The organism is Vibrio agarilyticus, from assembly GCF_012641465.1.
Taxonomy (GTDB): Bacteria; Pseudomonadota; Gammaproteobacteria; order Enterobacterales; family Vibrionaceae; genus Vibrio; species Vibrio agarilyticus.
Genome location: NZ_JABAIK010000003.1, coordinates 173,015 through 230,685, shown reverse-complemented (window position 1 = coordinate 230,685; position 57,671 = coordinate 173,015). Strand labels below are relative to the sequence as shown.

The following is a 57,671-nucleotide window of genomic DNA, read 5'->3' as shown; positions in this document are numbered from 1 at the left end:
AGCCAAGCACTGAGCCCATTTTCAGAGCGAGCAGGCGCGGCAAGTTCGGTACTTGGAATAAGCCAAGTCTGCTTTTCTGCCACTTACATTTGGTTTATGGGCGTCATTGGATTGAGCGGAATTGAAATGTTATTGGTAGCCGTATTGCTTGCTGGCGCTGGGGGTATGCTATTATCGCGACGTTCTTCCCCTTGCGACCAACACAATGAAAAAGTCTCTCGCGCGTCTTGATCTTAACTTATTGCTCACTTTGCACACCTTGCTCAGTGAGCAAAGCGTCACTAAGGCTGCTAAGCGGCTCAATGTCACGCCCTCTACGGTAAGTAAATCACTGACTAAACTGCGTCAGTGGTTTAATGACCCGCTGTTTATCAAATCCCCCAGTGGCTTTATCCCGACGCCACTGGCGCATTCTTTATCTCAAGAGTTGAGCGATTGGTTTCAAATCGGTCGCCAAATCGCCGAGCGCCGCAGTGAAGATATCACCCCCGGTATGCGCTTTGATTTGGTGCTGGAGTCGCCGCACTTCCTCACGCTGTTTGAAACCCTCGCCAGTAAGATATATCAGCAATTTCCTCAGGCGAAGATCAAAACGCGTCAATGGGATTACGACTCGCTGGATGCGATAGTCAAAGGCGAAGTCGATATCGGTCTCACAGGGCGTGAAAATCATCCGCGCTCCAAAGAGTCGCTCAACAACTTACCCTATTTTATCGACCACGAAATTTTGTTCACCGAAATGCCTGTGGTCTTTATTCATAAAGATCACCCCGCGTTAAACCAGCCTTGGGATCTAACGACGTTTTTGCGTTATGCCCACATTAATACATTGTGGGAGAAAGGCGAATTTTGGGCACTGGATCAAGTGATGCATGAGCTGGGCCTAGAGCGCCGTATTGATTTGGTTTTAAGCAGCTTTGAACAAGCGCTTTATATTGCCGCGCAGCCACGCCTTGGCTTACTAACCACCGCGCCTGGCTATTGTCGCCATTATGTTCAGCAAGTGCACCCTGACTTGGTCGAGCGCCCCATTCCCGTACCCGATGCGTTTTTTGATAAGCTCGCCATTCCGTTTGCGATGATTTGGCACAAACGAAATGCGCACAATCCCAAATTAATCTGGCTGCGAGACACAATTAAACAGATCTATCAGCAAACTACGTGACTCCGCTTGCTCGCGTCCATTGTATCGTGCCGCTTTAAATCGGCGTGACGATACTAATTCTCACGCCGCTCAAGCAGTACCATAGCTTCAACGTGTTCGGTATGTGGAAACATATCAAACCACTGCATCTGAACCAGTTGATAATCACTAAAACCATCAATATCCTGACGTAAGGTTTGCGGATTACAGCTTGAGTAAACAATCCATTTCGGCGCCAAACTGGTCAATTGCGTGACTAAAGCCTGTCCCAAACCACGGCGAGGCGGATTGACTAACACCAACTCTGGTACTTTATCTTGAGATAAAGAAAACTGTGTTGAGTCTAATGCGGCAAAATTAAGGTTATCAATGCCAATTTGCGCAGCCGAATGTTTGGCGCTGGCTATCGCTTCTGGCTCTATTTCAATACCAGTCACCTCAGCAATGTCACGCGCGCAATGCAATGCAAAGCCACCAACACCACAAAACAGATCCCACATTCTTGTCGGCGCACATTCGCTGACCCAGCGCTGAGCAGTGGCATAAAGCTGACTTGCCACTTTGGGGTTTGTTTGAAAGAAGCTTTTCGGTCGAACCGCTAGTGGTACGCCATTAAACACTTCGGTCAGGTGAGTGCGCTCGGTTAAATAGATCTCTTCTTCCCCTTCAAGACGCGCCATATGCACTGGCTGTAAATTCACACTCACGACCGTCACTTGCGGGAACGCCATCAATAAGCGCTCAAGATTACGCTCTACGCGCGGTAAGGCATCTCGGCTACGCAGAACCAAGCGCAGCATAAATTCACCACTTTCTTGCGCGCGAGTCAGCAAGATGAATTTTAACTCACCCTTTTTCTTGGTTTTATTGTATGGCGGAATACCTGAAGTGCGAATCCAATCTTGAAGATAAGCGAGCAACTCTTGCATGTCTTGTGGGTATAAAGGGCAATTGATTAAACTCACCGCTTCACCGCCGAGTTTTGACTCCGCGCCTAAAATGGGCGCATGGGCCGCACCTAACACCACCATTTTCGCTTTATTGCGACAAGCAAGCTCGTCACTTTTCACCGGTTCTAGCCAGTTCAAAGGCATACGCTCAGCAAAGAGTGCTTTCAAGTTCGCATCTTTTGCAGCGACTTGCTGCTCATAAGGTTGAGACATTGCAGAACAAGAATGGCATTGCTGACGGTCAAAAAAGGGACACGGCATAGTCGGCTCACACGATGGGTGTAACAAAAGAAAGCGCAAGTTTAGGTGCTCACCCAAAAAGCGCTATTGCAGTTACTGATGGTCTCGATAAAACGTGGTGATATTGAAGATCACTTTTCGAACCGTGATGGTGCCACTTCGGTCACAATCTCAGCATTTAGACAATCGCAGGTGACAAAGTCGTTGAACTTTAGATATCGAGGCTACATATATACCCAAATAACAACTATACCCAAACAACATGAAGATGCAGGTAGGCGGCAAACGAGCAAAGCCTCTGAGCATAGGTAAACTATGTGATGAGGTTTGTGAGAGTCAGCCAACAACGCTGCAACTTCAAGTAGGACTGGTATATACAAGCTCGCTTAAGGCAGGCGAAACACCCCTCACATCAAAGGAGAGTTCACTTGAACAAGTTCACATATTCCAACCCAACCACCATTTACTTTGGTGAGGGGCAGATCGCGGCACTGGCAGAGGCCATTCCTCAACACGCTAAAGTGCTGGTACTTTACGGTGGCGGCTCAATCAAAACCAATGGTGTTTATGACCAAGTGGCCAAGGCGCTCTCAAACCACAATTGGGGAGAGTTTTCAGGTATTGAGCCCAACCCTCAATACGATACTTTGATGCAAGCTGTGGCAAAAATACAAAATGAAGGCTACGACTTTTTGCTCGCGGTTGGTGGCGGCTCTGTGGTCGATGGTACTAAATTTATTGCCGCTGCAGCCCGTTTTGAAAAAGGCGACCCTTGGACTATTTTAAGCGCTCATGCCCCAGTCAACCAAGCTCTGCCGTTGGGCTGCGTGCTCACTTTGCCCGCAACCGGCTCAGAAAATAACGCAGGCTCTGTGGTTTCACGCGGTCAAGATAAATTGGCCTTTATGTCGCCTCTTGTACGCCCTGCCTTTGCGGTGCTCGACCCACAAACCACACTGAGCTTATCGCCAACCCAAGTCGCCAACGGCGTGATTGATGCTTATGTGCACATTCTTGAGCAGTACCTTACCTACCCTGTCAACGCCAAAGTGCAAGACCGATTTGCCGAAGGCTTGCTGATGACCCTCATCGAAGAAGGTCCAAAAGCGCTGGCAACACCGGATGATTTAGACGTGCGCGCAAACGTGATGTGGAGTGCAACCCAAGCACTGAATGGGTTGATTGGTTCAGGGGTTCCTCAAGATTGGGCAACCCACATGATTGGCCATGAGTTAACCGGTCACTTTGGTATTGATCACGCGCGTACGCTGTCCATTGTTATGCCAGCCATTATGAAGCACTGCCGAGCGGACAAACACGATAAGTTGCTGCAATATGGCGCCCGTGTTTTTGGTATCACAGAAGGGGACGAGCAATCGCGCATTGATGCAACGATTGCGGCAACAGAAGCGTTCTTCAAAACGATGGGCGTGCCAACCCGTTTGAGCGATGTCAACTTAGACACTAACGCGATTGACGTAATCACAGAGGGCTTAAAAGCTCATGGTATGACGCACCTTGGTGAACACGGCACAATCACGCCTGAGGTTGCCGCGCAGATCCTCCACCTAGCGCGATAATTTAAGGCAAAAGAAGAGGCTCAATGAGCCTCTTCTTGTCTGTTTCAGTGTTACCGCCAACCCGCAGTGGCGTTCTCTAAAACAAGCTTGCGATCATCTGTTTAAACCAATCGATCAAGCGTTTAAACACGCTGCCTTCATTCACCGTTTCCATCGCGACAAGATTGGCTTCCGACACGGGGGTTTCTCCGGTTAAATAAACCACCTTACCGATCACCTGACCTTTCTCAATAGGGGCTTTGATGTCGCCATTATATTGCAGTTCCGCATTGAGGTTTTTCACCTCGCGTTTGAGTAGCGTAATGTAGACATCCTCGGCAACACCGACATCCAAAGTGTCTTTCTCTCCCATCCACAGCCGAGCGTTATCCAGTGGTTTATCGGCCGAGCTTGGCTTAACCGTTTCGTAAAATCGAAAACCGTAGCTGAGTAACTGTTTGTTTTCCGACTCTCGACTTTTGGTGCTTTTGGAACCCATAACGACCGAGATAAGGCGCATATCGCCTTGTGTTGCCGACGTGGCAAGACTGTAACCCGCACCACTGGTATAACCGGTTTTTAACCCATCCACATTTAAGCTTCGGTCGCGCAACAAACCATTACGGTTATATTGCGTGATGCCGTTAAAAGTGAATGACGGCTCGCTGTAAAGGGAATAGATTTCTGGCAAATCACGAATGATGGCTTGGCCAAGCGTGGCGATATCACGTGGTGTGCTGTAAAGCGCTTCGTTATCGAGCCCGTGAGGGTTGGCAAACGACGATTGGGTCATGCCCAATTTATTTGCCCAAGAATTCATTAAGCTGACAAACCCCGCTTCGCTGCCCGCGACATGCTCGGCAATCGCAACGCTGGCATCATTGCCCGATTGGACCACCAAACCGCGATACAAGTCCTGTAGCGACACTTGCGTATCCACCTCAATGAACATTTTTGATGAATCAGGGAATTTTTTCGCCCACGCATTTTCACTAATCTGTACTTGATCATCCAAGCTGATATTGCCGGACTTGACCTCTTGTCCCGCCACATAAGCGGTCATCAACTTAGTCAAACTGGCTGGATTCAGCGGCTCATCAGCGTTGTGTTCCACTAACACTTCGCCCGTGTGGAAATCCATTAAAATATACCCTTTCGCGGCCAACTCTGGCGCGTCGGGTAAAATCGCTGGCGCAGCAAGTGTCGTAGAAGACACACTGAGCATCACACCCGTTAGGGCAATCATTAAACCGTTATTTGCTTTCATAAGATTTGCAATCATGTCTTTACTCAAAGGGCTTGTGTTCGAGTATATTGAATTAAGCCGAGGTTGCAGTGTCGATGTTACCATTGGTTACGCTAACATCATGTTTCTTGATAAGTTGTGACCTCTCGCGAGTTTATTAGTTTCATTTTTCTCGACTCTGCGCCCTTTTTGCATTCATTTATCTCCAAACAGCTTGAAGATGCAGGTAGGCGACAAGCGAACAAAGCCTCTGAGCACTTCGTGAACATAGATAAGCTATGTGATGAGGTTTGTGAGTGCCCGTCAACACCGCTGCAGCTTCAAGTGGGACGGGTATGAGTCAAATAAAAAACGCCCAAGAGAGAAACATATCTTGGGCGTGATATACCCAAGTAACCTCAAGATGCATGGTTCAGCGAGAATGACTTGGTTTGTCAGTGAGGCGAGGATTTGAAGATTGAGTGGTTCTCAATCAAAAATCGTCAACAAAGCTGATGAACCAAGGCAGCTCGCCCCTTGGGAGCCAACCACTGAACCGATAGCGGCGTTAAACAACTTGAAAATAGACTCGCTATTTCGCTGCGTTGTTTGCCTTGCTCTCAGCCCAGTGGCAGGCTCTGAATCCAGCATCTTGAGGTCATTTGGGTATAAAGCATAATTAAGGCAAAGTGTTTAAACCAGCTTAAACGTCACCACATAAAGCTGCTCAATCCCTGGATAAATTGACTGAATGACTTCTTTTAGCGTCTCTAACGTCATATTTTCCTGCTCTGCGTGCGTTTCATCAAGGTCATGAAAGAGAATCGGCTCAACAGATAGGATCTCAAGACGGCAGAATTCACGGTGCTCTTCCAAAGTAAACACGTTAACGGTTGTACCGGGTACATAATCACGCTCAGATTCATCACGAATGGTGATGGTCTTTTTGCCTGAAAGAATGTCCGCTTCGAAACGGCCAAAAAACGTCATTTCGGTCGGTGCAGTAATGTTGGTCATCGACATTAAGATTTTCTCTGAATCATAAGGGAACGCGATTGTACGGTTCACACGAGACATTGCAAGTATCGACAAGGAAAGTAAATGATCAACGGGATAAGTCGCGCGACAAAATCAAAGCCAATCCAAATAGTTGCAAAAACAGCGCCCAATTTTTTATCGTGGTTGCGTGCTGTTCTATGCCAATCATCCGCTCACTTAATTCAATGTTGGCAAAATAATAATCATCGATTCGGTCGCGCAGCCCTTGTTGCGCATCATCGATTTTATTCAAAATCGTCGGTAACTCATCGAGCGACAATTGCGCTTTGTCCACATTGAGCCACCGCGCCAATTGTGAGATCACTGCAGCATCGTTGGCGACCTTGCCATCACCGGCGCGGCTAACTTCATGGATACTCACATAAATAAGCGCCATTTCGCGCTTACGCTCTAAAGTATCGACTTGGCTCCAGTCGAGTTCAATCGCTCGCCGGTTCTGCTCTTTTGTCAAACTCGAACGGGCAAGCTGTTCGTTTAAGCCATCGAGGATCACGCTCGATAACAGCAGCGAGACGATGTTAAGCACAAGACCGAGTAATACTAACGCCCAAGGCGGTGGCAAACGCCACGATCTTATGCGTGTCACACGACAATCCTACCTGGCAGATACCAAAGATTCAGCCCCACCAAACAGAGCATCGCCACAAACGTGAGTGCCATACCCCACACTCGCCCCGTTATAGAGTGGCGGTAGATGGCAAAAGCGTGAAGAACCCGGCCAAGTAAAAATACATTAGCGAAAAGATGAATGAACACCGTAGGCGAGCCATTTAATTCGGCTAGCGCCATCAGTATCACAGTAATGGGAATATAATCGACGGCGTTGGAGTGAGCGCTGCGCGCCACTTTTAGCGCCTCAACACCACCGTCTGCGTGTGCGACTCTGGCTTGACGGCGCTGCCGAATCACTAAAACCGACAGCGCTAACATCAACAGAGCCAATAACGAAGCGTAAAGAGCAGTAACCATAGAATATCCCTGTCATTAAAAACAATTGCTACTCTAAACAGTGTGTACCAACTCTTTAATTTTGCGAATCGAAAAGTACCGCTACGGGTGAGCCAACGGCCTTTGACGCTTAAATAAACTTTCAAGAATAATGAACAGTAACCCAGTCCAAATCAGCGCAAAACTCACCGCTTTCACCGCATCAAAATGTTCACCAAACAAAAAGACCGCCAGTAAAAATTGCAACGAAGGTTCAATGTACTGCATTAGCCCGACGCTTGACATGTTAGCAAGACGAATCGCAACAGAATAAAAGATAAGCGGTAGCAGCGTTACCGGAGCGCTGCCGACATAGAGCCAAAATGTTTCTGCTCCGGCACTCATTGAGACCAATTCACCGGATGTGCCCTTAATTACAAGGTAAAGCAGGGCAAATGGGGTGAGCATTAAGACTTCAAGATACAAGGTGGTACACCAGTCATAAGCGACCTTTTTCTTGCACCAGCCATACAGCGCGAAAAAAATCCCCATGGTTAGGGCCACATAAGGGATTTGACCATAATGAACCACTTGATAAAGCAGACCAGATACCGCAAAGCCTATCGCCAATTTTTTGCCCAGTGTCAGTTTGTCGCCGAGAAAAAACACCCCCAGCGCCACCATAGCCAGTGGACTAATAAAAAAGCCAAGGCTGGCATCCATAACACGATCGTTGGTCAGTGCCCAAGTAAAGGCAGTCCAAGAGATGCACATCAGGTTGCCTGCAACAAAAGCATAAAACAGCGCACGGCGGTCTTTGATTAAACGCGAAAGGTTAGGCCAAGTTCGAGTAAAACCGACCACAAGCAGCAGCGCAACGGGTACTGACCCAATAATTCGTAATGCCAGCAATTCATCCATTGCCGCATCCGGTAACAATCGGTAATAAAGCGGTAACAATCCCCAAATAAAAAAGGAAATCGCCGCCATTGCGTTACCAAACCAGATTGAATTCATTATCGCCACAAATTTTTAGAATAATATTTGGCGAATTTTTATCTCTTCGTTTTATTTTGTAAAGGTAGATAACAGAAATATTAATAATATATTTATCAATCGATACGGTTAATAAATTTAATTAAGCGTCATCTGTGCAATACCTTGCCATAACGCGCTGGCGCCGCTAACAAAACACAATAACAGCGCACCGTAGCGAATCGCTTGTTTCGGCAAGCGTTGCGTTGTTTTCTGCGCAACCCAGTACCCCAGCCATGCAGCGGGCAGCAAGGGTAAGGTAATCATCAGTTGATGCAAACTCAAATAACCGGCTGGAATTTGTACTGACAGCGAAATCAGAGAGCTAAACAGGAAAAAGGCCGACAAATTGCCACGCAAGCGATGCGCTTCTTGGTGTTGTAACAATAACGCCATTGGAGGGCCACCAATACCACTGCTGGTACCAAACACGCCAGCAAAAAAGCCAGCAATCCCCATGCGTTTGGGGGTGGGTTCAATACGAAATGGCAACAGGCTTACAACCACTGAAAATAGCACCGCGATCCCGACCCAAAGGGCGAGCACTTGAGTGGAGACCCAAACTAAAAGCGCGCCGCCGACTAAGGAGCCTGGCACACGGCCAAGTAACGCCATTTTCAAACCGCCAATCTCTATATTGGCGCGATTTTTTACGGTATTAAGGATAGAAATGAACAGCGCTGCAATACAAATCGGCGCAGGGACATATTCAGGCGCGATCAAAATCAGTATCGGGGCAGATACAATCGCAAGACCAAAACCTATCGCTGTTTGCACAAACGATCCTAAAAAAATAAGCCCCATCGCGATATACGCTGTTTGATCTAAAGCCATTATGCACACCGCATTATAAGTTCTGCTTGCTGGTTAACCACGAAGTTTAACGCTGATCAAGACTGACCAGCGCTTTCACTTTGGTATAAGTAAATTGAGGTTGTTTGGATATCGAGGTTGTGACACCTGTGAACTATGCGGGCTCTGCCGTTACCATAGACGCTGGCGTTGCAAAGATATACCGGTCCATCATGACGACAAGACGGCCAATCTCAGGCTTAGTAATGGTATCGTTCGCACCCAAACTCAATGCCTTCGCGCGGTTATCATCACTCATCAATGATGAGAACATGATGATAGGCAGCGTCTTAAATTCAGCGCTATCACGAAGACGCTTAACCAAGTGCATGCCATCCATTTTGGGCATTTCAACATCCGTCACAATACCATCAATAAATTCAGATACTGGCATATTTTCTTGCTTCGCCGCCGCAGCAAGCGACATCAATTTATCATGAGCTTCAAGACCATCACGGCAAGCAATCACGTTATAACCTGCCGATGCCAACGTGTCTTGAATCATGGCGCGAATAAACGCGGAATCATCAACCACCATAATGCTTTTCGCGTTGCGTTTTTGCATCGCTCGCTCATGAAGATCAACCGACTTATCTTGCGTGATGTCGTATTTCTCCATACTTAACTCTGGATTGATGTCGGCGATGATCTTTTCAAAGTCCAAGATCATGATGAGTTTGCCTTCTTTTCGCACAACAGCCACCACACAATCTTGACGTCCGGCCTCTAAAAACTGACTGGGTGATTCAACGTCATTCCAGGAAATACGGTGAATTCGACTGATACTGTCAATCAGAAAACCGTTTGTCATGTTATTAAAATCAGTGACGATAACAAATTTGCGCGTCAGCTGTTTATTGGTGGGGACGCCAAGCCACCCTGCAAGATCCACTAAGGGGGTTAGCACTTCGCGAGACGAAAAGACGCCTATCATATGAGGCTGCGCATTAGGGTAGTCCGTAGTATCCGGAACTTGGATCACTTCACGCACTTTTGCGACGTTAATACCGTAGTAGCACGTTTTCGTGCTGCCATCTGGCTGAATTTTTTCTAAGTGAAACTCAATGATTTCTAGCTCATTAGTTCCGCTTTCCGTCAGAATAGTACTGCTTACTTGACTCATTTTCTAACCTTTGCGGTTAAGCCTCTCTTCGAGATAGGCCATTGTGACTTGGGCAATTTTTACTTATATACCCAAGTAACCTCAAGATGCATGGTTCAGCGAGAATGACTTGGTTTGTCAGTGAGGCGAGGATTTGAAGATTGAGTGGCTCTCAATCGAAAATCGTCAACAAAGCTGATGAGCCAAGACAGCTCGCCCTTTGGGAGCCAATCACTGAACCGAGAGCTGCGTTAAACAACTTGAAAATAGGCTCGCTATTTCGCTGCGTTGTTTGCCTTGCTCTCAGCTCAGTGAGCCGGCTCTGAATCCAGCATCTTGAAGTCACTTGGGTATACATAATTTTTACTTAATTCAATTAGTAAAGTAAATCAGCAAAGCCGACTCAAGCTCAAATATTTTGATAAAAAACTAAATTTCCGAAATAATGGCCATTATATTGATGCTTCACGCACCGTCTTTAATAGGTCTTTTAGGATTACGCAGTTGAACCTCACATTACTTGGCGCTTTTATTCCGACCTTCTTTTTTGTTTCTATTACTCCCGGCATGTGCATGACTCTGGCGTTTAGTTTAGGGATCAGTCTTGGTTATCGCCGTACTTTGTGGATGATGGTAGGAGAGCTGCTCGGTGTCGGTATTGTGGCGATCGCCGCAGTATTAGGGATTGCAACCTTACTGCTCAACTACCCTTTGCTTTTCATTAGCTTCAAAGTCGTCGGTGGCGCGTATCTCTGTTTTGTCGGTTGGCAAATGTGGCAATCAAAAGGCAAATTAGCACTAAGTGATACTGTCCCAGTCCAGGCCGGGCGACGCTGGCAATTGATGGGACATGGCTTTGTTACCGCGATCGCAAATCCCAAAGGTTGGGCCTTTATGGTGTCCTTATTGCCACCGTTTATTGACCACGCGAAGCCGCTCACGCCTCAGCTGACTTTGTTGGTGAGCATCATTTTACTCTCAGAGTTTGTGTGCATGACCCTTTATGCCACTGGCGGACGGGGACTCAAAGCACTGCTGACCAATCAAAATAACGTAAAACTGCTCAACCGCTTGTCGGGCAGTTTGATGATTTTGGTCGGGATCTGGCTGTTCTTTACTTAGATTTTTCGACACATCGTGTTTTAACTCGCCAACAAAAACATTTGGTGGCATCATCGGCTCCCTTTTCAAAGGTTATCTACTAACGAGAACGACTGTGAACGCCGAACATAAATCTGCTTGGATCCTTTTCTTTACTACCATTCTTGCGGCGTTAGGCTGGGTCTTTTCTAAAGAATCGATCCAAGGCTTACCTCCATTTGGCTTTATCGGCCTGCGCTTTATTGTTGCCGCCTTCTGTTTACTGCCGCTCTGCCTTGGCGCATTGCGCAAAGCCAAACGACAAGATATCGCTGCCGCAGCGCTCACCGGATTGTTACTTTGTAGTGCGATTTTATGTTGGATTTACGCCATATCGATCAGTGACACGCTAGGCGAAGGCGCTTTCATTTTGAGCCTTTCGATGTTAATTGCGCCTTTAATCGCCTGGGGAATTTTCCGTGAAAAACCCAAGCGTGCCTTTTGGACCTCTTTGCCAATCGCGGTATTCGGGCTTGCGTTACTGTCACTAAATGGTGGCTGGCAGCAGTCAAGCAGCCAATGGTGGTTTGTCATTAGCGCCACGTTAATGGCACTGCATTTTGTCGTCAATAGCCGCTTTTCACAGCGCCTGCCTGTGCTACTACTGACCACGATTCAATTGTTTGTTGCAGGCTGTATTGCAAGTGCGGTCTCGCTTATCACCGAAACACAGCCAACAAGTGTCACCCACGACATTTGGATCTGGTTTGGCCTGAGTGCCATTCTTGCCACCGCCATTCGCTATGCGATGTTTACCACGGGACTAAAATACAGCACTCCAGCCAACGCGGCGCTTATCATGCTGCTTGAACCTGTTTGGACGGTGCTGCTCAGCATCACTTGGTATGGCGAAACCATTTCGCCATTAAAAGCGGTAGGCTGCGTGTTGATTTTGTTTTCTCTGCTTGTCTATCGCACTAACGGAAAACTCTTGCGTATTCGACGTCGAGTTATCAATCCTTAAGAGCCATATTTCGCTCATGATAAAAAAGGCGCTTTTAAGCGTCTTTTTTATTTGATTGATACCCAAACAACTTGAAGATGCAGGTAGGCGGAAACGCGTAAAGCCTTTGAACACTTCGTGAACATAGCGAGAAACGAGTCACCTTTAGTGATCCAAGTCTGAGTCGATAAAATAGACGATGACAGGTCGGTCCTCATATGGTAACTTTTCGTTACATTTGCAATGAGTTACATATGCCTTATCCATCCTTTGCCCCAGCCAGCAAGGCAGTCACATTATGAGTTGGTTTAATGCACTACCATTACGATTAAAATTGATTGTGCCGACCTGGGCTATTTTGACCACGTGCATTGTCGCCTGTGGTGTATTCAGCATTACCTGGGTAACGGAAAGTCGCAGCCAAGCACTCTACGATCGCATTCATATCCTCTCCCATGGCATTGCCAGCACATTACGAAATCCTCTTGTGTTTAACGATGTAAAAGCGGCTAAAGAGCAGCTTAGTCACCTACAGTTCGATCCGGAAATCATCGCCGCTCAAGTTGTCGACAGCGCTGATAAGCCTGTTGCTTTCATCAGTGAATTGCCTAGCGATTGCCAGTGGAAAACCGATGCTAACAACGCAAGCTCAATTGACATTATTGATAAGCACCGCCACAAACGCTCACAGCAGCCTATTTTGTGTGCGGAAACTCAATATGTCGCTTTTCAGACCGATATTGTGGCGCAAAACCGCCGGCTTGGCTGGCTCACCGTGTGGGTGTCGCTCAATTCTCTAAATCAGCAGCAAAATCAATTGTGGGAAATATTAGTACTGGTCACCGCTGCACTTTCATTTTTATCTTGGTTATTTGCGCGATTGGTGCATCGCATGGTCACTCTGCCCATACAAAGATTATGCACGTCAATGCAAATGATGACCCGTGAGGGAGTTATCTGCGCAGAATTACCGATAGAACGCCAAGATGAGCTGGGTACCTTAACGCAGTGTTTTAACAACCTTGCCGTCAGCTTGCGTGAAAGAGAACAGCAATTACAGTTAGCCCTCAAACGTGTTGAGGAAAAAAATAACTATATTTACCAAGCGCTCGACACAATGAAACAAGGTGTCATGGTGGTCTCAGACTGCAACCTAATTTCGTTCCATAACCCTATGGCAAGAAAAGTCTTACCTAACCTACGCCTTCATTATCATATGAGGATGGCATTCGATGGCCAATTTGAGCCCCGCGCCCAAGTGGAATTGCTGCTCAGCGCGATTGAAAAAGGCCAGCACCTAGCAAATATTCACTTAATTGACCGTATCAGCCGTCGTCAGTTGAGATTTAGCTGTCACCCCATGGCGAGCGAGTCCAATATGCTTTTGCAGTGTGAAGACATTACCGAGCACCAATTGGGCAAGCGGCGGCAGAAAATGATTGATTTGATGTTTGAACAGAATCAAGACGCCATTTTTGTTTTGTCGCGCCATTTCAAAGTCGAAACGCAAAATACCATCGCGCATAAATGGTTCGGTCCGGTTAATCAGCTCAATCAATTTGAGATTGAAAAAGAGCATGTTTTGCCATTTCGCGTGGTGCGATCACTGCTGCGAAACGGCCACTATCGCCAAAAACTGCAAATTCGCAATCGGGCGTCAGTTTGGTTACCTTGCCGAATAAAGTTACGCGTACTGAGCGATGAGCGACATAAAGCCGTGGCTTTTGTGCTGACCATCAGTGACCGTACTAACGAGATGCAGATACGCAAACTCAGTCATGCGGTCAACCATGATGCCCTTACAGGACTTGCGAATCGTTCACGCGCGAGGGAATTTCTGCAAGCCTCTCACAATAATGGCATCAATCAGCATCTGTTTTTTATCGATCTCGATGGTTTTAAAGCGGTCAATGATCAATATGGTCATGCGGTGGGTGATGACGCACTAAAAACCATCGGTAAACGTCTGAGAAATTGTGTGCGTCGTTCCGATCTGGTCGCACGGCTGTCTGGGGATGAGTTTCTCGTCGCGGTGCAGCGAAATCGCGATCCCGAACAGACGGCTCAAAGACTTCTCAGCCAAATCACAAAACCTATGATGATTGGTTCAGTGGCACCTAATGTTGGTGCCAGTATTGGTATTCGTTACTGGCCTGCTGATGCTTTGATTGAGCTCGACCAGATTATTAACGATGCCGACAGTGCCATGTATCAGGCCAAACGCGGAGGCAAGAGTCGCTATTGTTACTTCAGCGATGGTGACAAAACCCCCGGCGCTAATGCCCCAGAAGCCGATTTAAATCGCAATGCAAGCGACGCTGAATTGCTACCACTTCTTCATTAATCGGCCAACCAATCGCGGGTGATAGGCCCAACAATGATCAAACATCGCAAGCAATTGGGGGTTACCATAACGTGATAAACTCACCGCATGAAAACGATTGTGTCGCTGCTTTAATGCCTCAATAGTATGTTCAATATCGTCAGGTTGCCGCGGCGCAATAAAATCCGACAGCACCACGAGATCGGCATTTTTATATCGAGCGTCATTCATCAGCTCAATCGTTTTGCGCATCACAGGCTGAAGATCGGTTCCGCCATGGAAACTAAAGGAGAGAAAGTCCGCCGCTTCGCGCAAGCCGTCTTGCTTGGTCAATTCATAGGTGATGTGCTCGGCCGAAAACAGCATCACGTAACAATCACGCTGCTCTGCCAACGCAATTTGCATCAAGGCGTAGGCCATCGCTTTGGCGCATTGCTCAGGAAACCCACTCATCGACCCTGAGGCATCAATGCACAAAATAAAGGGCCCTTTTTGAATCAGCTCCGACGCATGATCCGGTTTGTGACTACGAACTTGACGCACCAGTCGTGATTGCCCGCGCATGGCGTAATTCATTAACCGCTTATCAACCAGGTGCTTATAAAACACCACCTCAAGTTCTGGATACGCAAGGTACATGGTCTCATTTGGCAGTAACTTATGCAGATCATCCCCTTGCTTCACACCGACAATATCATCAATCGCTTCATCACTGCGGGCTTCAATAAGTTGCGGCTCTTCTGACGGCGCGTTGAGGCTCGGATCATTAACCTCACTAGCCATTCGCCCGAGCTGCTCGGCAATGGTCTGTAATCCTTTATTTTTTTTCAAAAAAGCAGCGTATCGACGCATCACGGTAATATCATTGCGGCTTAAACGGGCCGAGGCCATGTCCCATAAACGCCCTGCATGCTGCTCATCGCCTTCGGTTGTGACGCCATCCATATTTTTAAGCGTCTCCATGCGTTGATACAGATCGGCTAACGCTTTTTCTTTGTGAGCTTCGAGCTCAACCAACTGTGCCTGACGAATGGCATCTGCGAGGCTCTGATACCACTCATCGCAAAAATAGTGTGGAAACATCGGGTTATCAACGCCTTTGTTGCGTTCTAGCAAGCCGCGCGCTGGCATATAAAACGCCGAATGCCACTCTAACTGGCGCACAACTTGATCAATGTTGGCAAAAAACTGCGCTTCGCTCCAATGTATCACCTCTTGATAGAGGGCCAATTCGCGACGAAAATGCTCGGTATCGCTGACACGCGTGATACGACTTTTCACTTGGTTACGCCATTTCGCCAGATGATTTTTCACCGATGAACGCATACCACGGTTTTCGGTCACCATCAAAACTTGTGACCGCGCCATGAGATCATTCACCGCCGTATCGATAATGCCGGAATCGGCAATCATCAAGGCTAAATTTAAGCTGTCAGCTCCTAGCATGAGCGCCCCTTAGCCAAAGTAGTAGTCCATGTTTTTTACACGAAACAGCACACGTTCCGCTTCTGCCTGTGTCGCTTCAAGCAATTGAGCGACTTGCTGCAAGCTCGACTCCATCAGGCGAGGTAACTCAGGGTCAAGAAAGCTGTGTGGCAATGCACCGCGAAAATTAGATCGAACTTGACGCAAGTGTTGCTCAGCTTTGCTAAGTTCAGACAGCGCCCGCTCACCAATCTCTAACCACTTCGCGTGATCTTCATTTTGGAGTCCGCTCTTGGTTACCAAGCAGACCACCACTGCGCGATTGGCAATATCGCGGATCACCAAACGCTGTGAACCATCCACATCAAAACGCAAGCGACATAAGCTAGTACTTTGGTTTACATAGCCCCTAGCCTCTCCCTGACCGTCACGAATCGCCTTAGCAAGCTCATCAGCGGGCACATACACCCAGCGGCTGTCACCTTTGTCGCTGTGTGACACCGACATATTGCTCTGAAGCAAAACCAGCTTAACTAAATTTTTGGTCGGACCCACTTGGTAATGCTTCGCGTCACTCATATCAAAATGGTTTTTAGTCTCTTTACGCAGCAAACCATTCGACTCAGCTTGCACAATCTCCATGCCATATTGACTTAGAAGATCAACTTGAATTTCATTAAGTGCCTCACGACACATTTCCAATTGCGCCTGCACTTCATGCTGATCAAACGCATGCTGCAGCGCAAACTCTTCAATAACCGCTTGCACGACTTCGCGTGATTCAGGGGTATTCCATAAACACTCTTTGAGTAACAGAAGATCGAGTGGATTGATGGTATCTCGACCATTAAAAAACGCGCTGGCTTTCAATAGCCGAACCGCTTTTTTCCAACGTCTATCAGAAACATACATATCACTGTGATTGGCATCCCCACCCTGTTGCTCAATTTTTTGTTCGAGTAAGGTTTTAAGCAGATACAATTTTTCAAAACAGGCATCGCTCAAGGTGAGTTTATCGAGTTCGGCCTGCCAGCGATGATATTCGACGTCAGTAATGGCTAAACCTTCAGGGATGGGCGCCTCTTGGCTGGTCCCGACCGTCAGCATAGATTTGAAATTTTGTTTATTTTGAATGCGATTAACGAATACACGTACCAACATTCGATCGTATAACGCATCAAGACCGCTGTCATGATCGGGCAATTCATTGGACGCCGTCACCAAAAGGCGCATTGGAACTCGTTCAATATCACTGCCATTTTTGAATGTTTTTTCATTGACTACGGTCAGTAATGTGTTGAGGATGGCCGGGCCGGCTTTCCAAATTTCATCCAAAAAAACCACTTGAGCGGCCGGCAGATAACCGTCTGTCAAACGCACGTAACGGCCATTGTCTTTAAGCTCTTGAATACTGAGCGGACCAAACACCTCTTCCGGTGTTGAAAAGCGTGTCATCAGGTATTCAAAATAACTACTATTATCAAACGCCTGTATAAGCCGCTTAGCAATCAAACTCTTAGCAATCCCTGGAGGCCCTAGAAGAAAAACACTTTCACCGGAAAGTGCGGCCAGTAAACACAATTTAATTGTATTTTCGCGCTCATAGACACCATCAGACAGCGCTTCTGCCAATCGGTTGATCCTTTCTGAAAGTAACGCCTTACCCGCGTTTGAGGTAAATAACGGTTGGGACATAATCTGGCGTAACTCCTAGCAATGCGTGGAAATGAAATAAAATATTTATACTATTGTTATCACTTTGTTACAAGCGTGTATTTGAAATTGAAAAAGACGAGTAGAAAGCTGAGACTTTGGCGGCTTTATCAGTATACTTCTTATAGCAGATGTTATTTTGTATGACTTTTCAGTAAACATAGATTGCGGTTCTGAAAGTATAAACCGCCGAATTTGCAGTTCACTTCAAAAATATCCCAGTGGGTACTGAAAGATAATATGAGCATTAGATGAGCAAAACGAATACAACAAAGATCATTCACTCGTGGAATGGCGTATCCCTTGAACAAGAGTGCGTTACGCTTCCTAATGATGCCCAGATACAGCTGACCAAATTGCATCATCCCGGCGCGGCGATCATTTTGCCGCTAACCGAAAACGGTGATGTGATTTTACTCAATCAATATCGGCCCGCTTTAAAACGTTGGCTCTGGGAGCTACCCGCAGGCACACTTGAGCCAGGTGAAACACCGCTCGCTTGCGCAGCGCGCGAATTAGAAGAAGAAACTGGCTATAGCGCAGCTGAATTTCACTCGCTGGGCTATATCACGCCATTAGCAGGGCTTTGCGACAGTATTCAGCACCTGTTCGTGGCGAAAGCGCTAACATTAAGCCAACGCTTTCACCGCGATGACGATGAAATTATCGAAGTGTTACAGTGCCGCATTGGTGCCATCGAACAAGCGATAATCGACGGTCACCTCATTGACGCAAAGACCATCGCTTGCTTGAGTAAGGCAAAGTTGTGTGGTTTTTTAAGCTAGTGCATGCTTAAGCCGAATTATTCCTGATAACTCAGCTGCCCCTTTAATATTTGAATATCGTGGACAATCTGCGCATCATCGAGTTTTGCAAATGGTGCGTCAGCAAAATTGCCGCCGCGCAATTGCACATTGAGACGCGGCGCTTGTTCATTAGCTATTGTTTGCTGATAAAAAGCGTTTAGATCCGCCAGTGTCACCGCCTCAACCGCTTCGATAAGTTTCGCTTTTGAGTCAAACTGCCACTCTCTGCCATACCAATCTTGCAAAAGTGGACGCAACTCCTCACCCAAGTTTTTCGGCGCTTGATTGAGATCCACCAGCACTCCTTGTTTGATTGCACTAAACTGTTGCTCGCTCAAGTCGGCTAATTTCGCGCCATATTCTCGCTTAAACCGATCAAAACGCGCTTGAGCCTGAGGTAAACTGAGCACTGGTGATTGAATGTACATCGCCATGCCTGCGTAACTGTCCATAGGTAAATCAAAACCGCCAACCGCATAAGCAAGCTGCTCTTCTGTGCGTAACTGTTCAAAGACTTCTGTTCCGAAGTGAACCGCAAAAACTTTGGCTATCGCACGCTGCTTTAAGCTAGGCTGGGGATGAAACATAATATCAAGCAAACCAATATCCGCCGCTGCCGTGTTCTGCTGGTAGGAAATGACTCCTTTTGGGACATACCATTGGGTTTGAACATCTTCCAAGGTTTCGTGATTCGCACCCAAAGCGGTGTCAATGATGCGGGCGTATTGCGCAAGATCTTGCTCATCGTAATTACCAAAAGCCAAAAGCCGTGGCTGGTTATGCGCCAATAAAGTGGCAATACGCTGCTGATATTGCTCAAAACTCAGTTGCTCAGCCGCTTTAATTAACGCACTATTTTCATGTTGAGCTGCGCGCACCACTTTCCGCATGGCAGGAAATAATTGGTACATCACAAACTGTTTTTGCTGATTTTTGATCCCGCGAATATAGCGATCTTTCGCCTGTTCAAAATTCGCTTGGCTCATTGTGGGGTTCAGCTCCCCAACGAGGGTGTCAAATAACGTTATCTGTTTATCAGTGAAACCGTCCATTTCTAGTTCCAACCCATTCTCAACCGACGTGCTGGCACTGATCCCGGCAGCTTCCGCTTCTGCTAGCAATAGGCTATGGTGAAGCTGATACATATCGGACCATAATGCCAAGGCGACTTGATTGATGCTCGATCTTGACGCTTTACCCATATTGAATTCCAGCGTGAGAATGCCTTTGGGCTCGCTTGAAAAATGTTGGCTGGGGAAGAACCAGATTTCAACATCATGTGTATTGTCGATTTTTTGCGGCAAGCTCGATGAAGTTGCGACGCTTTTGAGTGCAAACTCATGTGGCAGTAATCGATTCACTTTAGGAAGCGTCAGAGCGGGATCATGCTGTTGCCACGAGGCGACTTCCTTGGCAGACAGTGGTTCAATACGATATTGACCCGCGTAAAAATGCTGTTTTTTCGCCACGCGTTCTTGCTGGCTAATATACCAAACACGTAACCTATCTCGTCGCAATTGGCTAAGCACATGATGAACCGCATCGGCATTGAAAGCGCCATAGTAGTATGGAGCGCTTATCGCGTAATTGAGCGGATAGTCTTGCATTGCGTTAACAAGCCTTGCTGCATAACGAAAATCATCTTCCTTAGCTAAAAAGCGAAAATCGTTTGCAAGCACAGTTTGAATCTCATCAAAATACATTTTGTCGACACCACGCGCCTTAATAATCGCGATATATTGCATATAAAGCGCCACAATTTCTTCACGGTGCAACATGCCTGCGTCGGTCAAATCAATCGTGATACTTAATTCACCATAATTACCAAAGAAATTGGGTGACGCCCCTGCAACAGCCGAGCTTATCCAACCACGGGACTTCAGCAGTTGGGTTGGCGTTCCCGGCATTTCTGATCCCAATAAGTAAGTCACAAACACATTCGGTTTATAAGCAAACTCGTGTTGGTTATTTTCAATGACAAAATCCAATTTTATCTGTTTAACGTCTTTATTGGGTTTATAGTAAATTTTTCGGCCACCCAATTCGGCAAAGTTAATGTCAGAGGTGACCGCTGGTTTGTCAATTTGCTTATTCTTAATCGAACCGAAATACTCGCGCGCAAGTTGTGCCATGTCATCAAGCGGTAGCGGGCTTATCAAAGCGACTTTCATGATATTGGCCGAGTAATAATCGTGATAAAACGCTTGAGTCGCCTGATGTAAATTACTACCCGGTTTATCACTTAAGGTTTCATTGTTGCCAATCAAAAACCGATTAGCCGGGTGTGACCCCATCATTTTACGCGACAACTTAAACTGACCGAAAAAGTCTAACTCACGCCGCATCGACCATTCGGCATTGACGGCGCTGCGCTCTTTGTCACTGTATTTTTCAGAAAATATTGGTGACTTAAAAAAGTCGGAAAAACGGTCAAGTGCGGGCTCAAATGCCTCATTGTTCACTTTGAACATGTAGTTGGTATACGTAAGCCAAGTTGAGGCGTTAGAAATCCCGCCGTTTTCGGTCAAAAACTGTTTATATTCATTTGGGTCTGGGTATTTTTCGGTCCCTAAAAACAGCAGATGCTCGAGGTAATGAGCCATGCCTTGTTGCTCTGGTGGGTCTTGCAGCAGGCCAACGCCAACATTCAGTGCCGCAGAGGATTTATCGCTGTCAGGGTCGGAGACCAATAAGACGTCAATGCCATTGTCGAGTGTCAATGTGCGATAGGCACGCTCATCATTCGGGCTCGTGGCGATTACCGCTAGTGGTTTCGGCTCAGCAACGGCTTTTTGTTGCGAATTGTCAGCCCATTGACCACCACAACCACCAAGAAACATGACCATACAGCCAACAGACACCTTTATTTTGCTGAGAAACTGACCTATCCGCATAACCGCCTCCTTGCGTTTTGCCTGCTGTGTCTAATGGGGTGAAACTTTGCGTCGTGAGATGATTGAAAGTATTGCTAACATTATGAATTTCTACAAGCAAAGAGACAAAAGAGCTAAGAGGCTAACCCATTCGCCTAAGATAATAGAACAATGAAACACATACCTAAAAACACGAAGAATTCTGCACCAATATTCACCACAAAAATAGTGAAAATGTCGTCAGATCAAGTTTTACGACAGTTTTATCGGTCACAACGATGAGAGCAATTGACTTTTTATTCGAAATTTACGATATTTCATTCCCAATTTTTCTCACATGAATACTGTTATGTCACACACACAGACTCAGCCAATGGAAACGGCTACTGAGACAAAACGTTGGCAGATGCCAGATACGTTTATCATCATTTTCGTGGTTGGCATCCTTGCTACCCTCCTTACTTATTTGATCCCAGCCGGTCAATTTGACAGTCAGCAAGTCTCTTATCTTGTCGATGGCGCCGAGAAAACTCGCAGCGTTATTGACCCTAACTCTTTTGCTTACGCGACTGACGATAACGGCAACTTGGTTTACAACACCGTTGGCTTATTTGCCTCTGGCGGTGGTATTGGTTTGATGAACTTTCCATTTGAAGGCTTGGTATCAGGCTCAAAATGGGGTAGCGCTATTGGCGTAATCATGTTTATGCTGGTGATCGGCGGTGCGTTTGGCGTAGTGATGCGCACAGGCACTATCGACAATGGTATTTTGCGCCTGATTGACAAAACCAAAGGCAGCGAAGCGCTGTTTATTCCAGTACTCTTTTTGCTCTTCTCATTGGGCGGCGCTGTATTTGGTATGGGCGAAGAAGCGGTTGCCTTTGCCATTATTATCGCCCCTTTGATGGTGCGTCTTGGCTACGACAGCATCACAACGGTAATGGTGACTTATGTTGCCACTCAAATCGGGTTTGGTACCTCATGGATGAACCCATTTTCAGTTGCCGTTGCCCAAGGCATCGCTGGCGTTCCTGTTTTGTCTGGCATGACCTTCCGTATGGTCATGTGGGCAGGCTTTACCCTAGTGGGTATTGCATTTACCATGATGTACGCATCGCGCATCAAAGCGAATCCTGAACTGTCGTTCACTCGCCGTAGTGACGCATTCTTCCGTCAACAAGAACTCAACGAACAGCAAAACACCCGCTGGAATTTGGGCGATACGCTAGTGATCTTGACCGTTATTGCTGCAACCATTTGGGTCATCTGGGGCGTTGTCGTTCACGCATGGTATATCCCTGAAATCGCGTCACAATTTTTCACCATGGGCTTCATTGTTGCGATTATCGGTACCTTCTTCCGTCTTAACGGCATGACGCTCAATGACGCCGCGAGCGCATTTAAAGAAGGCGCAGCGATTATGTTGGCTCCAGCTCTTTTGGTTGGTTGTGCCAAAGGCGTTCTATTGATCCTTGGTGGCGGTTCAACAGAAGAAGCGAGCGTACTCAATTCTATCCTGAACAGCGCGGGCAGTCTTATCAGTGGGTTACCTGATGTAGGTGCCGCGTGGTTAATGTATGTTTTCCAATCTGTGTTTAACTTCTTCGTGACCTCTGGCTCTGGCCAAGCGGCACTGACCATGCCTTTGATGGCGCCACTGGCTGATATTGCGGGTGTGACTCGTCAAGTCGCCGTGTTGGCGTTCCAATTGGGTGATGGTTTTACTAACGTTATCGTCCCAACCTCTGCATCATTGATGGCGACCTTAGGTGTTTGCCGTATTGACTGGGGTGACTGGGCTAAATTCTGCTGGCGCTTTATGCTACTACTCTTTGTGATTGCAAGTGTGGTGGTCGTTGGCGCCCATGTGATGGGTTTTGCTTAATCATCATTTAAGCACTTATCCCAAACCTATTTGACGGGTATAAAGGCGAGTTTTGTTCTCGCCTTTTTCTTTTTGGAGAATAAACATGTCTACAACTCACTATACTGGCGATTGTTTGGATGGACATCGTATCGTTGACCACCTGTGTGTTGATGATCTCGCCGCAGGTGAGCATACGCTATGGTTTCGAGTCGCCACCAATGCCATTGGTCACGCACAGCACTTGCCTGTGGTAGTGTATAAAGGTGCAAAGCCGGGTAAGAAAGTCATGATCACCGCTGGGGTTCACGGCGATGAGTATAACGGCATCCTTGCCGCGCAGCGCATGGTGCGAGAGCTCGTAGGAAAAGAGATTGTTGGGACCATCACCATCGTACCTGCGATAAACCTCACTGGTATGCTGCACCATAGCCGCGATTTTTTCTCAGCCGATCCAGACAGCTCACCGTGCAATCTCAACCGCTTTTTCCCGGGTGATGCCAACGGTAACGAAGCGAATCGCTATTTGCATGTACTTTGGCATGGCTTGCTTGCACCAAACGCGGAATTGGCCATCGATTTACACACTCAAACCTCTGGCACTAGCTACCCTTTGTATGTGTTTGCTGATTTCCGCATTGACGACTGTTTGAATATGGCACGTCTTATCGAGCCTGACGCGATTTTAAACGATCCAGGTGACGCTGGCGTGCTGGAAACGGTATGGAATCAAGCGGGCATTCCGAGTATTACCATTGAAGTGGGCATGGGACGTTACACCCAAGTGGATTTAATTGAACGCACGACACGTGGCATGTTCAATATTCTGACTCACTACCAGTTAATACAAGGTGAATTGGCGTCAATCTCATCGTGTCTTGAAGGGCAAACCATTACCAGTCTCAAAGCCAAACAAGGTGGTTTTGTGATTGCACAAGTTGCGCTGATGACACCAGTCCAAGAAGGTGACTTACTGGCGATTGGTTATGACGCATTTGGGCGTGAAATTGAGCGCTACACCGCGCCACACGCGGGCACGGTACTTAGCATCAATATTGAAGCGATTCGTGCGCCAGGCTCGTTAGTCGCACGCCTTATTAGCGAATAATCACGCATCGCCCGCATAGTAAAGCTCAGAGTTGCAGCTCAAATACCAGCGTTACTGGTTAGTACACGCTATGGCTGCAACTCGCTATGGCTACAACTCTCTAAGGCATTTAAGCTCATCACCCAGCGCGGCTCATTAATGCCAAAATACTCATTATCCAACTCGGCCAGTTGAAATCCCATTCGTTGATACAGCGCAATGGCACGCTCATTGTTTGGGTCAACGGTTAAGTGCGCTCGGTATTGGTGAGGCTTAACGTTTAATGCGCTCTGGATCAAAGCCTGGCCATAGCCACGCCCCTGCGCATCTTGACTTACCGCTAGCGCGAGAATCCACATAATTTTCGCGAAATGATCATAACCTGCCAGCAGATACCCACAAAGACGTCCCTCTTGCTCAACAACCCAAAAGTGAGATGCGTGCAAATCGTAATACTGGCGCAGAACAAAATAAGGGTAAGCGTGCTCACCAAACAGTTCGATTTCTAGCTGAGCAATTGCCGTCAAATCACTCAAAGTCACTAAACGGACCGACATAACTGTACCTCTGTAAATTCATTTTCCCCCTATCCTAGAGAAAAATAGGGGGGTTCAGTAAACCGCTTGCAACGAAAATGCGTTAAACAACTTGAAAATAGACTCACTATTTCGCTGCGTTGTTTGCCTTGCTCTGCCCAGTGAGTTGGCTCTGAATCGTGCATCTTGAGGTTACTTGGGTATAAAGTATATTAATATACTAATAACTGACCTAAAGTCATGCGCTGAGACCAGCTCAAATAGGACAAAGGCAGATAAGGAGAATCCATGTTAAATTCAGTGACGGCCCAAGCCGTCATCGACCACGCGCTGTTTCTCGGCGCAGACTTCGCCGAACTCTTCGTCGAACGTAACCAAACTCACACTGTACAATTAGCCTCAAGGGATATTGATAAAGTCAATTCCGGCATCGATTTCGGCATCGGCATTCGGCTCTTTTTTGGTCATAAGGTACTCTATGGTTACACCAATCGCACCGACGAAGAAGAACTTAAGCGCATTACAACGCTGTTAGCGGCCAAAGATCGCCGTGACGCCTTAAATCACAGTGTCCCACTCAATTTTAAGCGCACACCTTTCCACCACCCTTGCACATTACCACTCAATCAAGACACCTATCTTGAACAGAAAATACGCTTGCTGCACCAACTTGATGACGTGGTACGCAGCGAAAGCAGCGCTATTAGCCAGTTTATGGGCTCTGTTTTTCAACGCGAGCAGCAAATCGCGCTATTCAACTCGCGCGGCCTCAGCGTTGAAGACTCTCGGCATTACATTCGCATTTCAGGCAATGCCGTGGCACTGAAAGATGGCGAACAAACCAGTGGAATGGAAAACCCTGGCGCGCTCATGGGCTGGGAGTTTGCTGAACGCATCGATCCGCGTGGCCTTGGTGAAATGATTGCGCAGCAAGCTTTGATTAAACTGGGCGCAGCGCCCTGCCCTTCGGGTGAAATGCCCGTCATTATTGGTAACGGATTTGGCGGCGTTATTTTTCATGAAGCTTGTGGGCACCTCCTTGAAACCACGTCTGTTGCCAAGCAGGCGTCAGTCTTCCACGACAAAATGGGAGAGAAAATCGCCAACGCTGCGGTAAATGCGGTTGACGATGGCACCTTAATCAATGAATGGGGCTCAATCAATATCGACGACGAAGGTAACCCGACACAGCGTACCCAGTTAATTAAAAACGGCGTACTGACCAGCTTTATGGTTGACGAAATGGGCGGGCTCAAAACCGGCTACACACCAACAGGATCAGGACGACGTCAAGGATATCAATTCGCACCGACCTCTCGTATGCGTAATACCTTTATTGAAGCGGGTGACAGCTCACTTGATGACATGCTTGCCAGCGTGGAACGTGGTATCTACGCCAAGAAGATGGGCGGTGGTTCGGTGCAACCAGGCACAGGTGAATTTAATTTCGCTGTGCGTGAAGCCTATTTGATTGAAAATGGCAAAATCACTCGCCCACTCAAAACCGCCACCTTAATCAGTACTGGGCCTAAGGTGCTAAACGAAATCAGCATGGTGGGCCGAGATCTTGAGTTTGCACCGGGCATGTGTGGCTCCGTCAGTGGCTCAGTGCCCACAACGGTTGGCCAGCCGACCTTAAAAGTTGACAATATTCTCGTTGGTGGAGGAAACGCATGAGCCAAACTAGCCCAATTTTAAACGCAATTGAGTGGGTGCTCGAGCGCGCAACACAGTTAGGCGCTGAAGCTGACGTAGTAGCAACACAGTCCAGCAGCTTGTCACTTAAAGCAAATCAAGGTGAACTCGACGAATATAAAGTCACTTCAGATCAAGCCCTTGGGGTCCGAGTCATCAAAGAGGGACGCGTTGCCACCAGTTACTCAGAATCACTTGATGAGCACAGTCTCGAAGCCATGATGACAAGCGCGATTGAGAGCGCGCGGTTTGCCAAGCTCGATGCCACACAAACCATTGCCGCTCAAGATCAGCAGTGGAACACCGATGTGGCAGAAATCGCTCAACCCGATGACAGCGACATCGACAGTAAAATTGCACTGGCCCTGACATTAGAAGGCGAGTTACTCAAGCAGCCTTTTGTAACTCGTTCCCCTTATAACGGTTACGGCGACAGCGAATCACTGCGCCTGATAGCTAACACCTCAGGCACATTATGTCATCACTTCGAGCGCAGCTTTTCCGCCTACGCTTACGCTTTATGTGAGCATCAAGGCAAGCAATCGATGGCCGGAGGCATGTCGTTGGCACGCAGTTTCGCCAAATTAGATACGGACTATTGCGTCAACTACGGCGCCAATCTTGCGCGCGACTTACTTGACGGTGCGCCCGTTGCCACAGGCCAGTACGCGGTGATTTTTGATATCAAAGCCCTAGCGAGTCTCTTTGGCGCCTTTTCCAGCGCGTTTTCTGGTGTCAGCGCAATGAAAGCCACCAACCCGTGGCGCGATAAACTGGGTCAAATGGTGGCCGACAGTCAACTCACTCTCTGTGATGTCAGCTATATGCCTGAAGGCTCGCGGATCTGCGCTTTTGATGGTGAAGGTTTTGCCACTAGCGATAGTGTGCTCATTCAAGAAGGGCAGCTACAAACGTTTTTACACAACAGCCAAACCGCGGCGGCACTCGGCGTAGCAAATACCTTTAATGGCGCTCGAAGTGTTAAAGGCAGTTTGGAGGTGGCGGCAAAGCACAAAGTGATTAGCGTCGGCGACAACACGTTAGATCAGCTTCAAACTGGCGAATATTTAGAGCTTGTTGAACTGCAAGGCGTTCATTCCGGTGCGGATTTTATTAGCGGTGAGTTTTCGTTTGGAGCCAGTGGCTTCTTGTGTCGTGATGGCGTTCGCTGTCAGCCTGTTCGCGGTATCACTGTGGCTGGGAATTTTTACACTATGCTGCAAGAAATCGATGGTCTAAGCGACATCTTAGAATCTAACACGATGCGCAGCTTCTTCGCGCCTAAGATTCGATTCGCTCGATTGAGTATTGGTGGCGCGTAACACTATTCTCCGATATACCCAAGTAATCTGAAACAACTTGAAGGGATCCGCCTCACTTGAGGCGGATCCCTTTACCTGCGTTAAAGAGGGTCTATGTTTATAGTGTGACGAGCACAAAAGCGGTAATTAGTGCCGAAAACAGAGTAATCCGGCTGATTAAACCCAAAGACTCTTCTGGTGTGATCATGGTTGGGGTATTCATATGCGGCTCCTCACCTATATTTCATTATGATGACATTATGGTGAACTTTCCCTCAAAATACCCCATGAAATTTTGTGAATTTTTTATTGCAAAGGTTGCATATGTCACACTTTTCTCTCGCTTTGTTTCACCAACCGAACCAAGCCAGTCAAACAAGTGGCCAATCCACAATATCCACACTGTTTAATGGCACGAGTCGCTTATCTCCAGCCCATTTATTGATGTAGCTTTGCTGAGGATCATAACGTTCCGTCTGTTTGGCAATATCAAAATGGCGACCGCCTCTAGGATCGGCGCCCACTCCAGCAATGTATTGCCAATTACCCCAATTGGAAGCGACATCATGATCCACCAGCACACTTTGAAAATAACTTGCGCCATAGCGCCAATCGACCGCAAGTTCATTCACCAGACAACTGGCGACAATTTGTCGCCCTCGATTAGAAAGAAACCCCGTTGCAGCCAACTCGTTCATGCACGCATTCACCAATGGGTAAGGTGTGGTTCCTTCGACCCACATTTTAAAGCGCATCGGATAAAAACTGGTCAAAGGCTGACGCTCACCAATGCCGCGAAAACGATAAAGTGCTGAACCGAATTTGCGCGCGTACCATTGAAAATACTCTCGCCACAACAGCTCATAACCAATCCAATAGGTCGACTCATTTTCACCACGCTCAGATTCAAAACGCAAAAGTTCACTCAGCACCCGTTTTACCGACAAGCTTCCATTGGCGAGCCACGGCGAGAAATGGGTCGATACGTTATCCCCTTCTAATGCGTTGCGCGTCAGCTTGTAAGTCAGCGGGGCCGAAGTGGAAAAGTAATGATGCAGGTGCATTAATCCCGCCTGCGCGCCGCCAGAAAACCAATTCGGTTGCTTCGAATGAGCCACATTTTCCAATGCCACCGATTCGGTTTGCACAACTTCCATGCTGTCATTACCGTTTGTAAGCGGCTCTGGAGAAGAACAAGAAAAATCACCAAACTGCATATCGTAAGAAAATTGGCTGATAGGTTTTGGCAAACGGTCCAGTGGCTTAATATCAAGTGGAATATCCAATTGATCCACAGCGCGTTGAAAACGACTAAACGATGCCGGCAGATGAGTAAGCTGAAACGGCAATTCTGGCTCGGCAAAAACCGTGTAAGTGTCGGTCATCACCCATTGAAGTGAAGGCAACGCCTCTTTAACTTTTGCGATGGTTTGCTTTTCATACCAACCGACTTGGCGGCTAACAAACACAACATCAATGGCAAGGGCCTGAAGCCAGCGAACTAAAATCGTTGTGCTATCGCCCTCTAAGACATGCAAGACCTGATCGTATTGCCCAAGTTGCTGCTCAAGCTCAAACAAAGTTTGCTGTTCAAACTGGCGACGGGCCAGCCCCTTTGAGCCGTAAACAAAAAAATGCCGCTCCTCAAGTTCAGGCTCACGATGAATGTAAAGGCACGTCATTTCTTGAACTCGCCGAGCGCATTCAAGCAACAAAGGATTATCATCCAAACGCAAATCATGGGTAAACCAATACAAGCCTCTTTGTTTCATCACTTTGCCCTTCCTCACCTAGATTTTCTCCCACCCGAGATCGCATGCGCTGGATGAGACTTAAACCCTTCCCACTTGCAGTTGCAGCGCTTTCCTTTAAAAAAATCAAGGGACTGGCACTTACAAACCTCATCACATCGTTTATCCATGTCCACGAAGTGTTCACGAAGCGCTCATAAAGTGTTCACAAAATACTCAGAGGCTTTGCTCGCTCGCCTTCTATCTGCATCTTCAGGTTGGTTGGGTATAGCGGTGTCTACGCGTAAATAGAAAGCGCGATCACCCAACATATGCCTATGTCGTATCCGATTTCAGAACCGCGACGATACTCAAAGCAATGGGCGACTGCCGCTTCACGTAGGAAGAGGGTACTTACTCAAAGTGCTCAAGATCACATCAACGGGGCGTAGGGGTTGGGAGGATGTCGGTCTGAATGATGCTCCTTATTATGCAACATGGAATAGCACGACAATTCCAAAATTCAATAACAATAATGCACCCTTATGTCTGATAGGACGGGTTTACCCAACAAGATGGATCGCCCTATGAAACTGAATCTGTTAACCACCAGTTTACTGCTGCTGACGAGTTCTGCTTTAGCTGCACCCACTATTACCATTGCGACATCAACGACCAGCCGAGACTTTCCTCTCAGCGCGGAAGAGCCGCTGATTGTGCCATTACAAAAAAATGACTACGTGATTAGCGTTGAAGGTCTAAATGGCAAATGCTCGGCCGATCCGAAGCAAAAAATTAAGTTCAGTACTCCACTCAAGCTTAACTGTGATGCGCGTACTGAGTTCCCATTTAAAATTCGTTTCACGGGCGACTACGCCTTTACTTACAACGAGACACTGCAAACGCTCACTCTGATCCGCGCGCCTAAAACCAATACGGCCAAAGTATTTACGCGCAAATTGCCAGACATCAAATGCGAAATCTATAATGGCGGCCCTGTTACCATCAAAGTGGGTAACACGTTTGCAGAAGGTGAAACCGTTCGCGATGCGTATTCAGGACAAACTGCAACCGTCACTAACGGCGCAGTGGAATTAGTACCATCGGCCAGTTCAGGTGGCTTGGTGCTTTTAGAACGCGCGAACTTCAACCCTGCGGAAGCTGAATTCGATTACCGCAACGCCAGTATCTATTTTATTTTGGTGGACCGTTTTAATAACGGTGACCCGAGTAATGATAACGCTTACGGCCGTCAAAAAGATGGTAAAGATGAAATCGGCACCTTCCATGGTGGCGATTTGAAAGGGGTAACCGCCAAGTTAGACTACATCAAAAGCCTAGGTGTCGACGTGATTTGGTTATCGCCTATCGTTGAGCAAATTCACGGTTTTGTTGGTGGTGGCGACAGTGGTTCTTTCCCATTCTACGGTTACCACGGCTATTGGACGCGTGATTTCACTAAAATTGATGAAAACTTCGGCCGAGATGAAGATCTCAAAACATTGGTTGACGAAGCGCACAAACGCGGCATTAAAATTCTTCTCGATGCTGTGGTCAATCACCCAGGTTACGCCACCTTGGCAGACATCAAATTTGATGACATCTCGGTAATGCGCAAAGAGTTTGATGAGCCCAATCGTTGGCAGCCACCAACTGGCGCAAACTGGCACCAGTTCCATGGCTACATTGACTATAAGAGCCCTAATTGGAGCCAATGGTGGGGTGGCGACTGGGTTCGCTCTGGTCTACCTGGCTATCCAAAACCTGGCTCGAGCGATATCGAATTGACGCTCGCGGGCATGCCTGATTTCCGCACTGAGTCTACTCAAGCGGTCACTCCGCCAAAATGGTTATTAAACAACCCTGGAACGCGTGTCGAAGCGCGTGATAACTATACCGTCGCTGACTACCTCATTGAGTGGCAAACCGATTGGGTCAAACGTTTTGGTATTGATGGCTATCGCGTCGATACGGTAAAACACGTCGAGCCAGAAGTGTGGAAACGCCTTAAAAAAGAGGCCACCACCAGTCTAGAGACATGGCGCAAAGAAAACGGCGCATCGGGCGTTCCATTTTGGATGATGGGCGAAGTATGGGCACATGGGCCAACTCGCAGCCCCTACTTTGATGATGGATTCAACGCACTCATCAACTTTGATTTACAAAAACGCATGGATCACGGCGCGGCATGCTTTAGCAGCATGGCAGATACTTATGCTGGCTACGCCAAAGAGATGGTCGATGAGGCCGATTTCTTACCCGTCAGTTACATGTCGTCCCACGATACCGAGCTATTTGCTAACCGCTTTGGCAACAACGTTACCGCGCAGCGCAATGCGGCAAACGCGATGCTGCTCTCGCCTGGTGCGGTGCAAATCTACTACGGCGATGAAGTCGCGCGCCCATTTGGGCCTTATGCGGATGATTTCCATCAAGGCACACGTTCTGACATGATTTGGGATCTGGACAAAGATCGTCAAGGCTTACTCAGCCACTGGCAGAAAGTGGGTAATTTCCGCAGCAATCACCCAGCAATTGGCGCAGGTGAACATCGTGTGATTGAACAAGATAACGCTTATGTGTTCTCACGTACGTTCAATAACGATGCTGTTGTGGTTGCCTTTGTCGGACGTGATGCAAAATAATCGTAATCAGCAAATGCTCACTAGTTTGTGACGCTTAGTGTAGATACCTGCAAATTCTACCTGCGACAAAGCCACTCTTCGGAGTGGCTTTTTTTATTGCTTAACAATCACGCAAACATTCAAATGAAATCAATATGTTGTTATTATTTTAAAACCAAGTTAAATCACCCTAAATTAATCAAGGATTGAATATGCTCGCAAGGTGGCTGCCCGAAAACAAAATACTCAAGTGTATGATCCTTTCACTGACCCTATACTCAATCATCGTATTGATTTTTGCTTGGTCTTACGGTTTTTTTTACCTGCCAGATAATCCGCCTTCCGAAAAGCCGTTTTACAAAGCTTATTTCGACAAGCCCAATTGGTATCTCTACCCTATTTTCTATTTGATTATTGGCTTTGTGGTTAAATCAACATGGGCGCGGTTTCAGAATGCTTGGCGACAAGGCGCTGAAAATGGCAAAACGATAATCATCAATAGCCAAGGTGAAAAAGCCGATAAAGACGCGATTCGCTCAATCACTGATAAATTGAACGAATTAAGGCAACTCCTGATCCCAATTGCGCTTATTTTTAGTTTGATTTGGTCCTATTTTGACGGCTATGAAACAAGACAGATCTACTTTGAACATGACTTTCCTGCGCAGTTGGCCTCTGCTGAAAAAGATCCTGACTTCACGGTTAAATGGATTTTTTCCCATTCCGATAAAGATCGAGCGGAACATCTTCCCGCGCCAACATCGCAATTAATTTTTTATATCATGCTAGAAGTTGAACAGTTCTTTCTTATTGGTTTGGGATTTCTTGTCTTGTTCCAAGTGTTACTGCAAATTTTTGTATTTTCTTTTTTAGACAAGCTAAAAATATTTAGTGACACATTCTCAATTGAACTTCGTTATAACAGTGGGGCGCGCGATTTTGGATTAGGGGAATGGAATCGAGCCATTGACCTCTTCTACTGGATCATTTCACTCGGTTTAATCATTACTCTTTTCGTAAAATATTCTCAACCTCCTGAGGCAGCAGATGTCGGTATTGAAATGGGGAAATGGGCACTTGCGGCTCTTATTTTGCTGCCATTTTTAGCCACGATTGCAGGACGGTCGCGCTTTGTGCATCAGCTCGATAAAATGCTCGAAGTGAAAGATTGTCATGAGGCTTGGGAGTTACGCCACAACCAAAGCCCCTGGCCTCTTGAGCCGCAACGAATGCAAAAAGTCGGCTTTTTACTGGCGCTGGCGCTCTATTCCTTGTTTGCAGGACAAGACATCTCAACCTTCATCAAAGACATCGTAGAGCGCTCAGTCTGATCCCTTGCGACAAAACAGCCACTCAACTCTGGTGGCTGTTTTTATCAAACTATTAGGATCTGCTAACCTTTCGCGCTGATTCTTTCAGCCGTTTGGGGGAAATATCTAAAGACCCTAGTAAGCGAAGATCTTCTCTACGTTGGGATACGCCACTTGCTGAATTTTTTGCAGCATTTTAAACCGCATTTGCGATAACGCGGCCTGATACTGCGGTAAATCGGCAACACTCTCAAGTTCTGCTGGATCAGCGGTCAAATCAAACAAAAGTTCTTTACCATCACTGTCACAATAGTAACGATACTGATAATCGCGCACAGAGACTTGTCGTAATCCATTGGGCTCAAACTGCTCGGTAATGATCAAAGATTTATGCTCATCGGTTTCCCCGCGCAGGAGTGGCGCTAATGATGTGCCTTGCAGATCGCGCGCAATCGGGATACCCGCCAATTCCAACATAGTGGGTAACCAATCAACACTTTCAACCAACTCGGTACAAGCTTGCGGACGAATGCCCTTTGGATAATGAATGATAAATGGCACATTGGTGATCACATCTTCACCGGGCATCCCCTTTTGCACTCGGCCATGATCCCCTAAATACTCACCGTGATCAGAGACAAAAACAATAATGGTATCGTCATACTGTCCCGACTCTTTAAGCGTCGCAATAACTTGCCCAACACAATCATCGACATGGCTCACCAGCGCCATATAGTGACGACGAATCTCTTGCCATTCGGTATCGCTAATGCCACGCAGCTTTTCCATGACCACTTCATTTGCGCCAATTTTGGGCAGTGGCATTTCCTCTTGACGATAGAGATCAAGAAAACGCGCTGGCGGATTCACTGGTGCATGAGGCGCATAATAGCCTGCAATGCAAAAAAATGGGTCTCGACTTTCCGCGTGGCGCTGAATGAAATCTTTGGTCAATTCCGTGACAAAACTGCTGTGGGTGAGTCTTTCATCGCCATCAAAAATGAAAGGCGTTTCAGGATCTCGCTTGCGGTCACTGTATTCTGGCTTACCAAATCGTTTCGCTTGTGAAGGTAGCGCGGTGCGCACAGCCTGCAGTTGTTCGGGTGCTTGCTGTTTTACCCATTCCGTATAGGGATCATCGTAGCACCCCGGCTCATCTGAAATCACATATTCATCAAAACCGTAGTCTGGATGAAATTCACGGTGATCGCGAAACGAGTGAGGCAAAAAGTGCAACTTGCCAAAGTTGGCAGTTTTGTAACCGTAAGGCTTGAGACGTTTTTGAATCGTTAACAAGTTTTCAGGCACCACAGGCCCATTACATCCAATACCATGTGAACTGGCATAACGACCGCTCAAAAGTGACACTCGACTCGGGCCGCAAATTGGCGCTTGAGTAAAGTAGTGATCAAATTTCGCCCCCTGCTCGGCAAGCGCATCCACGTTTGGTGTTACCGCTTGCTCATTGCCATAACATCCTAACGAGTCCTTGCGCTGCTGATCTGTAAACAGCAACAAAATATTGGGTCGTTTTAACATTGATTCGGTTTCCTTTTACGCAGTTGTTGACTCAGGTTGCTTGGTGGCATTGCTGCTCTCGCTATCCATCAATTCACCGGGTTGCGCGCTTTTGTTGGCTAATTTGACAAAAGGTAGATAGATCATTACCCCAATGGCGAGGGTACATAGCGCTAATAAACCCGCTTGCCACGCACCACCGGAGGCAAGAAAGGCACCGACACCAACAGGTGTGGTCCACGGCACTAAAATACCTAGTGGTGGCGCAAGGCCAATTGCGGTGATAAACCCAGCAAACGCCAGCATCACGGTCGGCGCCAGCACAAATGGAATAGCGAAAATTGGATTAAGAATGATAGGCAAACCAAACACCATGGTTTCACAAATATTGAACAGACATGGCAGCATCGCGATCTGTGCCACTTTGCGATAATGAATTCGACGTGACGAGATCAAAATCGCAATCAACAGAGCGAGTGACGCGCCAGCACCACCGACATTGGCATACAGATCATACGATAGCCAAGTCACATCATGCGGCAAATCCCACATCGAAACGCCTTCAGCAACCGCGCGCAAGTTATCATCCTGCATCGGTGCAAATAGCATCGATTTCACTCCACCAAGTACCGCACCGCCGTGAATACCAAAAATCCACAACATGTTTTGCAATACATCCACGACCATAAGGCCCCAAATGTTCCCAGCCAAATTGGCCAGCGGCGCTTGAATTAACTGAGTGATAATTTCAGGAACTGAGGTATCATTCATGCGCAAGGTTGCGGCAATGGCGGAAAAAATAACCAGCGTAAATGTCGCGGGTAACAGATCGGCAAACGATTTAGCCACCGCCGGGGGCACTTGATCTGGCATCTTAATTTTAAACCGCTCACTGGCGCCAAAATAATGAAAAATGCGTGTTGCCAAAATGGCTACAAGAACTGCGGCAAACAATCCTTTGGAGCTGACATTCGCGACCGAAAAATCGGGAGTAATAATGTAAAATGCCGCTAATGCCACCAGTCCGGTACCCACAGGTTCTTTGCCTTCTCGAGCGGCAAGCAATGATGCCAACTTAAAACAGGCAAACAGAGCAAACATATTTAATGTGCCGCCCACCAGCAAGTTCGAGACTTCACTCATGAATCGAATCGCAATATGATCGTCGCCAACCCATGCAGGAAGGCCAAAAATCGGATTAAGTACCAATTGACTAAAAAGAATAAAGAAGGAAGCCGGCATGATGATCGGCAGCGTGCTGATAAAGGTATCTCGAATCGAGGCAACGTATTTATTGGTGGCAAAGGCATTAATCCTCGCACCATGTTTATTAAAGAGGTTTTCCAGTGCTTGCATAGAGTTTCACTTTTGGTAAGACATTAATTTTTATTTATTGAGGAATACCGCCGCTCTTTTTGCGCTCAATGCGTTAGCACAGTCAACAACGTTGTTGTGCGATAAAACAGATGAGTGACATCCCTCGAATAGAAAAATCTTACCCCTGAATTTACGGCTTAGCCTAAGTATATTTTCACCAGATTACATATATGTGATCAAAATCAAAACTATATGGTTTTAAATAAAAATAGAATATAGGCCTAAGCGATTGCGACGTTGTCAGGCGATAACGTCGCCAAATGCACCCAAACAACTTAGCGATACAGCGTCAAGTGAAATGGGCCTAGAGCGGGTACAACGCGTTGGAATACAGTGATGATTGAATTGTTAGTGGGTATGGGATTGGGATTTATTATCTCAATGACCGGAGTCGGTGGTGGCGTGTTAATGATCCCCGTATTACGATTTATGTTTGGTCTTGACCCAGTAGCGGCGGTAGCCACGGCTAACCTGTGTTCAATGTTAATGAAAGTATCGTCCAGCGTAACGCACTACCATTTGGGTAACATTCCTCTCAAATTAAGCGCGCTCTTTTTACTGGTCACCGCACCAATGACGATATTAGGCTCCTATCTTGTCACCTACGGTAGCACCACCGCTTATTCGGCATCCATCAATCTTGCAGTCGATATTTTAGTGCTGTTAGCCATGGTTGGCTCATTGGCAGTAATGATATCCAATCGAATTCGTCCTGCCCGTCCCCTGCCCTCCAATGCACCCAATTACTCACTGAGCCCATCACAAGTCGATGCGCAATCTTTTGCGTTCGCTGAATGGCGAAAAATTATTCTGCCCGGATTATTTGCAGGTTCCGTGATTGGTACAACGGGCGTAGGAGGAGGCGTCATTGTCTTGCCAATATTAACCCGCTACCTTGGGCTCAATATCAAACAAGCGATTGGGGTTTCAGTAGGTGTCACCATGCTACTTTCGGGTTTTGCAGCATTAACTTATGGCCTTGGTGGACAAACTGACGTTGTGCTCTCTTTACAACTTTTTGCTGGCAGTATTATTGCGATTCCAATAGCTCACAGAATCATGAGAATAATACCCGCGACTAAACTCGATACAATCACATTAATATTAGTGTTTATCAGTGTTGGCAGTATGTGCTGGGAATATCTTCCAACAATAAAATAACCATGGTGCGAACGCATTTACCCCAATCACATAGCTTCTCTATGCTCATGGGGTTTTGCTTATGCGATATAATGTGATGATCAGGAAATAAAAATCAAACCAACGCTTCTGCGTCCACACTCAAGAGCGCTTGAATCTCTGCCATTTGATCTGGTGTCATCGGCGCTTTATCTAACGCAGCAATATTCTGTGATAGCTGCTCGACCGTGCGGAAACCGGGAATCGGAATATTACGCTGGCCATTGGCCCATAACCACGCCAGTGCACCTTGCGTTAACGAGCGATCATCTGCGGTGAGAATATCGCGAATCGAGTCAAGGCGATAAATCAGCTCTTTTGAAGGCTTACCATCTTTGAAATATAACATCCAATCCGGCGATACTTTTCGAATATCTGATTCGGATAATTCATTCCCATCGCGGTATTTACCACTAAGTAATCCCATCGCTAATGGGCCACGGTTCACGCCTGCAATTCCTTGCTGTTCGCACATTTTTGTCATCGCGGTATTCGGGCTAAGTACGTTACTCTCAAACTGAACTGAAACATAGTGATCGCGCTTAATGAGCGCTTGCGCGTTGTCAACATCATCCGTACTCCAGCCATAACTGCGAATTTTGCCTTGTCTGACAAGGTCATCCAGCGTATCGGCGACCACCATCACCTCTTGCTTATCATAATCCCCAATGTGGAAATAATAGATATCAAGATAATCGGTGTTTAAACGACGCAACGAGGCATCACACATCGCCACAATTTCATCAGGTTTTGAAAACGCACCTAGCACTTGTTTGGTCTGCTCATCGGCATCAAAACCAAATTTACTGCTCAATATCACCTTATCACGGCGGCCTTGAATCGCTTTTGCAATAACCTTTTCGCTATGGCCTGCACCATAAATATTCGCGGTGTCGATGAAGTTTATTCCATTATCAAGCGCAAATTGAATAGCTTGAATTGAAGCATTGTCATCAACCTTGCCCCAACCCAGTGGTTTATTACCTTCCCAAAATTCGCCGCCAATCGCCCAGCAACCCAAGCCTAAAGGTCGGACATCAAAATCACCTATTTTTCTGTTTTGCATCGTTCGATTCCCTTTGATACGCCATATTTTGTTTATTTGACATTTATTTAACAATATCACCACGATGAATATATGAACAATTGCGTTATTTAATACTGATTTTCTCCTATTTAATCACTGAGGTGACGATCACATCTTTACTAACAAAAAAGCCATTTAGATCAAAATAACGAAATTTGGTAATGGCGATAAAAAATTAAACAACAAAATATCACAAAATAGATGCTAGAAATAACATGAATACAACCATTCACCCTGCAAATAATTAACATATAATTTTAGGACACTCTGAGCATATGAATAACGTAACCCTCTCTCACAAAAGGTATTTAATACCTCCAAACCTTGCTTTTTTTACTGCACTGCTCGCTCTATTTAGCAGCAGCGCTTTCGCCGAGATTGAGACTCGCATAGACATCGGCTCTCCCGCAAAAGTGCTGGCCGAAGATAATGGCTGGACAGGAGACTGGGCTTATCTTTGCGTTGATTCTCACTGCGCCTCAGCATCACTTCTCGACGGGTTCTGGCAGCGAGAAGTTAATGAGAAAACGATTTCTGAAGGAACGAGTTATCAAGTGCAATTGAAAGTACAAGATAACGCGTTATCTCAATACATTTCACCGCTATACACTGTGGTTGCCGGAAGCAATAGTGAGGACAACGGTGGCGATAATGGAGGAGATAATGGCGGAGGTACAGAGCCTCCGATTGATAGCCCACCCAGCTTGCAGTCCAGCGTCTCTCCTACATCGGTGATGGTTGGTGATGTCGTCACATTATCCGCCAGCGCTAGTGCATACAATGCCAGCATTCGCGAACTGACGATTGAACTGCGCTCACCCAGTAATCAAAACTTACTCAGTGAAACCGTCTCAGGCAGCAGTGCTGCATGGCAATTTACCCCACAAGAGGTGGGTGTTTACACTGTGCGCTATTTTGCTTTAGACAGTAATAATTTGAGCACGCAACGTGAAGAAACGATCCAGGTGCGCAATGGCGTCAGTGCTGGCGATGGCGCAGTGGTGGTCGAAATTGCTGAGCGCTATCGCGTTAGACATGAATTGTCCGGTAATGATTTTAATAACTTTAATGTCGAATATTGGGAAGGTCGATTTGGCTCATTCGTACTAGAGGACTATACGCCATCGAGCGCAGCCCATCTGCGCCAAAACGCTTGTGGCACCAGTGAGCCATGTGTCGTGGTCACACTCAACAGTGCCATTCCGGTGGCAATGACCGATGTATTTGGTCATGAAAAATCGTGTAACCAACAGACGCCAAATTGGCGCTATCACAAAATTTATGGTGATGAGACCAACTTCATGTATGGCTATGTTATGGACGTGGTGTTAGCAGACGGTACTGTGATTCCTGCGTGTCAAGCCACACGTAACCAACGTGCCGAAGCCACCACTTGGCGTGCCATAATGCAGCGTTGGCCACATATTAATCGCCCATTTGAAGCGGGGGCTCAGATTGAATTTGAGACAACGATTAGCTTTAATCGAGCGCAAACCACCGGTGATAATGTTAACTACTACGGTCAAACGTTTCGCTACGTCTTGGGCCAAGGGCTCACCGTCAACAATCGCGATGGCGCTATCGGCCCTATGGGGGTTAACGACGCATTTGCTCAGCTAGGCGGTGAAACAACCGTGCCCCACCTTTCCGAGACCGGAGGTGCGCAGCCGAGATTGAGTTTCATGCAGCACGCTTACAATTTGTCGCGTCAACACGTGCAATCATGGCTGGATGGACGCCGTTTGATTCACACCGACTTTAACACCGGCGCGCATGTGGAAGAGTTACTTCCCGGGCCACAAGCGATCAATGGTAATTTGCCATTTGCTGAAATGGCAGGTTTAACCAATAACCCCATTCAGCCGAGCTGCACACAATGCCACAATCTTAATGGTGTCGGCGATCTACAAATGCGCCAAGCGGTTGTACCACCCAAAATGATTGGAATGGGATTATTGGAAAACATTCCGGCGGCAACCATAGAGCAATGGGCAGCGGAAAATGGCGGCTTGATCAACTATGTCACGGTCAATGGCACGCGCCAAATCGGGCGTTTTGGTTGGTCGGCGCAAACCGTTAGTGTAGAGCACCAAGTGGCTAAAGCACTGCACGATGATATGGGTATCGGTTCAAGCTTTGAAGGTTTTGGACCTGCAACAATTGCCGATAGACATGTCGACGATATGGTGACTTACACCAAACTGGTGGCGGTTCCAACGCCACGGGAAAATTTGACTACCATGCCTGGTCACACGCGTTTTCAGGAATTTGGCTGTAATACTTGCCATAAAATGACGGCGCAAACCGGCGTTGATCCTCAGTTTGCTGAACTCTCCAATCAAACCATTCATCCCTACACCGATTTGCTTCTACACGATTTAGGTGAAGGGGCGTTTCGTACCGCGCCATTGTGGGGCTTGGGACTTTCAGGTTATGTAAAATCAGGTAATGCAAACGCCCTAACACTGATGCACGATGGTCAAGCCACCAGCATTGATGCGGTTATGTCGCGCCACAATGGCGCAGCGCAAGACCAATCCAGCCGATATTTCAGCGCAAGCCAACAAGCGCGAAATGAGCTCATCGACTATTTGATGGCGCTGTAACGCGCATCTTTTTAACGCAAAAGCCAGTTGCTTGTCGCAACTGGCTTTTTATATATAACCCTCTTGTTTATGCCGACCTTGCAAACGGCCAATAACAGTCAGGTTCAGATACAATGGTGCATCATTATTAGCGTGGGGTCAGCCCTAACGCTTCCAATGCTAATTTAAAGTTTGCTCGGCGCTCTTTCACGTTGTGCACTTCACCAGTACTGCACACTAAGTCAGGACATCCGCGGTTAACAATGCCAGAGACATCATCAATAAACTCAGTGCCAACCATGCCACCATCAACGTATTTTTTCAGTTCATTATGGTAATTCCAATTGCCGTATAACCCACTCTCGTCAGGATAATTTTGCACCGAAGTAACCCAATAAAAGAGCCCTGCAATCCATTTTATTTCGGCGTTTTCTTCTGAACTGCAAATCAGTCCTGGATTCGAGCAGAAATCAAGCTCAGCGTACAACGGGTTTGCTGGTGGCGCGTCAACCGTCACCCCATCAATTGTCTGTCCTATCGAAGCAGGGTCGACATGAGAGCGGCCCAGATAATGATTTAAGGTACCAAAGTTTTGGCGACCCGTAGTCTGAATAACACCACGTCCCCACCAGCCGCAGCCTTCCACGCTGTCTTGGCTACTGCCGTCCCAGATAAATTTACCCGCTTTTTGGTCAACGTACACTTGGCACTCGTCACGCTCCCAAACTTGTTTTGAAGTGTCAACTGTCGTGGGCACTTGGTTACAGTGACCGTTGTTGGTCCAGCGACCAACGTGACCATTAACCAATAATCCCCGCTCTTCTAATACCGCATTCGGCGCGGCAAAAACTGGGGCTGGGGCACCGTACCACTTGGCATGTGTAAGCGCACTGACTTCCATCTTATTATCACGAGGGCAAGAGTAAGCATGATCGCGTCCAGAAATCGGATGAACACCATAATCGGCGTATTTTTGCCCTAACTGACCGCAACTGGCTGTCATTGGATAATCGGTTGCAGCGCCATATCGCACTTCAGACCAGTTGTTTTCATCACACGCATTATAGCGAATGGTTTCTTGCATGCTTTGGGCAAGAAACGCTGCGATGGCGACTTTTGCGTATTTGATATTGGTTTCATCATCGGCATCTTTATCAATCAGCCAGAATTTGTTACCCGCGACACCAATGTTGTGCATCGAATTGAGGCCTTCTAAAAAGTCAGCCCACTTATAGACCGTTGATGGAATCCATTGCGATTGCGGCGTTTCGTACAAAAACGCTTTGTTGTTCATTATGTCTTCTGCGGCAATGAGCTGCTGATTTAACCGCGCAATGGATGTTAATGGCGTTTGCTCTGTCGCCTCTTGCACATAATACAGGGGAATTAGCGCGTTGCTATATTCGTCTAATTTGGCATTAAGCTCTGCGCTCTCTGTATCAAATTGCAGCGCGAACACATTGCTATAAGCCACTTTGCGAAGCTTCCGCTCTGCGCTCGTTGCGCCCATAAAATAGCTCAATGCTTGCTGAGTCGGAATTTGACTGAGCATGGCCGGTTTATTAACAAAGTCTGACACTTGCTTGACGTATTCTAAAGCGTTGTGCCACTGCTCCTCATTCAGAGCCGCAGTACGGTTTGATTTTGTGAAAGCGATAAAATCAGCACTTCGTTCATTTTCAGCGCTATACAACTCAAGCGTATGCAGTGATTGGGCCATATCTTTTGACGCTTTATTCCAAACTGACTGACGACCAGAGTGAGACTCAAAGGCAAATTCGCCGATTTCCACCGACCACCCAAATAACGCTTTAGGTGCAATGCTCGAAATAATCAAGTGGTGCGCTTGCGCCCAACCTTTGATGTCATCGGTTAAAGCTTCTATCGCGTCAGTATCGATACGACTGCCAGTTTGTATTGCGGCGCTCATCAGTGATTGTTTTACATCAATGGATTGGCTTAATAGCGCTTTGTCGGCTGTAATACGATTAAGGACATCACTGCGCAAGACCAGGGTTTCAGTTTCAAATTGCTCGGCGCGTTCAATAAGCGCCACAAACCCTGCTGTTAAGGCAACTGAATCTGCCAATGCTTTGTGATCAGTCACGTTAACAGTGACCACATTCAAATCATGTTGCGCAGCGCTCATTACCACAAGCTTACTTGGCCAACCCGGCAGCGCCAAACTCACTGGATCGGCTCGGTTAGGCAGTGAGATCAAAGGCGCAGTCCCAGCCTCAGTACCATCACAATTTAAGTGATGTTTCCAAGAGTCATCACTACCTGGAACAGATTGGGTCCAATAAGACGCAACATAGGCAATATTTTCAAACACCATAATGTCGCCACCAGTTGCATGATTGCCCCTTGGCCAATCTGGATACAGATTAAAACCATCACACAGCGAATCTGGCGCTGTCACGGGCGGCTCAACAACCTCTTGGACCGAAACCGAAATACGTGCCTCACTGCGCAAGTTTTGTGCATCCACTGCGACTGCATCGAGCGTAAACTGACCTGCTTGATTGGCTTGCCACTGACAGTTAAATGTCTCTTTTTGACTACCATCAAACTGGCAAAGTGTTTCACCATCAACGCTAACCAGCACCTCGTGTAAATCGTCATTCTTGTCCGTTGCGTTAAGCGTGATTGTGACAAGCTCACCTTTATCGATGCGAGCACCGTTGGTTGGTGTTACAAAACTCACTTGAGGTGCGACAAAGTCCTCACCTGCGTTGCGCTCTTCAATGACAATGCTGACAACATCTTGTTTTAGAACTTGATTATCTTTATCAAACGCTTTGATTTGCACTTTGGCCTGCCCTGCATCCTTAGGCGTCCAGTGGTAGCGGTATTCACTCTGATCCGCAGCAATCAATTGCTCGCTTAACGTCTGGTTATTCGCAAAAAACACCACTTTGGTCGCATTCGCTCCAGTAACACGCGCGTGAATTTCAATTGAGCTGCCTAATTCAATAACTTGATTTTGGGTAGGGGCAAGCAAGTCCAGCGTGGTCTCTTGCGGCTCTTCGGGTTCGTCCGTATCAGTGGGACATTGTGAAAGATCCCAGAACCAAGAACCCGACGCGGGCGTTTCCCACACACCTGGATTATTTTTTGCAATGAAGCACTCATCTTGATACTTAACAAGATCGCCATTTTTTACTTTGGTCTGACCCGGAATAAACAAGATTGCCTCACCCACGTCTATTTCGGGATCCGTTTCAGGATCGGTATCAGGCTCTGTGACCGAGTCACATGAGGTTGTGTCCCAAAACCACGAGCCGGCATTTGGCGTTTCCCATACTCCAGGATTGTTTTTAGCAATAAAGCACTCTCCACCATAGGACACAACAGCCCCGTTTTGCACTTTGGTTGTGCCCGGAATAAATTCGGTTACTTGCGTTGCTGCAAACGCATTAGAACCTGAATAGAAATAACCGCTCAGCAATATGCTCGATATTGCTAACGTTATTTTGTTTATTTTTTTCATTATATATTCTCTTTTTTATTAGATGAATTGAGAAAGAATCAATCAAGTAGAACGTTAAATAAAAACCTATACCCTCCCCCACTTATAGGTTAAATAAAGTCACTTCATGTATAAATCCAAGCCAGATGCTATCAAAAAAAACTTATAACTATTGCTCATTTATTCAATACCATGATCTTTATCCAAAGAAACTTTTTCGAATACTCGTTGTATTATATTCGTCAATCGGCTTGTTATTTTTCCTCGATCCATATTGGAAATATTGAAGCAAACCGATGGTATGAATTGATTATGGAATTAATGTCAACATATTGACATGAAAATGAAAGTATTACGCAATCTTGATTTAATAAAACTAAAAAACCCGTCGCTAGAAGCTAACGGGTTTATTTTGATTTAATATTTGCGCTGTTTTCTAATTAATCAAACAACAGACCACTTTATTACGACGGACAAGACGCAGCGCCAACGTCAACCCAAACCCCAGCGACCCCAGGCTTATCTCCTTTTGTCCACCATTGCGCTTGCCAGCGTTTGCCTTGCCAATTAACCTCATCGCCGCCGTTATAAACCGCTTCTATACTCCAAGGCAGCTCAACAGTGCTAAGCAGTTCCCACGCTTCATTTGCTGGAGTCGGCTCGTTTCCTTGTACCCACCATTTTGCTTTATAAACTAAACCTAGATGGCTAACTGGCGAACTTGTCTCGGTATAGACTTTATCAGATTGATAAGCAGAATATTGATTCGCATTGGGATCGATCGCCTCACACTGACCACCATCTTGTTGGTTATTTTTTACCGTAATAGTCACGCTCGAGCTCACCATATTCTGCGCCTCGTCAATCGCCTCAACTTGCACAGAAATGGGGGTATCATGTGTAACGGCTGGCGCATCAAATATAATGCTGCGCTGGTCATGAGCGACTGTAAATGAAATATTTTGGCTGACTTGCCAATTCAATTGTACTGCATCATTTTCTGGGTCACTCACCGTGGCGTGTACTTTCACTCCAATGAACTCTTCATTAACCTCTTTTGGCGCGTGCAGCACCACTTTTGGCGCCTGATTACTATTTGTTACATTGGCGACGATAGCGACAGTGTCTTGCGCCGTTTTACCCTCTGCATCTGCGACAGTTAACGTCAAGTTAAACACCTGGCTACGCTCCAAAGCGGGAACTTGCACTTGCGTCGTTTCAGCATTTGGCGCGCTGAGTTGCAATGGAATATTTGACCCATCCGTTTGCTGCCACTGGTAACTGACAATTCCTTTATCATCACTTGATTGGCTTGCTGATACAGTAATGGTAACGGCCTCAGTTGCCTCTACCTGATGATCCTGACCAGCGTTAGCGATGGGTGCACGATTACCATTAGTATCATCGATAATATCAACATTAAATTTACTAGCGACGCATTTGGCATAATCTCCTTCAATAAATGAAGAATAAGACCCTTGGTAAGAGACAAGCTGACATTGGTAGGTTCGCCCATCACTACTTTCGGCATCCCACCCCCAATTTTCTTCCCAGAAAATATTCAGTGCGCCGGCACCACCGTCATCAAACTGTTTCATTCCTTTACACCCAAGCACCTCATTAGGCGCAATCGGCACGTTAAGGTGCTTAGCAAACTGACGATAGTAATCAATGCGATTTTGCGACTGAATATGCTCAGCACTACCACCACACTCAACCCCGCCATTAATAATTTGCGTCGTTACACCAAAGCCTGGTACTAAGCCATTTTGCTTATCTCGCTCATTCGGCTGCCATGTACCATCAATCACATGCAGCATGCTTGGCTTTGGTGGTTGTGGGTAAAGGTAAAAAAATACCGCACTGGCAAGGTTTAACCACGTATCTGCAACCAGCTCGGGTTCATTCAACAGTTTCTCCACATTGCCGTATATCGACTGAGAAAATGGCCCATAGTTGTAATTGTAACTGAGCTGTTTCGAGCCACGGCCGAAATAGCTTTTATTGCTTCCATCCGGATTTTTACCGCAAGGGTAAGCTTGTCCTTGCCACGTTTGTGGATCGCACAGGCCATAGCCACCGGAAGTGGTTTCTTGCCAACCAATTTCACGTAAATAATAGAGCCCCTGACGCCACTGAGGGATTTCACTATATGCATTGTGACCACCGGTTTCCTGCGTAAAGTGGGCAAACATGGTCGCCAGCGTCTTACGACAGATAGCATCGGCATCTCGCCCATCGCTGTAATCGCCACACAACGCTGGATACTTGGCGACCGCTTTAAGAAAATTCAGGTGAGTATAGGCTGGATCGCGCTCGGCAAATAAATAGTCCCAATCTTGCTCAGATACAATACGCTCAACGCGCTTTACATTACTTGGGTTATTTGGATGATGCGGTGTAATGGCTTCAACAACTGCATTATCGCGAGTTTGTATGGATGTCATCACCAATTGGTATGATTCAGACTGCGTAGCAATAATTGCAGCTTCGTCGGCCAAAACTTGACTAAGTGGAAGCTCTTTAAGTGGTGTTCCGTTATTAGCAAATGCACTTGGCACTGCGATAAACGCGGTGCAATAAATTGCTAAGCGAGAGTCAATCAATGACGTCATAATGTCCTCATAAGCTATGATGCGCCCACGATGAGTTTCAATCACTAGCAGTAATAATAATATGCTGCCAAACTATACGCGGAGCCAAGAAAAAATGTCGCTGAAATATAAAGTGATTTCGAGCACTTATGTCATAGATGCGTCAGTAAATTAAACGATTTATGTCATAACTAAACTTATTTGGAATCAATCGCCCAATTGATGAACAATTTGATAAAAATAAAAACAAAGGAATCAAGATCATGTTTTTATATTATTAACTGTAATTTATCCCTCTTACTTAAATCTATTCACTCTGTAAAAAACAGGTCTAAATCTGAGCCTGCGCCACTAATAAAATATTTAAGAACACAAATTATGGAATCAACATCAATATATCAACATATACCCAAATGATTTGGGTATATACTATTTTGGTTTAATATTTTGCCATTTCAATCATCAAATAGCATATTGACCGCAATCGAAAGCAAGGCCAAACCGAAAATTGGCAGCAGCACACCAAGCGGCGAGCGCTCAATATAAGGTAGATTTTCTGAGATCAATAATCCCCACTCAGGTGAGGGAGGCTTAACCCCCAAACCAATAAAACTGAGCGAGGTTAAACTCAGCGTGATCACTGGCCATTTTAGCAGTGCGTGTCTGATTAAGGGCGGCAGCACATACGGTAGCAAATAGAAGCGCAGTATTCGCCACTGACTGGTGCCCCAAATCGGCGCAAGATACGTGTAAGGTTGCGCTTTGGCTTCGACTAATAAACTGGCGCAATGCGCGGCCAGCGGTGCCCAAGAAACCAACACAATGGCAATTAATGCGCTGTTTGAGTTCATCCCGGTGAGACCTGCAATAAGCAGCCCCGCCACAATGTATGGCACGCCTTTGGTGATCTCGATAAAACCTTGGCTAAAACGCGCAGCAAATCCGAAAATTAACCCCAACACCAAGCTTAACAGTGTCGCAATCATGCCCATTTTAATCGTCGAGATCATCCCTCCCCCGACTCGCGCCAGCAGATCTCGCCCTACAGCGTCGGCGCCAAATGGCGCGGCGAAACTCGGTGGCTCCAAACGGGTAAATTGGATGGTATAGGGATCGCGAAGCAAAGCCCATGCGGCGCAGACAATCAGTAGTGCAAAGAGCGTGGCACTAATGGTTCGTTTTATCGGATTTCGCGTAAAGTGAAATGTACTGTGACTACTGACAAGCTTGCCACTGGTCACTGCGCGCCCTAATACAAAGCGCTGCAATAAAATACTGGCACCGCTTATCAGCATCGAAAACACCAACAGCACCAACAAGCCGCCTTGCAGCATAGGTAAGTCTTGTGATTTTGCCGCGCCCAGAATCAATCGCCCAATGCCGGGAATCGAGAACACCAACTCCACCGCAACAGCGCCGCCGGTTAAACCGATCACCGTCATCGCGATTTGTGGCAACAAGCTGCTGAGGGCGCGCCACAGCGCAAAACGCACAACTTGACACTGACTAACGTTTGCCGAAAGCCAAGTGATCACCCACGGTTCCTCAAGCACACGCTTCAAACTGTCATTCAGTAAGCGCCCAAAGAGCCCCGCAGCAGGCAGCGCCATCGCAAGGCTCGGCAGCCACAGATTTTGCGCGCTTTGCCAACCATAAGGAGGAAACCAACCCAACCAAATGGCAAAGACCATAATCAGCAGCGATGCCACGACATATTCGGGCAACGACACCAACACCGAACTAAAAGTGCCATGATGGGCCAATCCAGACTGAGTCAATCGCCCCTGCTGCCAACGCCACGCGGTATAAAATACACTGACAGCGCAAAACATCAGAGCAAGACCAAGCGCTGTTACCATGAGTAACAGCGAGGTTTTGCCCGTTTGCTGCACGCTCTCCATCACCGAAGCCCCGCTCACCCAGGAGACACCTAAGTCACCTTGCATTGCAAGTGTCAGCCAATCCCATAGCCGCTGAGCCGCACTGCGATCAAGTTGAAGATCCTCACGAATGGCTTGCAGCGCTTCTGCTGTAAGCAATTGCTGCGCGCCTGCGCGAGCGCGCAGTATCGATTGGCTTGGGTCAATGCCAGCAATATCAGGCATTAATCCCACCAGCACCACCACAGTGCTAAGTGCCAGAAAGCGTGATAACAACAGAGTCAACCAGATCGGCATGCCAATACGGTTATGAGAGTGAAAGCGATCAGCAGACCACATAGAATTAGTGGGCCTCGGTAAATTGGTCGACAAGGCGACGCTCACGAGGATCGCGCTGTGCGTTTTTCACACGCTCGCTCTCCCCCTGAATTACACGCTCATGCAGCAGCGGGATCGCCGCGTATTGCGATAGAATTTGATTCTCCGCGGCAATGATGGCTTGCTGGCGCTTCTCACCAAGGGGCTGCAGATCGGCATGCTTCAACGCGGCATCCACCTCTTCAGAGCAAAACTGGCCTAAGTTATAAGAGCCGTTACAACTAAAGTCACTTTGCATGTACGCCACAGGATCGCCCGAATCAAGCACCGTAGCGCGTGATAACAAGAAGGCATCAAACTTGCCCGCCAGCGCATCATTTTCAATTTGCGCGTATTCACGCACATCAAGTTCCACCACAAATCCCGCCATTTTCAGCTGCTGTTTAAGTAACACAGCCACCTCTGGCAATTCTGCGCGGTCAGTAAAGGTTCCTATGGTGATCTTCTCACCATGAGCGCGGCGCAGCTCCATTGTCTCGAGGCGCGGATTCATTTCACGCGTCGGCTGCGCCCAGGCCAAAGCAGGCCCTAACAAACCGTGCGCCAAATCGGCATGATCCTCATAAACGGTTTTGATGATCTGCTCGCGGTTTATCGCCTGAGCAGCCGCTTTACGCAGCGCAAATTGGCTAAAGACCTTTGATTGGTTATTAAGATAAAGGGTGTTGGTACGCGGCATAGCGACTTCGTGCAGCTGTGATGATTCCATCATGGCGATCTGCGATACAGGCACCGCTTCTACGACATCGGCTTCACCAGTACGCAGCGCCGCGGCGCGCGCAAAACCATTTGGCACATATTCCGCAATAATGGTATCCACTTTGGCTTTTTCACCCCAGTAAGCATCAAAACGACTTAGTTTTGCGCTGGTAGTCCCATTAATTTCGGTTAGAACAAAGGGGCCGGTACCAGCATTGATTGGCACCACTCGACCATTTTCTTGGTACGCAGATCCTGCAAGAATCGCCAACTGAGGGCTTGATAAACGACTCGGTAACAGAGGGTCATTAAACGAGGTTTTGATTTCGACGACCATCGCGTTCAACGCGCGCACTTGCCACTCAATGCCATCCAAAATTCGTGGCTTAGGCGCCGCGTTCAATGCGCTTTGCAATGAGTGAACCACCGCTTGCGCATTGAGAGCAGAACCATCATGGAAGGTGACGCCGCCACGTAAGGTAAATTGCCATGTCAACGGGTCAACTTGCTCCCACTCTGTTGCCAACATGGGCTCGGCAACAGACTGCGCATTTAAATTCACTAACGTTTCTGCCGTGCTCCAACGTGACAATTTAAATGCGTCATCTGAAAGTGGCGATAAGCCCGTACGTGGTGGTTGCATCATAGCAACGCGAAGTACTTTTTCAGCAGGCATGGCACCATTAGCGTGCGACTGCGCTGGCGTGTCGGTTGAATCAAAACAGCCGGTCATCAAGGCGCTTAACGTCAGCGAAAGCGCTAACTTTGAAAAATTAAAGGGCATAACAAACCTCTCCTAGGTTTTTTGTCAATTTATTATTGTGATGTTGAGCGTTCAATAAGGCTTTGGTTACCGCGTGCACGGGCTGGTTCATCACCTGATGTGATGGTCCATATTCCACAACGCCGCCTTTATTCAACACGAGAATTTCATCGCACAGCGTTTGCGCGGCATCGAGATCATGCGTGACCAAAATCAGCCGCATCTGCCGCGTGCGTTGAATGCTTGCGAGTAAATCAAGTATTTGCTGGCGACTGACCGGGTCCAAACTGCTTGTCGGCTCATCGGCCACCAGCACACAAGGCTCAGTAATTAGGGCTCTCGCAATCGCCACGCGTTGCGCTTGGCCCACCGAGAGCTGCTGTGAATTTCGCTCAAGCAGCGAGAGATCCAGCCCCACATCCGCCATTACCTTGGTCACTTTTTCGTGTTGCGCTTGAGTGACACCAATGCTCATTAGCGGCTCAAGTAGGATCTGAGATACCGAATAATAGGGGTTCAAGCTGGTTTGCGGCTCTTGCGGGATCAGTTGAATGTGCTGGCAAAGCGCGTGACGTTGCTTTGCCGTGCTACGCGAAAGCGGGTAACCACACACATAGACTTCACCCGAAGTAGGTTTGCGCAGACCAAACAAAAGCTCAATCAAAGTCGACTTTCCTGCCCCCGACGGCCCGACAATGGCGATATTTTGCGTATCGATAACCAGATTCAACCCGTGCAGCGCTTTATACGGTTTCCCACCTAACCAGCGAGGCTTCGCGTAATGGTGAACACAAATATCCTCAAAGCGAACTTGAGCAGAGCGAGTTTGGCTTTGCTCGTTCATTAGATGCTTACTCAAAATAATCTCCAACGCACAACGAACACACGATCACCCTACTAACGCCAAGTGAGACGGGTATAACTGCGCCAGTTGTTGGCAGAAAGGATGCGAACTTTGCAAAATTGCTTTTTGTGGTGGGCCGTAGGCGACCATGGTGTGGTCTGCAATCATCAAGATCTTGTCACAGGCGAGCGCGGCCGCAAGATCATGGGTTATCAACACACCGCTGATATTTCGTTGGCAAATGCTTTGGTGAAACAGGTTCAATATTTCACTTTCGGTGATAGGGTCGAGTGCGCTGGTTGGCTCATCGGCGATAACAAGATTCGAGCTCCCCAGCAGAGCAAGAGCAATACAGATGCGCTGACGCTGACCACCAGAGAGTTGACTCGGATAATGGGCTAAGACGCTTTGTGGGTTGGTAAACCCAAGCTGCGCCAACAATGACACCACATCAACCATATTCGCCGCAGATAAGCGCGTTTTGTTGCTCGTTAGCGCCAAACTCAGTTGCTGCTCAATCGAGGCCAAGGGATTGAGCGCTTTTAAGGCATCTTGAAATATGATCGCCGGACGCTGAGACTTAGCCCGTTGCAGCAATGAAGTTTGCCCAACTTCGACGCCATTAAAACAGATACTGCCATCCATTCGAATATCTGCTGGCAAAAAGCCCGCTACCGCTTTTGATAGCATTGACTTACCGATACCTGAAGGCCCCATTATGGCGAGGCGCTCACCTTGGAAAAGCTCAAAAGAGATCCCCTCAAAGAGAACGCGCTCTGAATCACTCAGGCTAAGATTATTAACAGACAGTACAGGTTGAGACTTCACGGCATGATGCAAATGTAACTTTATAACATAACAATATTATCATGCCGACGTGTACAATAGAATCACTCTGAAGAGGTATCCGCCAGACATTTCTGTTTTACCTGACCAAGGTATGGGAATAAGAACAAAAAACGCCCGATATAAAACAGTGTAAAAGCAAGCCACAAACCGCCGTTCCCCCAGTGAGGCACTGCGATAAACTGAGCGGCTAAAAACACCATCAAAGTCAAAAAGGTCGAGTTACGCACCGGGCGTGTCGTCCCTGTACCGGTAAAAATGCCGTAAAACGTGAGGCCAAAGCCCGCGGCTAGCGGAAATGCAAGCAACCAAGGGCTCATCTCAAGATAGAGTGCGACTAAGTTGGGCAGGGTCGTAAATAGGGTGACCAGTTGATGCTTAAATAGCGCCAGAAGTAACGTTAGAACAGCAACGAACCCCAGTGTCCATTGAGTGTTTAATTTAATCACCTGCTTAAGCAATGTATCGCTCTTTTGCCCAACGGCTTTGCCCGCAAACACACTCGACGCATTAGCCACACCATCAAACAAATAGCTCACAATGAAAGTGACTTGCATCAAGATGGCATTGGCCGCAAGAACATCGGCGCCAAGTTCAGAGCCGATACGTGCCATCATATTGAAAAACACCAACAGGCATACGGTGCGCAGCAGTAAATCGATATTAGATGAGGCGATGGTTTTCAGATCGTTACGGGTCATTTTCGCCGTTTGAATATGGTCAAACAGTGAAAAGCGACTGGTTTTTAGCACCAAAACCACACCAATCACAAAGGTCGAAATCTGTGCGATAAGGGTCGCCACAGCAACGCCAGCAATGCCCATATCAAAATAGAGTACAAAGAGAAGATCCAAAACGATATTGAGCAGGTTACCAAACACTTGGGTAAACAAGGTCTCTTTGGCTTTGGCTTGCCCCATCAACCACCCAATTAACACATAGTTAAGCAGCACAAACGGCGCGCCGAAGATCATGATATCAAAATAGATTTTGGCGTTTTGTCCCACGGCTTTTTCAGGTGCAATCACCCATTCAGCGCCCTGCCAAATAACCGATTGCAGCGCGATGAAGATCACGCCAAGAGCCAGCGCCAACACAAAAGGACGAAATAAACTGCTGGCTTGATCTTTCGCGCTATTTTTACCTAAAGCAATGGCACTTTGGCCTGTCGTGCTGACGCGAAAAAAACCAAACAGCCAATACAGCGTGTTCATCACCACCGCGCCAATCGCAACGCCGCCAATCAGTTCAGCAACGCCCAGTTTGCCTATCACCGCAGTGTCTACGGCGCCTAAAAGAGGCTGAGTCACGGTTGAGACAATAAATGGAAAAGCGATCGTAAAATAATCTTTATGGGTCAGATTCATCGATGGTACAACTCGGTTCTTATGAAGCGCTGGGCTCACAATGCTGCCTCGCGCCTCGTCCGCCTCAACTCAAGTGGCAACGAGGCTAATTAAACGCGCAAGGTGGCAGTGTTCATGCAAAATGGCTGCTGAATGTAAACGAGAATCGATTAAGTTTAAAGCCTTATTCGTGGATTTATTCCAGAATGATCCGCTCTGGCTAGACTCGATATTTCACTAAGCTGCATTTTGGTTTAATTCAAATCAACAGATTAGAGGGAAACCGTCACCTTAAACCTACACAAACAAGATTTGATTTGGTTTGATAATCAAAATACAATCACATTCAAATGATTTGATTGTCAAACTAAAGGGCTATCATGGCACACTCACTGGAACATACACACAACTTCACTGAGCATAATCACCATGGTGAAAAACGGACGCTATGTGTATTACTACTAACCTTAACGACTATGATCGTAGAAATTGTGGCAGGCACCGTTTACGGCTCTATGGCATTGCTTGCTGATGGGTGGCATATGGGGACACACGCTGCCGCTTTCTGTATAACGTTGTTCGCTTATCGTTACGCTCAAAAAAACGCATCAAATAAACGCTTTTCATTTGGCACAGGGAAAGTCAGTGTTCTGGGTGGATATACCAGCGCTATAGCGCTTGGGATTGTGGCTATCTTAATGTTTGTTGAATCGGTAGATCGCCTATTTAATCCAAACTCTATTCAATTTAATGAAGCGATAATCGTTGCGCTGATCGGGCTATTCGTTAACATCTTAAGTATGTTCTTGCTAGGAGATCACCATCAACACGGCCATGAACACAACCACTCCCACCATCATGATCACAACCTTCGCGCCGCATATATGCATGTTCTTGCTGATGCCTTGACATCCGTTCTAGCGATTGTTGCGCTTATCTTTGGTAAGTTTTATGGCTGGAACTGGTTAGACGCCATTATGGGTATGGTCGGCGCTATCGTTATTACAAAATGGACATTCAATCTACTGCGCCAAACCAGCCCTATATTACTGGATGAAAGCATAGATGAAGGCTATTGCGAAAAAATAGCGAAGGATCTGTCTCCATACTGCAAAGTTACCGATTTGCACATTTGGAAGATTAGCGCCGACCACTATAGCGCAGCAATAACGATTGATTCACATAGTCAATTATCCCTGAATGACTACAAGCAAAAGTTGTCCAAATTTGATAAGATTGCCCATCTGACTTTGGAAGTTCATTCAAATAATGCAACACCTTGAAATTTTAAATCAATTGCTTACCGAGTTTTACGATAAAATGTCGTCATGGGAGCTATCTGTCGTGAAAGAAACGGGATACTCCCTTGCTCAAGTCCATACGATTGAGGTACTGGGTTGCCATGGACCAATGCGAATGAAAGAGTTGGCAGATAAACTCGGCATTACGACAGGAACTTTAACGGTTCAAGTCGATAAGTTAGTCTCTGCCAACTTGGTTGAGCGCCTACCCCATCCTGAAGATAGAAGATCGATTGTTGTTGACCTAACCGAGCAAGGCCAAAAAATCCATAGGCATCATAATCAACTTCATCTTGAGTTAGTCAAAGATCTCACTCGAAACATCGAAGGACGCGACATAACACAATTTGTTAATACTCTGAAAAAAATAAATTCAGAATTTTAAATCAACTCACTCTTGGTGATAGCATGCCCCTGGCATTCCAAACTGGCACGCCTTCTCTTTACTCTAGAATTCTTCCGTGCGCTGTAACGCGGCTAGATCACCCATATAACGTTGCTTTTTTCCTTTTCCGTCATTGACGTATTGGAACGTTTCGTTACCTTTACCGCATACAACAATTAAGTCACCCTGTTCGCTTAGCTGTTTAGCCAGTTTTATTGCTTCGGCTCGATCACTAATTTCAAAATGTGGGGTATTGCTGATTGAAAACGTTAATGCTCGAAAAAGTTCACTTTGCTCTGCGCCCATCGGGTTGTCTGAAGTAAAAATGAGTAAGTCTGCATATTGAGCGCATATCTCTCCTATTGCGCTCGCTTGCTGAATTCGATCGCCAGTAACGCCCACAACGACAATAAGTCGATTACGAACATGGGCACGAACATTCTTTAGCAATGAGCCTAACCCGTCACTATTGTGAGCATAATCAACAAGTCCAATAGCTCCATTAGACAACTCGATAAACTGAGCTCGACCATCAGGCGTTTTTAGTAATTCGATAGCGTTTCCTGCTGCCTTCAGCGTCCATCCCAAACTGATAAGTACGGCGACGATCGCCAGCACATTCTCAACGTTATAATCAAATGGCATCGGAGAGTTAACCGTTATGCGCTCCTCCTTAAACACAAGATCAAAACATGTCCCGCGTAGGGTAGACACAATCTGAGTGGCATTTAAATCGGCTTGAGAATTCTCAATAGCAAATGTCAATATATTCACTCTTTGAGCTGCACGCTCTATAGCGGCATCAGCGTGTGGATCATTTAGGTTAACAACCAACGTACCTTGAGGCCTTATTCGGTCAATTAACTGTAATTTGGCTTGGACATAGCTATCTTTGGTTTTGTGATAATCGAGATGATCCTGCCCAATATTGGTGATCACACCAACCTGCAAAGAAACAAAACCCGCTCTATCTTGCGATAGCGCATGGCTACTTAACTCCATTATATTTAAATCAATACGTTGCTTTCCCATCTCATTGAATAAATTAAGTAGCGTCACACCATCGGGGGTTGTGTTGTCCAAAGGGATATCGAAGTCCGCTATTTTTGCGCCTAACGTTCCGATATAAGCACTTCGACAGCTTCGGTTTAAGATTTGATTCAAACAATCAGACACAGTGGTCTTACCGTTAGTCCCTGTAACTCCTACGTGCTTGAGCCTCAAATGAGGATGGCGATAAAAGGCCTTCACTAACGCTAAGCTTTGGTAATAACTCTCGGTAACCATCACGGGGATAGCTAACGTCATGGCACGATTGGCAATTATCGCACTAGCTCCTTTTGCAATCGCCTCTTCGACAAACTCGTGACTATCCACATTATTACCTTGGCGACAGATAAACACATCACCTTGCGTAACTTCTAAGCTATTGGTTTTAAACTGATTAACATTCAAGGACTCTAGTAGCTCTAGGTGCGCAGAAATGGCAGGGCTTCGCATTGGGTATTCCTTACTTCAAAACTAACTTGAGTATAAAGAGGCGAATATAATTAATGAAATCGAATGATTTCATCTTCTGCATTGAATACACTAATAGTCATATGACATAAAATGGAATCTCTATGAACGCGATTAATTGGCAACGTGTCGATCTGAATCTCTTGCTGACTTTTGATGCACTATTTCGCTACAGAAGTGTATCGAAAGCCGCCGAGTCTCTGCATTTAGGGCAGCCGGCAACCAGCTATAATCTCAAACGGTTACGCGAGCTCTTATCCGATCCGTTATTTGAACGAGATGGCAATATAATGCGCCCAACCGCTAGAGCTTATGAGATTGAACCCAAAATCACTGCAATAATGACCATCATTAGTCAAGACATATTGCAATCCAATATATTTGCGCCTGAGAAGTTTGAAGGAATTTTTAAAGTCGGATTCAGTGATTATGCTGA

At 46.8% G+C, this 57,671-nt stretch carries 42 protein-coding genes (2 of these 42 running past the window's edge); 18 read left to right on the top strand and 24 right to left on the bottom strand.

The genetic code is table 11. From position 1 onward, the window contains the following. On the top strand, nt 1-231 hold the 3' end of the coding sequence (locus tag HGP28_RS04610; protein ID WP_168835273.1) for an MFS transporter. It extends 960 nt beyond the left edge of the window; only the last 231 of its 1,191 coding nucleotides appear in the window; its start codon lies off the left edge, out of view; its stop codon occupies nt 229-231. Then, entirely contained in the window at nt 206-1,165 is a 960-nt protein-coding gene (gene yidZ, locus HGP28_RS04605) for an HTH-type transcriptional regulator YidZ (RefSeq protein ID WP_168835272.1), read from the top strand. The genes HGP28_RS04610 and yidZ overlap by 26 nt, the downstream gene beginning before the upstream one ends. A 53-nt stretch (nt 1,166-1,218) precedes the next feature. Here yidZ and rlmC read toward each other — a convergent pair whose 3' ends face one another. Then, on the bottom strand, nt 1,219-2,355 hold the full coding sequence (gene rlmC / locus HGP28_RS04600) for a 23S rRNA (uracil(747)-C(5))-methyltransferase RlmC (RefSeq protein WP_168835271.1): 1,137 nt from the start codon (nt 2,353-2,355) through the stop codon (nt 1,219-1,221). A gap of 407 nt (nt 2,356-2,762) precedes the next feature. On the opposite strand from rlmC, the gene HGP28_RS04595 reads away from it, so the two are divergent. After that, on the top strand, nt 2,763-3,914 hold the full coding sequence (locus tag HGP28_RS04595; RefSeq protein ID WP_168835270.1) for an iron-containing alcohol dehydrogenase: 1,152 nt from the start codon (nt 2,763-2,765) through the stop codon (nt 3,912-3,914). Nucleotides 3,915-3,990: 76 nt separating this feature from the next. On the opposite strand, the gene HGP28_RS04590 is transcribed toward HGP28_RS04595, so the two are convergent. From HGP28_RS04590 to HGP28_RS04560, 7 genes are all read right to left on the bottom strand, one after another. Next, nucleotides 3,991-5,160 (bottom strand): D-alanyl-D-alanine carboxypeptidase family protein, encoded by a 1,170-nt coding sequence (locus tag HGP28_RS04590; RefSeq protein WP_500691548.1) that lies wholly within the window; start codon nt 5,158-5,160, stop codon nt 3,991-3,993. 651 nt (nt 5,161-5,811) lie between these two features. Next, entirely contained in the window at nt 5,812-6,126 is a 315-nt protein-coding gene (gene yqfB, locus HGP28_RS04585) for a N(4)-acetylcytidine aminohydrolase (protein WP_168835325.1), read from the bottom strand. A gap of 97 nt (nt 6,127-6,223) precedes the next feature. Continuing rightward, nucleotides 6,224-6,763, bottom strand: coding sequence for a DNA mismatch repair protein (locus HGP28_RS04580; RefSeq protein WP_168835269.1), 540 nt, complete (start codon nt 6,761-6,763; stop codon nt 6,224-6,226). Continuing rightward, complete coding sequence (locus HGP28_RS04575; protein ID WP_168835268.1) at nt 6,760-7,146, bottom strand: MAPEG family protein; 387 nt, start codon at nt 7,144-7,146, stop codon at nt 6,760-6,762. The genes HGP28_RS04580 and HGP28_RS04575 overlap by 4 nt, the downstream gene beginning before the upstream one ends. An 81-nt stretch (nt 7,147-7,227) precedes the next feature. Beyond that, the gene (rarD, locus tag HGP28_RS04570) at nt 7,228-8,121 is read right to left on the bottom strand and encodes an EamA family transporter RarD (RefSeq protein WP_168835267.1); all 894 of its coding nucleotides are present in this window, start codon (nt 8,119-8,121) and stop codon (nt 7,228-7,230) included. 117 nt (nt 8,122-8,238) lie between these two features. Beyond that, nucleotides 8,239-8,973, bottom strand: a complete 735-nt coding sequence (locus HGP28_RS04565) for a sulfite exporter TauE/SafE family protein (protein WP_168835266.1) — start codon at nt 8,971-8,973, stop codon at nt 8,239-8,241. A gap of 133 nt (nt 8,974-9,106) precedes the next feature. Next, on the bottom strand, nt 9,107-10,114 hold the full coding sequence (locus HGP28_RS04560; RefSeq protein ID WP_168835265.1) for a chemotaxis protein: 1,008 nt from the start codon (nt 10,112-10,114) through the stop codon (nt 9,107-9,109). Between the two features lie 483 nt (nt 10,115-10,597). Between HGP28_RS04560 and HGP28_RS04555 the strand changes: the two genes are divergently transcribed. The 3 genes from HGP28_RS04555 (at nt 10,598) to HGP28_RS04545 (ending at nt 14,520) form a co-directional block, all read left to right on the top strand. After that, nucleotides 10,598-11,215 carry a LysE family translocator gene (locus tag HGP28_RS04555; RefSeq protein ID WP_168835264.1) on the top strand — a complete coding sequence of 206 codons (618 nt, stop codon included), beginning with the start codon at nt 10,598-10,600 and terminating at the stop codon, nt 11,213-11,215. A gap of 94 nt (nt 11,216-11,309) precedes the next feature. After that, nucleotides 11,310-12,197: an EamA family transporter gene (locus HGP28_RS04550; protein ID WP_168835263.1), complete on the top strand. Its 888-nt coding sequence runs from the start codon at nt 11,310-11,312 to the stop codon at nt 12,195-12,197. A 277-nt stretch (nt 12,198-12,474) separates the two neighbouring features. Then, nucleotides 12,475-14,520, top strand: a complete 2,046-nt coding sequence (locus HGP28_RS04545) for a diguanylate cyclase domain-containing protein (RefSeq protein WP_168835262.1) — start codon at nt 12,475-12,477, stop codon at nt 14,518-14,520. Here HGP28_RS04545 and viaA read toward each other — a convergent pair. Then, the gene (viaA, locus tag HGP28_RS04540; RefSeq protein WP_168835261.1) at nt 14,503-15,945 is read right to left on the bottom strand and encodes an ATPase RavA stimulator ViaA; all 1,443 of its coding nucleotides are present in this window, start codon (nt 15,943-15,945) and stop codon (nt 14,503-14,505) included. The genes HGP28_RS04545 and viaA overlap by 18 nt on opposite strands. A 9-nt stretch (nt 15,946-15,954) precedes the next feature. Then, complete coding sequence (locus HGP28_RS04535) at nt 15,955-17,619, bottom strand: ATPase RavA domain-containing protein (protein ID WP_168835260.1); 1,665 nt, start codon at nt 17,617-17,619, stop codon at nt 15,955-15,957. Between the two features lie 269 nt (nt 17,620-17,888). Here HGP28_RS04535 and HGP28_RS04530 point away from each other — a divergent pair, with 269 nt between their 5' ends. Then, complete coding sequence (locus HGP28_RS04530; RefSeq protein ID WP_168835259.1) at nt 17,889-18,422, top strand: NUDIX hydrolase; 534 nt, start codon at nt 17,889-17,891, stop codon at nt 18,420-18,422. A gap of 17 nt (nt 18,423-18,439) precedes the next feature. On the opposite strand, the gene HGP28_RS04525 is transcribed toward HGP28_RS04530, so the two are convergent. Continuing rightward, nucleotides 18,440-21,337: an insulinase family protein gene (locus HGP28_RS04525; protein WP_211091885.1), complete on the bottom strand. Its 2,898-nt coding sequence runs from the start codon at nt 21,335-21,337 to the stop codon at nt 18,440-18,442. A 328-nt stretch (nt 21,338-21,665) separates the two neighbouring features. Here HGP28_RS04525 and yfcC point away from each other — a divergent pair, with 328 nt between their 5' ends. Together yfcC and HGP28_RS04515 are read left to right on the top strand one after the other, a co-directional pair. After that, complete coding sequence (yfcC, locus tag HGP28_RS04520) at nt 21,666-23,201, top strand: putative basic amino acid antiporter YfcC (RefSeq protein ID WP_168835258.1); 1,536 nt, start codon at nt 21,666-21,668, stop codon at nt 23,199-23,201. A gap of 85 nt (nt 23,202-23,286) precedes the next feature. Then, entirely contained in the window at nt 23,287-24,288 is a 1,002-nt protein-coding gene (locus tag HGP28_RS04515) for a succinylglutamate desuccinylase/aspartoacylase family protein (RefSeq protein WP_168835257.1), read from the top strand. Between the two features lie 68 nt (nt 24,289-24,356). Here the strand turns inward: HGP28_RS04515 and HGP28_RS04510 are convergent, their stop codons facing one another. Then, complete coding sequence (locus HGP28_RS04510; protein ID WP_168835256.1) at nt 24,357-24,824, bottom strand: GNAT family N-acetyltransferase; 468 nt, start codon at nt 24,822-24,824, stop codon at nt 24,357-24,359. 267 nt (nt 24,825-25,091) lie between these two features. Between HGP28_RS04510 and HGP28_RS04505 the strand changes: the two genes are divergently transcribed. Together HGP28_RS04505 and HGP28_RS04500 are read left to right on the top strand one after the other, a co-directional pair. Then, entirely contained in the window at nt 25,092-26,480 is a 1,389-nt protein-coding gene (locus HGP28_RS04505; RefSeq protein WP_168835255.1) for a TldD/PmbA family protein, read from the top strand. Continuing rightward, nucleotides 26,477-27,820 (top strand): TldD/PmbA family protein, encoded by a 1,344-nt coding sequence (locus tag HGP28_RS04500; protein ID WP_168835254.1) that lies wholly within the window; start codon nt 26,477-26,479, stop codon nt 27,818-27,820. The genes HGP28_RS04505 and HGP28_RS04500 overlap by 4 nt, the downstream gene beginning before the upstream one ends. Nucleotides 27,821-28,170: 350 nt before the next feature. Here HGP28_RS04500 and HGP28_RS04495 read toward each other — a convergent pair whose 3' ends face one another. Then, a complete protein-coding gene (locus HGP28_RS04495; protein WP_246225569.1) occupies nt 28,171-29,571 on the bottom strand; it encodes a DASH family cryptochrome in 1,401 nt (466 codons plus the stop codon). 545 nt (nt 29,572-30,116) lie between these two features. Here HGP28_RS04495 and HGP28_RS04490 point away from each other — a divergent pair. Together HGP28_RS04490 and HGP28_RS04485 are read left to right on the top strand one after the other, a co-directional pair. Further along, complete coding sequence (locus HGP28_RS04490; RefSeq protein ID WP_168835252.1) at nt 30,117-32,174, top strand: alpha-amylase; 2,058 nt, start codon at nt 30,117-30,119, stop codon at nt 32,172-32,174. Nucleotides 32,175-32,365: 191 nt separating this feature from the next. Continuing rightward, nucleotides 32,366-33,484 carry a hypothetical protein gene (locus tag HGP28_RS04485; protein WP_168835251.1) on the top strand — a complete coding sequence of 373 codons (1,119 nt, stop codon included), beginning with the start codon at nt 32,366-32,368 and terminating at the stop codon, nt 33,482-33,484. Nucleotides 33,485-33,598: 114 nt separating this feature from the next. Here the strand turns inward: HGP28_RS04485 and HGP28_RS04480 are convergent, their stop codons facing one another. Both HGP28_RS04480 and HGP28_RS04475 read right to left on the bottom strand, forming a co-directional pair. After that, the gene (locus HGP28_RS04480) at nt 33,599-35,002 is read right to left on the bottom strand and encodes a sulfatase family protein (RefSeq protein WP_168835250.1); all 1,404 of its coding nucleotides are present in this window, start codon (nt 35,000-35,002) and stop codon (nt 33,599-33,601) included. Nucleotides 35,003-35,017: 15 nt separating this feature from the next. Beyond that, the gene (locus HGP28_RS04475) at nt 35,018-36,337 is read right to left on the bottom strand and encodes a PTS sugar transporter subunit IIC (RefSeq protein WP_168835249.1); all 1,320 of its coding nucleotides are present in this window, start codon (nt 36,335-36,337) and stop codon (nt 35,018-35,020) included. Between the two features lie 357 nt (nt 36,338-36,694). Here HGP28_RS04475 and HGP28_RS04470 point away from each other — a divergent pair, with 357 nt between their 5' ends. Next, the gene (locus HGP28_RS04470; protein WP_168835248.1) at nt 36,695-37,519 is read left to right on the top strand and encodes a sulfite exporter TauE/SafE family protein; all 825 of its coding nucleotides are present in this window, start codon (nt 36,695-36,697) and stop codon (nt 37,517-37,519) included. Nucleotides 37,520-37,613: 94 nt separating this feature from the next. On the opposite strand, the gene HGP28_RS04465 is transcribed toward HGP28_RS04470, so the two are convergent. Continuing rightward, nucleotides 37,614-38,603, bottom strand: coding sequence for an aldo/keto reductase (locus tag HGP28_RS04465; RefSeq protein ID WP_168835247.1), 990 nt, complete (start codon nt 38,601-38,603; stop codon nt 37,614-37,616). Nucleotides 38,604-38,899: 296 nt separating this feature from the next. On the opposite strand from HGP28_RS04465, the gene HGP28_RS04460 reads away from it, so the two are divergent. Beyond that, complete coding sequence (locus tag HGP28_RS04460) at nt 38,900-41,230, top strand: family 31 carbohydrate-binding protein (protein ID WP_168835246.1); 2,331 nt, start codon at nt 38,900-38,902, stop codon at nt 41,228-41,230. Between the two features lie 127 nt (nt 41,231-41,357). Here the strand turns inward: HGP28_RS04460 and HGP28_RS04455 are convergent, their stop codons facing one another. The 7 genes from HGP28_RS04455 to HGP28_RS04425 all read right to left on the bottom strand — a co-directional run bounded on the left by HGP28_RS04455 (nt 41,358) and on the right by HGP28_RS04425 (nt 54,052). Continuing rightward, nucleotides 41,358-44,702 (bottom strand): Ig-like domain-containing protein, encoded by a 3,345-nt coding sequence (locus tag HGP28_RS04455; protein ID WP_168835245.1) that lies wholly within the window; start codon nt 44,700-44,702, stop codon nt 41,358-41,360. A gap of 443 nt (nt 44,703-45,145) precedes the next feature. Continuing rightward, nucleotides 45,146-47,296, bottom strand: a complete 2,151-nt coding sequence (locus HGP28_RS04450; protein ID WP_168835244.1) for a chitinase — start codon at nt 47,294-47,296, stop codon at nt 45,146-45,148. 434 nt (nt 47,297-47,730) lie between these two features. Beyond that, nucleotides 47,731-49,452, bottom strand: a complete 1,722-nt coding sequence (locus HGP28_RS04445; RefSeq protein WP_168835323.1) for an ABC transporter permease subunit — start codon at nt 49,450-49,452, stop codon at nt 47,731-47,733. Between the two features lie 46 nt (nt 49,453-49,498). Beyond that, nucleotides 49,499-51,016 carry an ABC transporter substrate-binding protein gene (locus tag HGP28_RS04440; protein WP_168835243.1) on the bottom strand — a complete coding sequence of 506 codons (1,518 nt, stop codon included), beginning with the start codon at nt 51,014-51,016 and terminating at the stop codon, nt 49,499-49,501. Beyond that, the gene (locus tag HGP28_RS04435) at nt 51,006-51,839 is read right to left on the bottom strand and encodes an ABC transporter ATP-binding protein (RefSeq protein WP_439333834.1); all 834 of its coding nucleotides are present in this window, start codon (nt 51,837-51,839) and stop codon (nt 51,006-51,008) included. The genes HGP28_RS04440 and HGP28_RS04435 overlap by 11 nt, the downstream gene beginning before the upstream one ends. 45 nt (nt 51,840-51,884) lie before the next feature. Then, complete coding sequence (locus tag HGP28_RS04430; protein ID WP_168835241.1) at nt 51,885-52,667, bottom strand: ATP-binding cassette domain-containing protein; 783 nt, start codon at nt 52,665-52,667, stop codon at nt 51,885-51,887. A gap of 62 nt (nt 52,668-52,729) precedes the next feature. After that, the gene (locus tag HGP28_RS04425; protein WP_168835322.1) at nt 52,730-54,052 is read right to left on the bottom strand and encodes an MATE family efflux transporter; all 1,323 of its coding nucleotides are present in this window, start codon (nt 54,050-54,052) and stop codon (nt 52,730-52,732) included. Between the two features lie 359 nt (nt 54,053-54,411). Between HGP28_RS04425 and dmeF the strand changes: the two genes are divergently transcribed. Both dmeF and HGP28_RS04415 read left to right on the top strand, forming a co-directional pair. Then, nucleotides 54,412-55,314 (top strand): CDF family Co(II)/Ni(II) efflux transporter DmeF, encoded by a 903-nt coding sequence (gene dmeF / locus HGP28_RS04420; RefSeq protein ID WP_168835240.1) that lies wholly within the window; start codon nt 54,412-54,414, stop codon nt 55,312-55,314. Then, nucleotides 55,301-55,717: a MarR family winged helix-turn-helix transcriptional regulator gene (locus tag HGP28_RS04415; protein ID WP_168835239.1), complete on the top strand. Its 417-nt coding sequence runs from the start codon at nt 55,301-55,303 to the stop codon at nt 55,715-55,717. Before dmeF ends, HGP28_RS04415 begins: the two co-directional genes overlap by 14 nt. Before the next feature lie 63 nt (nt 55,718-55,780). Here the strand turns inward: HGP28_RS04415 and HGP28_RS04410 are convergent, their stop codons facing one another. Continuing rightward, nucleotides 55,781-57,172, bottom strand: a complete 1,392-nt coding sequence (locus tag HGP28_RS04410; protein WP_246225551.1) for a Mur ligase family protein — start codon at nt 57,170-57,172, stop codon at nt 55,781-55,783. A 167-nt stretch (nt 57,173-57,339) separates the two neighbouring features. Here HGP28_RS04410 and HGP28_RS04405 point away from each other — a divergent pair, with 167 nt between their 5' ends. After that, on the top strand, nt 57,340-57,671 hold the beginning of the coding sequence (locus HGP28_RS04405) for a LysR substrate-binding domain-containing protein (RefSeq protein ID WP_168835237.1). Its footprint extends 601 nt past the window's final position; 332 of the gene's 933 nt are visible here — the first part of the coding sequence; it begins with the start codon at nt 57,340-57,342; the stop codon falls past the right edge of the window.

Excerpts from the sequence above, each read along its gene's own strand:
- yidZ (WP_168835272.1), top strand. The coding sequence starts at position 206 with ATGAAAAAGTCTCTCGCGCGTCTTGATCTTAACTTATTGCTCACTTTG.
- rlmC (WP_168835271.1), bottom strand. The coding sequence starts at position 2,355 with ATGCCGTGTCCCTTTTTTGACCGTCAGCAATGCCATTCTTGTTCTGCA.
- HGP28_RS04590 (WP_500691548.1), bottom strand. The coding sequence starts at position 5,160 with ATGAAAGCAAATAACGGTTTAATGATTGCCCTAACGGGTGTGATGCTC.
- HGP28_RS04575 (WP_168835268.1), bottom strand. The coding sequence starts at position 7,146 with ATGGTTACTGCTCTTTACGCTTCGTTATTGGCTCTGTTGATGTTAGCG.
- rarD (WP_168835267.1), bottom strand. The coding sequence starts at position 8,121 with ATGAATTCAATCTGGTTTGGTAACGCAATGGCGGCGATTTCCTTTTTT.
- HGP28_RS04565 (WP_168835266.1), bottom strand. The coding sequence starts at position 8,973 with ATGGCTTTAGATCAAACAGCGTATATCGCGATGGGGCTTATTTTTTTA.
- HGP28_RS04560 (WP_168835265.1), bottom strand. The coding sequence starts at position 10,114 with ATGAGTCAAGTAAGCAGTACTATTCTGACGGAAAGCGGAACTAATGAG.
- HGP28_RS04545 (WP_168835262.1), top strand. The coding sequence starts at position 12,475 with ATGAGTTGGTTTAATGCACTACCATTACGATTAAAATTGATTGTGCCG.
- viaA (WP_168835261.1), bottom strand. The coding sequence starts at position 15,945 with ATGCTAGGAGCTGACAGCTTAAATTTAGCCTTGATGATTGCCGATTCC.
- HGP28_RS04535 (WP_168835260.1), bottom strand. The coding sequence starts at position 17,619 with ATGTCCCAACCGTTATTTACCTCAAACGCGGGTAAGGCGTTACTTTCA.
- HGP28_RS04530 (WP_168835259.1), top strand. The coding sequence starts at position 17,889 with ATGAGCAAAACGAATACAACAAAGATCATTCACTCGTGGAATGGCGTA.
- HGP28_RS04525 (WP_211091885.1), bottom strand. The coding sequence starts at position 21,337 with ATGCGGATAGGTCAGTTTCTCAGCAAAATAAAGGTGTCTGTTGGCTGT.
- yfcC (WP_168835258.1), top strand. The coding sequence starts at position 21,666 with ATGTCACACACACAGACTCAGCCAATGGAAACGGCTACTGAGACAAAA.
- HGP28_RS04515 (WP_168835257.1), top strand. The coding sequence starts at position 23,287 with ATGTCTACAACTCACTATACTGGCGATTGTTTGGATGGACATCGTATC.
- HGP28_RS04510 (WP_168835256.1), bottom strand. The coding sequence starts at position 24,824 with ATGTCGGTCCGTTTAGTGACTTTGAGTGATTTGACGGCAATTGCTCAG.
- HGP28_RS04505 (WP_168835255.1), top strand. The coding sequence starts at position 25,092 with ATGTTAAATTCAGTGACGGCCCAAGCCGTCATCGACCACGCGCTGTTT.
- HGP28_RS04500 (WP_168835254.1), top strand. The coding sequence starts at position 26,477 with ATGAGCCAAACTAGCCCAATTTTAAACGCAATTGAGTGGGTGCTCGAG.
- HGP28_RS04495 (WP_246225569.1), bottom strand. The coding sequence starts at position 29,571 with ATGAAACAAAGAGGCTTGTATTGGTTTACCCATGATTTGCGTTTGGAT.
- HGP28_RS04490 (WP_168835252.1), top strand. The coding sequence starts at position 30,117 with ATGAAACTGAATCTGTTAACCACCAGTTTACTGCTGCTGACGAGTTCT.
- HGP28_RS04485 (WP_168835251.1), top strand. The coding sequence starts at position 32,366 with ATGCTCGCAAGGTGGCTGCCCGAAAACAAAATACTCAAGTGTATGATC.
- HGP28_RS04480 (WP_168835250.1), bottom strand. The coding sequence starts at position 35,002 with ATGTTAAAACGACCCAATATTTTGTTGCTGTTTACAGATCAGCAGCGC.
- HGP28_RS04475 (WP_168835249.1), bottom strand. The coding sequence starts at position 36,337 with ATGCAAGCACTGGAAAACCTCTTTAATAAACATGGTGCGAGGATTAAT.
- HGP28_RS04470 (WP_168835248.1), top strand. The coding sequence starts at position 36,695 with ATGATTGAATTGTTAGTGGGTATGGGATTGGGATTTATTATCTCAATG.
- HGP28_RS04465 (WP_168835247.1), bottom strand. The coding sequence starts at position 38,603 with ATGCAAAACAGAAAAATAGGTGATTTTGATGTCCGACCTTTAGGCTTG.
- HGP28_RS04460 (WP_168835246.1), top strand. The coding sequence starts at position 38,900 with ATGAATAACGTAACCCTCTCTCACAAAAGGTATTTAATACCTCCAAAC.
- HGP28_RS04455 (WP_168835245.1), bottom strand. The coding sequence starts at position 44,702 with ATGAAAAAAATAAACAAAATAACGTTAGCAATATCGAGCATATTGCTG.
- HGP28_RS04450 (WP_168835244.1), bottom strand. The coding sequence starts at position 47,296 with ATGACGTCATTGATTGACTCTCGCTTAGCAATTTATTGCACCGCGTTT.
- HGP28_RS04445 (WP_168835323.1), bottom strand. The coding sequence starts at position 49,452 with ATGCCGATCTGGTTGACTCTGTTGTTATCACGCTTTCTGGCACTTAGC.
- HGP28_RS04440 (WP_168835243.1), bottom strand. The coding sequence starts at position 51,016 with ATGCCCTTTAATTTTTCAAAGTTAGCGCTTTCGCTGACGTTAAGCGCC.
- HGP28_RS04435 (WP_439333834.1), bottom strand. The coding sequence starts at position 51,839 with ATGAACGAGCAAAGCCAAACTCGCTCTGCTCAAGTTCGCTTTGAGGAT.
- HGP28_RS04425 (WP_168835322.1), bottom strand. The coding sequence starts at position 54,052 with ATGAATCTGACCCATAAAGATTATTTTACGATCGCTTTTCCATTTATT.
- dmeF (WP_168835240.1), top strand. The coding sequence starts at position 54,412 with ATGGCACACTCACTGGAACATACACACAACTTCACTGAGCATAATCAC.
- HGP28_RS04415 (WP_168835239.1), top strand. The coding sequence starts at position 55,301 with ATGCAACACCTTGAAATTTTAAATCAATTGCTTACCGAGTTTTACGAT.